Source organism: Alkalibacterium indicireducens, assembly GCF_039522005.1.
Classification (GTDB): Bacteria; Bacillota; Bacilli; order Lactobacillales; family Carnobacteriaceae_A; genus Alkalibacterium; species Alkalibacterium indicireducens.
The window spans coordinates 1-57,671 of record NZ_BAAADA010000205.1; the positions used below are offsets into that span (position 1 = coordinate 1).

The 57,671-nt window shown below is 44.5% G+C and carries 48 protein-coding genes and 1 other annotated feature (1 of these 49 running past the window's edge); of the genes, 10 read left to right on the forward strand and 38 right to left on the reverse strand.

Annotated elements, in window-relative coordinates; all coding sequences use genetic code 11:
• Positions 1–94 precede the first annotated feature (94 nt).
• Complete coding sequence (locus tag ABFX15_RS11475; protein WP_346025539.1) at positions 95–1,288, forward strand: iron-containing alcohol dehydrogenase; 1,194 nt, start codon at positions 95–97, stop codon at positions 1,286–1,288.
• 23 nt (positions 1,289–1,311) lie between these two features.
• Positions 1,312–2,457: a GerMN domain-containing protein gene (locus tag ABFX15_RS11480; RefSeq protein WP_346025540.1), complete on the forward strand. Its 1,146-nt coding sequence runs from the start codon at positions 1,312–1,314 to the stop codon at positions 2,455–2,457.
• A gap of 128 nt (positions 2,458–2,585) precedes the next feature.
• On the opposite strand, the gene pepV is transcribed toward ABFX15_RS11480, so the two are convergent.
• Positions 2,586–3,995 carry a dipeptidase PepV gene (pepV, locus tag ABFX15_RS11485; protein WP_346025541.1) on the reverse strand — a complete coding sequence of 470 codons (1,410 nt, stop codon included), beginning with the start codon at positions 3,993–3,995 and terminating at the stop codon, positions 2,586–2,588.
• A 184-nt stretch (positions 3,996–4,179) separates the two neighbouring features.
• Between pepV and ABFX15_RS11490 the strand changes: the two genes are divergently transcribed.
• Complete coding sequence (locus tag ABFX15_RS11490) at positions 4,180–5,028, forward strand: NAD(P)H-hydrate dehydratase (protein WP_346025542.1); 849 nt, start codon at positions 4,180–4,182, stop codon at positions 5,026–5,028.
• Positions 5,029–5,557: 529 nt separating this feature from the next.
• Complete coding sequence (locus ABFX15_RS11495; RefSeq protein WP_346025543.1) at positions 5,558–5,824, forward strand: hypothetical protein; 267 nt, start codon at positions 5,558–5,560, stop codon at positions 5,822–5,824.
• A gap of 284 nt (positions 5,825–6,108) precedes the next feature.
• Here the strand turns inward: ABFX15_RS11495 and ABFX15_RS11500 are convergent, their stop codons facing one another.
• The 6 genes from ABFX15_RS11500 to ABFX15_RS11525 form a co-directional block, all read right to left on the reverse strand.
• Entirely contained in the window at positions 6,109–6,828 is a 720-nt protein-coding gene (locus ABFX15_RS11500) for a pseudouridine synthase (protein WP_346025544.1), read from the reverse strand.
• A 49-nt stretch (positions 6,829–6,877) separates the two neighbouring features.
• On the reverse strand, positions 6,878–8,539 hold the full coding sequence (locus tag ABFX15_RS11505) for a putative polysaccharide biosynthesis protein (protein WP_346025545.1): 1,662 nt from the start codon (positions 8,537–8,539) through the stop codon (positions 6,878–6,880).
• 200 nt (positions 8,540–8,739) lie between these two features.
• Positions 8,740–10,500, reverse strand: a complete 1,761-nt coding sequence (locus tag ABFX15_RS11510) for an ABC transporter ATP-binding protein (protein WP_346025546.1) — start codon at positions 10,498–10,500, stop codon at positions 8,740–8,742.
• A 68-nt stretch (positions 10,501–10,568) separates the two neighbouring features.
• A complete protein-coding gene (gene leuS, locus ABFX15_RS11515; RefSeq protein ID WP_346025547.1) occupies positions 10,569–12,986 on the reverse strand; it encodes a leucine--tRNA ligase in 2,418 nt (805 codons plus the stop codon).
• Between the two features lie 55 nt (positions 12,987–13,041).
• Positions 13,042–13,252, reverse strand: a binding site (T-box leader).
• 44 nt (positions 13,253–13,296) lie between these two features.
• Positions 13,297–14,796 carry an N-acetylglucosamine-specific PTS transporter subunit IIBC gene (nagE, locus tag ABFX15_RS11520; protein ID WP_346025548.1) on the reverse strand — a complete coding sequence of 500 codons (1,500 nt, stop codon included), beginning with the start codon at positions 14,794–14,796 and terminating at the stop codon, positions 13,297–13,299.
• Positions 14,797–14,992: 196 nt separating this feature from the next.
• Positions 14,993–18,886, reverse strand: coding sequence for a LysM peptidoglycan-binding domain-containing protein (locus ABFX15_RS11525; RefSeq protein WP_346025549.1), 3,894 nt, complete (start codon positions 18,884–18,886; stop codon positions 14,993–14,995).
• A gap of 210 nt (positions 18,887–19,096) precedes the next feature.
• Here ABFX15_RS11525 and mnmM point away from each other — a divergent pair, with 210 nt between their 5' ends.
• Entirely contained in the window at positions 19,097–19,660 is a 564-nt protein-coding gene (gene mnmM / locus ABFX15_RS11530; RefSeq protein ID WP_346025550.1) for a tRNA 5-(aminomethyl)-2-thiouridylate-methyltransferase MnmM, read from the forward strand.
• Between the two features lie 60 nt (positions 19,661–19,720).
• Here mnmM and ABFX15_RS11535 read toward each other — a convergent pair whose 3' ends face one another.
• The 5 genes from ABFX15_RS11535 to ABFX15_RS11555 form a co-directional block, all read right to left on the reverse strand.
• Positions 19,721–20,677 (reverse strand): ABC transporter permease, encoded by a 957-nt coding sequence (locus ABFX15_RS11535; RefSeq protein ID WP_346025551.1) that lies wholly within the window; start codon positions 20,675–20,677, stop codon positions 19,721–19,723.
• Between the two features lie 2 nt (positions 20,678–20,679).
• Complete coding sequence (locus ABFX15_RS11540) at positions 20,680–21,750, reverse strand: ABC transporter permease (RefSeq protein WP_428830634.1); 1,071 nt, start codon at positions 21,748–21,750, stop codon at positions 20,680–20,682.
• On the reverse strand, positions 21,737–23,320 hold the full coding sequence (locus tag ABFX15_RS11545; RefSeq protein WP_346025553.1) for an ABC transporter ATP-binding protein: 1,584 nt from the start codon (positions 23,318–23,320) through the stop codon (positions 21,737–21,739). The genes ABFX15_RS11540 and ABFX15_RS11545 overlap by 14 nt, the downstream gene beginning before the upstream one ends.
• Positions 23,321–23,546: 226 nt before the next feature.
• The gene (locus ABFX15_RS11550) at positions 23,547–24,653 is read right to left on the reverse strand and encodes a BMP family lipoprotein (RefSeq protein ID WP_346025582.1); all 1,107 of its coding nucleotides are present in this window, start codon (positions 24,651–24,653) and stop codon (positions 23,547–23,549) included.
• A 197-nt stretch (positions 24,654–24,850) separates the two neighbouring features.
• Positions 24,851–27,211, reverse strand: coding sequence for an FtsK/SpoIIIE family DNA translocase (locus ABFX15_RS11555; protein ID WP_346025554.1), 2,361 nt, complete (start codon positions 27,209–27,211; stop codon positions 24,851–24,853).
• Positions 27,212–27,482: 271 nt separating this feature from the next.
• On the opposite strand from ABFX15_RS11555, the gene ABFX15_RS11560 reads away from it, so the two are divergent.
• Both ABFX15_RS11560 and yidC read left to right on the forward strand, forming a co-directional pair.
• Positions 27,483–27,854, forward strand: a complete 372-nt coding sequence (locus tag ABFX15_RS11560; protein ID WP_091266108.1) for an acylphosphatase — start codon at positions 27,483–27,485, stop codon at positions 27,852–27,854.
• 87 nt (positions 27,855–27,941) lie between these two features.
• Positions 27,942–28,928 (forward strand): membrane protein insertase YidC, encoded by a 987-nt coding sequence (yidC, locus tag ABFX15_RS11565; RefSeq protein WP_346025555.1) that lies wholly within the window; start codon positions 27,942–27,944, stop codon positions 28,926–28,928.
• A 783-nt stretch (positions 28,929–29,711) separates the two neighbouring features.
• On the opposite strand, the gene ABFX15_RS11570 is transcribed toward yidC, so the two are convergent.
• The 24 genes from ABFX15_RS11570 to ABFX15_RS11685 all read right to left on the reverse strand — a co-directional run bounded on the left by ABFX15_RS11570 (position 29,712) and on the right by ABFX15_RS11685 (position 49,327).
• The gene (locus tag ABFX15_RS11570) at positions 29,712–30,626 is read right to left on the reverse strand and encodes a nuclease-related domain-containing protein (protein ID WP_346025556.1); all 915 of its coding nucleotides are present in this window, start codon (positions 30,624–30,626) and stop codon (positions 29,712–29,714) included.
• Positions 30,627–30,759: 133 nt separating this feature from the next.
• Entirely contained in the window at positions 30,760–32,283 is a 1,524-nt protein-coding gene (locus ABFX15_RS11575; protein WP_346025557.1) for a HAMP domain-containing sensor histidine kinase, read from the reverse strand.
• Complete coding sequence (locus ABFX15_RS11580) at positions 32,280–32,972, reverse strand: response regulator transcription factor (RefSeq protein WP_091482341.1); 693 nt, start codon at positions 32,970–32,972, stop codon at positions 32,280–32,282. Before ABFX15_RS11580 ends, ABFX15_RS11575 begins: the two co-directional genes overlap by 4 nt.
• A gap of 213 nt (positions 32,973–33,185) precedes the next feature.
• The gene (gene gndA / locus ABFX15_RS11585; protein WP_091482339.1) at positions 33,186–34,625 is read right to left on the reverse strand and encodes an NADP-dependent phosphogluconate dehydrogenase; all 1,440 of its coding nucleotides are present in this window, start codon (positions 34,623–34,625) and stop codon (positions 33,186–33,188) included.
• 357 nt (positions 34,626–34,982) lie between these two features.
• Positions 34,983–36,692 (reverse strand): DNA repair protein RecN, encoded by a 1,710-nt coding sequence (gene recN, locus ABFX15_RS11590; RefSeq protein WP_346025558.1) that lies wholly within the window; start codon positions 36,690–36,692, stop codon positions 34,983–34,985.
• A 27-nt stretch (positions 36,693–36,719) separates the two neighbouring features.
• Positions 36,720–37,169, reverse strand: a complete 450-nt coding sequence (argR, locus tag ABFX15_RS11595; protein ID WP_346025559.1) for an arginine repressor — start codon at positions 37,167–37,169, stop codon at positions 36,720–36,722.
• Between the two features lie 144 nt (positions 37,170–37,313).
• Positions 37,314–37,901 (reverse strand): TlyA family RNA methyltransferase, encoded by a 588-nt coding sequence (locus tag ABFX15_RS11600; RefSeq protein WP_346025583.1) that lies wholly within the window; start codon positions 37,899–37,901, stop codon positions 37,314–37,316.
• On the reverse strand, positions 37,877–38,116 hold the full coding sequence (locus ABFX15_RS11605; RefSeq protein ID WP_346025560.1) for a hypothetical protein: 240 nt from the start codon (positions 38,114–38,116) through the stop codon (positions 37,877–37,879). The genes ABFX15_RS11600 and ABFX15_RS11605 overlap by 25 nt, the downstream gene beginning before the upstream one ends.
• Positions 38,117–38,125: 9 nt before the next feature.
• Positions 38,126–39,016 carry a polyprenyl synthetase family protein gene (locus ABFX15_RS11610; RefSeq protein WP_346025561.1) on the reverse strand — a complete coding sequence of 297 codons (891 nt, stop codon included), beginning with the start codon at positions 39,014–39,016 and terminating at the stop codon, positions 38,126–38,128.
• A 105-nt stretch (positions 39,017–39,121) separates the two neighbouring features.
• Positions 39,122–39,337, reverse strand: coding sequence for an exodeoxyribonuclease VII small subunit (locus ABFX15_RS11615; RefSeq protein WP_346025562.1), 216 nt, complete (start codon positions 39,335–39,337; stop codon positions 39,122–39,124).
• 5 nt (positions 39,338–39,342) lie between these two features.
• Entirely contained in the window at positions 39,343–40,710 is a 1,368-nt protein-coding gene (gene xseA / locus ABFX15_RS11620) for an exodeoxyribonuclease VII large subunit (protein ID WP_346025563.1), read from the reverse strand.
• 158 nt (positions 40,711–40,868) lie between these two features.
• Complete coding sequence (gene nusB / locus ABFX15_RS11625; RefSeq protein WP_091266134.1) at positions 40,869–41,336, reverse strand: transcription antitermination factor NusB; 468 nt, start codon at positions 41,334–41,336, stop codon at positions 40,869–40,871.
• A gap of 17 nt (positions 41,337–41,353) precedes the next feature.
• Positions 41,354–41,770 (reverse strand): Asp23/Gls24 family envelope stress response protein, encoded by a 417-nt coding sequence (locus ABFX15_RS11630; RefSeq protein ID WP_346025564.1) that lies wholly within the window; start codon positions 41,768–41,770, stop codon positions 41,354–41,356.
• Positions 41,771–41,804: 34 nt separating this feature from the next.
• On the reverse strand, positions 41,805–42,362 hold the full coding sequence (efp, locus tag ABFX15_RS11635) for an elongation factor P (protein WP_346025565.1): 558 nt from the start codon (positions 42,360–42,362) through the stop codon (positions 41,805–41,807).
• A 121-nt stretch (positions 42,363–42,483) separates the two neighbouring features.
• Entirely contained in the window at positions 42,484–43,545 is a 1,062-nt protein-coding gene (locus tag ABFX15_RS11640; protein WP_346025566.1) for a M24 family metallopeptidase, read from the reverse strand.
• 211 nt (positions 43,546–43,756) lie between these two features.
• Positions 43,757–44,230 (reverse strand): hypothetical protein, encoded by a 474-nt coding sequence (locus ABFX15_RS11645; RefSeq protein ID WP_346025567.1) that lies wholly within the window; start codon positions 44,228–44,230, stop codon positions 43,757–43,759.
• Positions 44,217–44,696 (reverse strand): competence type IV pilus minor pilin ComGF, encoded by a 480-nt coding sequence (gene comGF / locus ABFX15_RS11650; RefSeq protein WP_346025568.1) that lies wholly within the window; start codon positions 44,694–44,696, stop codon positions 44,217–44,219. Before comGF ends, ABFX15_RS11645 begins: the two co-directional genes overlap by 14 nt.
• Positions 44,653–44,979: a hypothetical protein gene (locus ABFX15_RS11655; RefSeq protein WP_346025569.1), complete on the reverse strand. Its 327-nt coding sequence runs from the start codon at positions 44,977–44,979 to the stop codon at positions 44,653–44,655. Before ABFX15_RS11655 ends, comGF begins: the two co-directional genes overlap by 44 nt.
• A complete protein-coding gene (comGD, locus tag ABFX15_RS11660; protein ID WP_346025570.1) occupies positions 44,966–45,412 on the reverse strand; it encodes a competence type IV pilus minor pilin ComGD in 447 nt (148 codons plus the stop codon). Before comGD ends, ABFX15_RS11655 begins: the two co-directional genes overlap by 14 nt.
• A gap of 10 nt (positions 45,413–45,422) precedes the next feature.
• A complete protein-coding gene (gene comGC, locus ABFX15_RS11665) occupies positions 45,423–45,749 on the reverse strand; it encodes a competence type IV pilus major pilin ComGC (protein ID WP_346025571.1) in 327 nt (108 codons plus the stop codon).
• 14 nt (positions 45,750–45,763) lie between these two features.
• Positions 45,764–46,828 (reverse strand): competence type IV pilus assembly protein ComGB, encoded by a 1,065-nt coding sequence (gene comGB / locus ABFX15_RS11670; RefSeq protein WP_346025572.1) that lies wholly within the window; start codon positions 46,826–46,828, stop codon positions 45,764–45,766.
• Positions 46,776–47,846, reverse strand: coding sequence for a competence type IV pilus ATPase ComGA (comGA, locus tag ABFX15_RS11675; RefSeq protein WP_346025584.1), 1,071 nt, complete (start codon positions 47,844–47,846; stop codon positions 46,776–46,778). Before comGA ends, comGB begins: the two co-directional genes overlap by 53 nt.
• 124 nt (positions 47,847–47,970) lie before the next feature.
• A complete protein-coding gene (locus ABFX15_RS11680) occupies positions 47,971–48,696 on the reverse strand; it encodes a YebC/PmpR family DNA-binding transcriptional regulator (RefSeq protein ID WP_346025573.1) in 726 nt (241 codons plus the stop codon).
• Between the two features lie 115 nt (positions 48,697–48,811).
• A complete protein-coding gene (locus ABFX15_RS11685) occupies positions 48,812–49,327 on the reverse strand; it encodes a VanZ family protein (RefSeq protein ID WP_346025574.1) in 516 nt (171 codons plus the stop codon).
• A 105-nt stretch (positions 49,328–49,432) separates the two neighbouring features.
• Between ABFX15_RS11685 and ABFX15_RS11690 the strand changes: the two genes are divergently transcribed.
• Positions 49,433–51,238, forward strand: a complete 1,806-nt coding sequence (locus tag ABFX15_RS11690; protein ID WP_346025575.1) for a M3 family oligoendopeptidase — start codon at positions 49,433–49,435, stop codon at positions 51,236–51,238.
• Between the two features lie 459 nt (positions 51,239–51,697).
• Here ABFX15_RS11690 and ABFX15_RS11695 read toward each other — a convergent pair whose 3' ends face one another.
• Positions 51,698–53,230, reverse strand: a complete 1,533-nt coding sequence (locus ABFX15_RS11695) for a C40 family peptidase (protein WP_346025576.1) — start codon at positions 53,228–53,230, stop codon at positions 51,698–51,700.
• 243 nt (positions 53,231–53,473) lie between these two features.
• Here ABFX15_RS11695 and trhO point away from each other — a divergent pair, with 243 nt between their 5' ends.
• Both trhO and ABFX15_RS11705 read left to right on the forward strand, forming a co-directional pair.
• Positions 53,474–54,439, forward strand: coding sequence for an oxygen-dependent tRNA uridine(34) hydroxylase TrhO (trhO, locus tag ABFX15_RS11700; RefSeq protein ID WP_346025577.1), 966 nt, complete (start codon positions 53,474–53,476; stop codon positions 54,437–54,439).
• A gap of 187 nt (positions 54,440–54,626) precedes the next feature.
• Positions 54,627–57,404: a transglycosylase domain-containing protein gene (locus ABFX15_RS11705; protein WP_346025578.1), complete on the forward strand. Its 2,778-nt coding sequence runs from the start codon at positions 54,627–54,629 to the stop codon at positions 57,402–57,404.
• 144 nt (positions 57,405–57,548) lie between these two features.
• On the opposite strand, the gene ccpA is transcribed toward ABFX15_RS11705, so the two are convergent.
• Positions 57,549–57,671, reverse strand: the 3' portion of a protein-coding gene (gene ccpA, locus ABFX15_RS11710) for a catabolite control protein A (RefSeq protein ID WP_346025579.1). Its footprint extends 879 nt past the window's final position; 123 of the gene's 1,002 nt are visible here — the last part of the coding sequence; the start codon falls outside the window, past its right edge; the stop codon is at positions 57,549–57,551.

Sequence of the window (57,671 nt, forward strand, 5' to 3'; positions counted from 1 at the left end):
GTGTTTTTTTGCTTTTCCTTGATATAACAACCATTGTAAGCAATTATTAAAAGAAAGTATTGACACTAACTTATACTACAAAGGAGGCACTAATATGAAACCAGAGATATCTGATTTTACTTTTTACAATCCTGTTAAAATACTGTTCGGAAGAAATAAAATCGAACAATTAGATAAGCACATCCCTTCTGATAAGAAAGTTCTCATCTTATACGGTGGCGGCAGCGTCAAACGATTCGGAACACTTGACCGTGTAAAACAAGCCTTGTCACACGAGACTGTCGGCGAATTCGGCGGAATCGAAGCTAATCCGACATTTGAAACTTGCATGCAGGCCGTGGAGCTTATCAAGGAAGAAGGATATGATTATCTGCTGGCAGTCGGTGGCGGATCGGTCATTGACGGCGTGAAATTCATTGCCGCAGCAGCAGAATTTGATGGAAATCCTTCTGATATCTTCGGAAAAGGTGTCGGGGCTGGTAAACCTGTCCAGTCTGCCCTGCCTTTTGGAACGATCCTGACTCTCCCCGCCACTGGGACCGAAATGAATGAGACGTCAGTTATTTCATTCAAGGAAAAGAAAGCTAAAGTCAGCTTCAGCAGCTGGGAAGTTTTTCCGAAATTTTCCGTTCTCGAACCTGAACTGACCTATACTCTTCCAAAAAGGCAGCTGGCCAACGGGATCACTGACTCATTCATTCATATTCTGGAACAGTATCTGACTTATCCTGTCGGCGGAAAAGTGCAGGATGAATTTGCTGAAGGCCTGCTTCGCATCCTGATCGAAATTGGACCGGACGTCATTGACGAATCGAAGCATGACTACAATCTGAGAGCTAACTTCATGTGGACCGCTACTCTGGCGCTGAATCGCCTGCTGTCCAGAGGAGTACCTGGAGACTGGTCGACACATGCACTTGGCCATGAGATCACTGTCTTGAACAATACAGACCATGCACGTACGCTTTCTGCAATCATGCCGGCTGTGATGACGGTCCGTAAACTCAAGAAATGGGACAAACTAGTTCAATATGCCGAAAAAGTCTGGGGCATTTCTGATGGGACTGAAGAAGAAAAAATTGATGCAGCTATTCTTAAAACGATCATCTTCTTCAAGTCGATCGACATGCCCGTCAACCTTTCTGAAGTCAACGTTCAAGAAGAGGATATTGATACCTTAGTTTCACAACTCGAAGCACACGGCAATGATTCTATTTCGGAACGTGGCGACCAGACTTTGGATATTTCAAGAGAAATCTACAGAACGGCTCTTCACAAAAATTACTGAGCACCAATTAAGGAGTGATAAGAATGTTGACGAACACTTGGCTGAAGTATACGTATCTGACACTTTCCGCTGGCCTCATTCTCGCTGGCTGCAATAACGAAGATGACAGTGAGGATATCGACGAGCCGGATGAAGAAGTCATCGCACCCGAACAGGATGACGAAGATTTAGATGAAGACGACACGGACGACCTTACTGAAGATGACTATGCCGTATCACAAGATCTTGAAGTCTGGTTCCCCAAGCTGGAAGACACCTGGCTTGAATACGAGGGTGAAGGCATAGAGTATGCCTCATTCACCCGTTATCCTCAGTTCGCCCATGATGACACGCTTCAGATGATTGAGTCGACTGCTGGAACCGATGTGGTTACTGTCTATGAGTATACTGAGGATGAAATACGGGAAATTTTTGTACGTCCGGAAACCTATTTCAGAGATGATATGATGGACACCGGATTGAGCAGTGCGCAGGATGACCACGAAATTATTCTCCAGCTGCCTATTGAAGCCGGTCACTCCTGGGAGAGCCCGACTGGCTCAGTAACTGAAATAACTGATGTGGCAGTTGAAATTGACCTCCCTTTCGGAACCTTTGATGCAATCGAACTGACGCGCGAACGCGAAGGCAATACGACAGTGTATTACTATGCTGATGGCATTGGGCTGGTCGAGCGCATTTCAAATCCCGGTGACGATGAGATGGAGATTCGTTCAACATTGACAGAACTTGCGGAAAATCAGCCAGAAGAACATTCCGTGACAGTTTTTACACTCGATGATCAGGCTACTGAGCTTCAAGCTGTCAATACGTCTATTGAATTGTATACTAACGAGCCCATTCGAGTGGCTTTGACAGAAGTCCTGAGAGGACAGGCCGAGGGTTACGACTCTTTAGCTCTGATTGCTGGGTCAGCTGAAATCAACTATATGTATCTTGGAGATGATGGCATTGCATATGCCGACTTTTCCGTAGAACTGATTGATGATATGAATGCCGGATCGGGAATCGAGTCACTCATTGTTCAGGCACTGGTCAATACCATTGGAGCCTACTACAATGTTGAAGAGGTTTCGCTGACAGTCGATGATGAGCCCTACTCTTCCGGACACCTCCACAGGGAAGAAGGAGAGACTTGGACAGTTGACCATTCACAAGTCAGCTGGTAACTAACGGAATAAGTACTAAAGAAGCCATTTTATTCTCAGGAATGGCTTCTTTTAGTGAGTAATTTTAATTTGAGCATATTAGAAAAAAGGAAGAGCCGCGGCTCTTCCTTTTTTCATTCAGCTTATCTTTATTTGATCAGTTCGTAGATTGCTTCTGCGTAGATTGCCATTGCATTCATAAGATCATCTACAGCCATGAATTCATTGGCCTGGTGCATCGTATCAACACTGTCCGGGAACATTGCGCCGTATGCGACTCCGCGTTCCATCAGACGGCCGTATGTTCCGCCACCAATAACCATTTCGTGAGCTTCAAGCCCAGTCTGACGATGGTAAACGTCCAGCAGTGTTGTCACAAGCGGATCGTTGGCAGGAACATAGTGAGGTTCCTTCCCTTCACTGTTTGAAAGCTCTACATCATACTGAGACAGCTTGTCTTTGAAAGTATCTAAGATCTTATCTTCTGTTGTCCCTTGAGGGTAACGCATATTGACCGTGATTTTTCCGCCTTCTTCTGCTTTATAGGAGAAGACACCCGGATTGGAAGTCAGCTCTCCCATTACGGAGTCCGTATGATCGATACCCAGTTTTTTCCCTTCAGGATCATCGTGCAGATAAAGTGTGATGACTTCCAAGAAAGTTTTTGCATCTTTTCCAAAATTAAAGTCTGATAAATAACGTGCCAGGTAAGTCGCTGCATTGACTCCACTGGCCGGCTTGCTTCCGTGAGCCGCCTTACCGGTGAATTCCAGCGTTACTTTGTTTCCGTCCACAGCCGCTGTCCCTTTGACTGGTAGTCCATTAAGGAAGTCAGTCAGTCCAGATTCGATAGCTTGAGGGTCGTCACTTTTAACGACGGCTACCGCATCTTGAGGAACCATATTCGGACGCAGGCCTGATTCAAACTGAACTAATTCATTTGATGCTCCGGACCCGTCTCCTTTTGTTTCGATGAATACAGTTGTATTCCCTTTTTCACCATTAATGATCGGGAATGTGGCATCCGGTGAGAAACCAAAGTCAGGTTCAGGCTCAGTTTCAAGGTAATGCTTGATGCCTTTCCATTCACTTTCTTCATCTGTTCCGATGATGAAACGGACTTTCTTGGAGACCGGCAGATCAAGGTCTTTGATCATCTTGATCGCATAATAAGCCGCCATACCAGGTCCTTTGTCATCGCTTGATCCACGTGCATAGAGACGGCCATCTTTGATCACGGGTTCAAACGGATCTGTTTCCCATCCCGTTCCTGTAGGGACAACGTCGACGTGAGCCAGTACGCCCATGAGTTCGTCTCCGTCACCGTATTCGATGTGGCCAGCCCAGTTATCTACATTTTTTGTTGTGAAGCCATCACGGTCACCTAAAGCCAGAAATGCCTCAAGTGCTTCTTTGGGACCAGGTCCAACAGGCGCTTCCTCTGTTGCTTTATCATCATTACGTACACTATCGATACGAAGCAGGTCAAACAAGTCTTCCAGAAACGCATCTTTACGTTTCGCCGCTTCAGCTTTCCAGTCAATTGAGTGTTCAGTCATTCTTACATTCCTCCTATACATTTTCGTGTCTCTTTCTCTATTTTATCATTTATTTCATTAAACTCCAATTAAAGATGACACGAACACTTCTTTCCACATTATAACAGTCAACTAAACATGCTGACTGGTTTTACTCGACTGGATAGTATTTGAAGAGTAAACTAAAGGAAAGGAGGCATGCCAGATGAATAAAATAACTAAAAGAAAAGTAGAAGCCTTTATTACTGAACGAAAAAAAGACAGTTATAAAGGTACGTATGGTCGGGTACTGTTAGTTGGAGGTAACGAAAATATGGGTGGCGCGATTATTTTATCTGCTTCAGCCTGTGTTCACAGCGGCGCAGGTCTGGTGACAGTAGCTACAGATCCAAGTAATCACGCTGCCCTTCACTCCAGACTTCCTGAAGCGATGTGTCTGACGTTGTATGATCTCCAGCAGTTGGAATCCATGATCGATGGGATGGATGTGATCGTCATTGGACCGGGTCTGGGTCGTGATCAGAGGGCGGCTGATGTAATGAAAACCGTTTATGAAACAATTGACGAGGAGCAAATCCTAGTTCTGGATGGGGATGCTATTCATCTGCATGTCAATGAAAATCTCCCTCCTCTGAAAGCAGAACTGATCGTGACGCCTCATTTAGGCGAGTGGCGTACACTGACTGGTGTACCGATCGATGATCAAGACGTTGAACTGAACCATCAGAAAGTGAAGGATCTGAATGCGGTAGTGGTTTTGAAAAAAAGTCGGACGGAGGTCTATTACGAGGATGAAGTCTGGGAAAATACTGCCGGGAATCCTGCAATGGCTACCGGTGGCATGGGTGATGCTCTGGCTGGAATGATTGCCGGTTTTGTCGCACAGTTTGAGCATAAGAAACACGCTGTTCTGGCATCCGTATACCTGCACAGCTACATTGGCGATGAACTAGCCAGACACCAGTACGTTACCTTGCCAACACATATTATTGAGCAGATTCCTGAAACAATGAAAACTTTTTCAAAATACGACAGTGGGAAACGGTTCGTTTGAGTGGTCTTTGGATTCATAAAAGATATCGGACAAGGCAATTTCCCTTCCAAGTGGTCTGACAAACTCATTGTTATCTATGAAGAATTTCCTAAATTTCCTCTGTCTGTTTATGGATATATTGTCAACAAGTATAAAAAAAGATACACTTATGCAGATAGAGTTTTTAACGTAATTCCGAAATTCATCTCCCACTTCTAAGCGTATGGGTGCGAAGCACCAGTGAAAGTGGGAGATGAATTTCGGTCAAGCGATAGCTTGAAGTGGTTAATGTCATTCTCATTTGGTATACTTTATATATAGACGATAACCAAGTCTATATAGGCGACAACCAAGCCTACTGAGTATTCCTTGGCGTTAGCCAAGTAAAAGAAAACCTATGAGGCAGGGACTGCCTTTTGAGCCTACCCATATCCGATTCCTCTGTCTGCATGAAACCTGTGCAGACAAGAATGGAGTTCGTAGGAAGCCCCCACTTCAAAATCCGGAGGATTTAAGTGGTGGGTAGTTCACATAGAGGGATGTGTGTACGATGAAAAAAAATAAGTTGCTGATCAATTCTATCTGGGTGTTTCTCCTCGGTTTTCTCCTGATGTTGATGAATCTGGACCTTCTGTACTTTTTCGGTATTGCCGGATTTTTCGTGTTCGCCCTGTGGTCCACACCTCAGGCAAGCGAATATGTCACAGAAGAAGAACACGAACAGGATAAGAGAAAAATGAAATGGACGATGGCTCTGGCGTTCTCCTATGTCGGTGCCGGCTTCCTGGCGCTCGTTCTTCAAACCTTTGTGCTATAAATAAATGACCAGTCGTTGCCTGACAAATGGCTATAGCTGGTCATTTTGCTGTCTTCTACATAACAGATACTGATCGTCTGTTTAAGTAGTTAAAAGCCGATTTGGCGGCTTTTTCCTCACTATAAATGATTGTTTTGTTCTAAATCTGCAAACATTTGTCTTAAGACTATTTAAGTAATCCAACAGATTAACTTCCTTCGATCGGCCAATAATACAAAAAAAGATGCCCTTCAATCCAAGTTTCCAGCATTAGTTGGACGGATTCAAGGGCATCTCTTTTATATTTACGCTTTCTTCAATAACTCGACTTCTTCTGACGTCAGTTCTCTGTAAGCACCAAGTTCAAGTGTGTCATCGAGTTTGATTGGCCCCATTTCAAGGCGTTTCAGGTAGGTCACTTCTTTCCCGACTGCCTGTATCATGCGCTTGACCTGGTGGAACTTCCCTTCTCGAATAACCAGTTCAATGACTGACGTTCCAGCTTCCTCATCTGTTGACAGAATTTCCAGATCGGCAGGAAGTGTCTCATAATCGTCATCCAGAGTTACACCTTCTTTAAACTGGACGATATCCTCCTTAGTGACTATGCCGTCTATTTCTGCATAATACCGCTTGTCTACATGATGCTTCGGTGAAAGCAGTCGATGCGTCAGCTTGCCGTCGTTTGTCAGTATCAGCAGCCCTTCTGTGTCGATGTCCAGACGACCGACCGGATGAGGCTCCTGCAGACTGTCCTGCATCTCCAGAAGATCAAGCACGGTTTCATGCATCAGGTCTTCAGTAGCACTGATAACGCCTTGAGGCTTGTTCATCATGAAGTAGACAAACTCCTGATAATCCAGTTTTTCTCCACCGACCGTTACTTTGTCCGTATCAGGATCGACATGAGTCTTCGGGTCCGTCACGGTTTTTTCATTGACCTCGACTATTTTGGTTTTTAACAGTTTCTTTACTTCTTTTCGTGTGCCTAAGCCACTGTGGGCCAGCAGTTTATCAAGTCTCATATGCTCTCCTTTCGTTATTTCATAAACTCTTGAGTGTGCAAAGAGTATTCTATTTCATTCTAAATTTAGCTCGTGCACGTTCAGCTTTAGCACCGATCAGTCGGTCAGCTAGTCTCGTTTTCAGCACAAGATAACCATAAATAAGGATCCCGACTACTGCTATTATTGCAAGCGCAATCAACGAGTGCATTCTTATTTCATAATTCAGGATGAATCCTAGTCCCCATTTTACAATAAGTGTTCCAACTCCCATAGCTCCAGATAAAATCAGGATCAAAAGGGAACGTCTGAACAGTCTGCTTGCGGAATAGTGTGTGTGTTCATGCATGATACGCATCATCAGCCAGCAGCTTATGCCAAAACCGGCGATAGATGACAGCAGCATGCCGTATGGACCGAGCCATGATACGAATAGAACCTGGGTGACCACTTTTACTACCAGTCCGGTCATCAGAGCTTTGATAGCCGGACGAGTCAGGTTGGCAGCCTGAAGCATATTCCCCAGCACCGCATATAGTGCAACAAATATACTCATCACAGCTGACACTTGTGTGATGCCAGTTCCGAGAGCATTGTTGCCGTAGAAAATGGTATACAACGGTTCAGCGACGACAGCCATACCAATTGCTGCAGGGAACATGGCAAACAGCAGAAGCTGGATTCCTTTTGAAAATTGTCTGCGCACTTCATTCATATTGTTTTTCGCAATCAGATCACTGATAAGAGGAACTGAAGCGATCGACATGGCCGTACCGAAAGAAGTGAGTACCATGATCAGTTTATGTGCATTGGCCTGAGTGATTCCGTAAGTCTGTTCGATCATGCTTTCGCTCATATTTGAAAAGGCAGACATGAGCGGGCCGTATGTGACCTGGTCGACGATTTGAAAGACGATGATTCCAGTCGCAATGATGATGAATGGAATCGACGTTTTAATAATATTTATGATCAGCTCGTTCGGTGAGACTGATACCTCGCCTTTGCTTTCTTCAGGCTCATAGTTGAAGGCTGTCTTCATGCGTTTGAGCACAAATCCTAGATAACCTAGTGAAAAAATTGCTCCCACAAACGCTGCAAAGGTAGAGAATGCAACGGCTGTCACCACTTCACCGGAATTGACCTCTCTGATGACATACACAGTTGACAGGAGGAAAATGATTCGAGCCAGCTGTTCCAGTATTTGAGACACTGCAGACGGCTTCATCGTATTATGTCCTTGGATAAATCCGCGTGTGACACTCTGAGCAGGAATGATGAGTAAAGCCGGAGTCAGTGAGCGCATGACTAGAACGGCTTCAGATGCGCTGGCTGATGGGCTGGCTTCAGCAAGCAGCGGTGCCATTACAAACATGACCAGAGCTGAAACGACTCCAGTGATAGCCATGATTTTGAGACCCTGTTTATATATGGCCTTTGAAACCCCATACTCCCCTAATGCATTATAGTAACTCACCTGTTTGGATATAGCACTCGGTACGCCAGCCGTCGCCAGAGCAAGAAAGAACCCATAAGGCGTATAACCCATCTGGTACAATGCATTCGCTGCATCTCCCGGACCCTGTCCACCCATCCAGGCATACCAGGGAATGATATACAAGGCACCCAATATACGGGAAATCATGCTTCCGGCAGTCATCCAGGCAGTTCCGCTTATCATTCTTTCGTCATGAGACATTTCTTTAGTTAATCCTTTTGTTGCTTCAGAACTCATTCTAGAACCCTCTTTTCACTCGATACCAGCTGGCTGTCACTCCTGTGTGCGCTGGATTCATTTTACCTATCGCTTTTCATAGAAAAAAGGAGCAAAGTGCTCCTTTGTAACAGACTCTATTTTACTGCTTTAAGTGTTTCCGTGCAATCTTTTGAGCGAAAGATAAATATTTTTCATCTCTTTTTCGTTAAACTGTCACATCATTCATCTGCCAGCTGCTGATGAGCAAAGGATCTGTAGAGAGGATGCGTCTTCATCAATTCCTCGTGCCTGCCTATACCAGTCAAACGCCCCTGTTCTATGAACAGAATCTTGTCTGCGTCTACTATCGTACTCAAGCGGTGGGCAATGACGAAAGTGGTCCGCCCGACCATGAGTTTCTTCAATGCACTAGATACTTTTTCCTCAGACTGACTGTCCAGACTGGCTGTCGCCTCATCCATCATCAGGATATTAGGATCCCTTAAAAAGGCACGGGAAATATTGATCCGCTGCCTCTGTCCGCCTGACAATTTCAGACCTCGTTCGCCAACCGGTTCATCAAGCTTGCCCGGAAACTCCTCCACAAATTCTTTAGCATAAGCCATTTCAAGTACTTCCCACAAGCGCTCGTCGGATATGCTGTCGGCATCCGGCAGCCCGTAACAGACATTGGAACGGATGGTTCCAGACATCATCGCATTTTCCTGAGAAACGTACCCGATCTGACTGCGCCATGAACTGAGCGAGATTGTCTCTATAGACACCTCTCCTGCTCGAATCTCTCCACTGTCTGGTGTGTAGAACCGCTCCAGGAGTGCAAAAAGTGTGGATTTCCCTCCACCACTTGGACCAGCAAACGCAACCTTTTCTCCCGGAAGTGCTTCAAAGGAAATGGACTTGAGCACTTCTTTCTCAGATTCATAGGAAAAGCTGACCTGATCAAAAATAATAGGCAGGTCAGCAATGGTTCTGTCTTCTCCCTGTTCTTCAGCTTCCTCTTTTTCTTCTAAAATAGATGAGATGCGGTCCGTTGCACCGGTAGCTTTCTGCATCTGCATGAAGAAGTTCATGAAGGTGATGATCGGAAAAATGATTTGGAACAAATAAAGCAGAAATGCTACCAACTGACCCGTAGTCATCTGTCCTCTGGCTACGCGTACACCTCCGTAACCGATGACGAACACCATGACCCCCATCATAAGCGTATATATAAGCGGACTGATGATGGCCATGTATTTACCTTCTTTTAATCCGATGGTGTAAAGTTTTTCAATGTCCTTCTTACCTTTTGACTGTTCATAGCTTTCAGCTGTTGAGGATTTCATCAGTCTGATTTCAGCGATCGTTTGCTGGATCTTTCCGGAAAACGAGGCCGTCTCATCCTGCATCTCTCTGGATACTTTAGCTATTTTCTTTCCTAGAGGACGCGTCAGCATTAGTGCAAGTGGAACTGCCGTCAGCATGACCAAAGTCATCTGCCAGTCCATGAGTACCAAGATAATAAAAATACCAAACAGGGACAGAATCCCGTTGATAAACTGCGGAAAAAAGGACGAGATCAGATTCTGGACGATCGTCGTATCATTCGTGATCCGACTGACCACTTCTCCTGATGCATACTGATCAAAATAGGAAACAGGGAGCTTGATCACTTTATTCCATAAAAAAGAACGCAGACTCGCCACTACCCGTTGACCGATCTTGTGCAGCACATAATTTGAAAATCCATTGAAAATAACCTGAAAAATGAAGATACCTACAATCAGAGCAGCTAGCCACGGTCCAAACTGGTCGAATTCGATGCCATCTATGAACTGCTGAGTGGCGAGTGGAATCATCAGTTGTGTAAAGGTCGTCAGGAGGCTGCCTGCGAGTCCGATTGCAATGAGCCCTTTTGAGATCTTCGTTGACCAGATCAGTTGAGTAAATTTTTTCAGGTCACTTTTTGTTGGAGTTTTCAGGTCGGATGATTTTTGCATAAGCTTTCCTCACTTTATTTTACAGAGAAAAAGGGAAGGACTCTCCCTTCCCTCTTATCCCCTAACTGTTAATTAGCTACGATGTTGACTAGTTTCCCTGGGACAACTATAACTTTTCGTACGGTCTGTCCTTCCAGCATCTCCTGGATTCTACTGTCTGCAAGCGCCAGTTCTTCAAGTGCGTCTTTCGTTATCGATTTCGACACTTGTGCTTTTGAACGAACCTTTCCGTTGATCTGGAAAACGACCGTTACTTCATCCGTAACCAGTTTAGTTTCATCATATGACGGCCACTCTTCATAGGAAATACTTTCGGAAGCTCCGGTCACTTTCGCCCACAGTTCTTCCGAGACGTGAGGTGCGATCGGTGCCAGCATCTTGATGAATCCTTTGACATAGTCAAGCGGCAGACCTTCTGCTTTATACGCGGCATTGATGAAAACCATCAACTGGGAAATTCCTGTATTGAATTGCAGATTCTCATAATCTTCCGTCACTTTCTTCACAGTCTGATGGAAGACAACCTCTAGAGATTTGTCGTCATAAGTGGTGATGCGGTCTCTGACTTTTCCATCTTCATCGATGAATAGGCGCCAGACACGGTCCAGGAACTTACGTGCGCCTTCCAGTCCGTCTTCACTCCAGGCGATGGCTGCATCCAGAGGTCCCATGAACATTTCATATAGACGCAATGTATCTGCACCGTATTCTTCCACTACGACGTCTGGATTGACAACATTCCCTTTTGACTTGGACATTTTCTCATTGTTTTCTCCCAGGATCATACCTTGGTTGTAAAGTTTCTGGAATGGCTCTTTAGTCGGAACCAGACCTAAATCATAAAGGAATTTGTGCCAGAAGCGAGCATAAAGCAGGTGAAGTACTGCGTGTTCCGCTCCGCCAATATAAAGATCGACAGGCAGCCACTGTTTCAGTTTTTCAGGATCTGCCAGCTGGTCCGGGTTCTTTGGATCGATGAAACGAAGGAAATACCACGAGCTTCCTGCCCACTGCGGCATCGTGTTCGTATCTCTTTTCCCTTTCATACCTGTTTTTTCGTCTACTACATTGACCCAATCTTCAATGACGGCCAACGGTGATTCACCTGTACCGGATGGTCTGATTTCATCCGTTTTAGGCAAGGTTACCGGAAGATCTTCTTCAGGCACTGTGGTTGTCGTGCCATCTTCCCAGTGAATGACAGGAATCGGTTCACCCCAGTAACGCTGGCGGGCGAACAGCCAGTCTCTCAGACGATAAGTTGTCTTAGATTCACCGATATTGTTATCTTCCAAGTAAGTGATGATGGTCTCTGTTGCCTCTTCCTGATTCAGGCCGTTCAGAATACCAGAGTTGATATGCTCACCGTCACCCGTATAGGCTTCCTTGTCTGTATCTCCGCCTTTAATGACTGGACGAATCGTCAGATCGTATTTCTGAGCAAATTCATAATCACGTTCATCATGAGCAGGAACAGCCATGATTGCCCCAGTACCGTATGAAGCCAGGACGTAGTCAGCGATCCAGATCGGCATCTCCTCGTTGGTTACTGGGTTTACTGCATAAGCTCCTGTAAAGACACCCGTTTTATTTTTATTCAGATCCGTACGCTCAAGGTCAGATTTCTTGTTTGCCTCAGTGCGGTAAGCATCGACTGCTTCTTTCTGTTCAGCTGAGGTGATCTTGTCGACCAGATCTGATTCCGGTGCAAGAACAGCATAGGTCGCTCCGTAAATCGTATCCGGACGAGTTGTGAAGACAGTGAACGATTCAGCAGAATCCTTGATGCCGAATGTAATTTCAGCTCCTTCAGACTTGCCGATCCAGTTACGCTGCATGTCCTTGATGTGTTCCGGCCAGTCCACTTCCTCCAAATCGTCCAGCAGACGATCTGCGTATGCCGTAATCTTAAGCATCCACTGCTTCATCGGTTTACGGTAGACTGGATGTCCTCCACGTTCGGATTTTCCGTCAATGACTTCCTCATTTGCCAGAACGGTACCAAGTGCCGGGCACCAGTTGACAGGGACTTCCGCTTCATAAGCCAAGTCTTTTTCAACCAGCTTCGTAAAGATCCATTGCGTCCATTTATAGTAGTTAGGATCTGTCGTATTGATTTCACGGTCCCAGTCATAACTGAAACCAAGCGACTTGATCTGACGCTTGAAAGTCTGAATGTTCTTTTCAGTAAACTCAGCTGGGTCGTTTCCGGTATCCAGTGCATACTGTTCAGCCGGAAGACCGAAGGCATCCCATCCCATCGGATGAAGCACATTGAAGCCTTGCGCACGCTTCATTCGTGAAATAATATCTGTTGCCGTGTACCCTTCTGGATGCCCGACATGCAGCCCCTGACCTGATGGATACGGGAACATATCAAGCGCATAAAAGTTATCCTTGTTCTTATCTTCAGTGGTTCTGAACGTCTGGTTCTTTTCCCAGACAGCCTGCCACTTCTGTTCGATCGTCTTATGGTTGAATGACATACAATTCTCTCCTTTAAATTAAAAAATGCCCTATGAATAACAGACGAGCTGTTACTCATAGGGCGTTAATGATCGCGGTACCACCTATGTTTACTGTTTTACATGAAGTAAAACAGCCTCCAGTCCTTAACGCGGAAAACGGCAGCGGGTACTTGATTCCCCGAGGCAACTTGTCAGGCGAGTTCAGCTGTCTTTCTGTGTATTTTCACCACCCATACACTCTCTGGAAGAAAGAGACACTTACTACTCCTGTGCACTGTTTTTCTTATCTTTCCACTTATTCTACCAAAGGCTCAGGTAATGCGCAATCTTATTTTAATTTTTCCATTTCGTTCGCTACGAATTCCACATCCGTTCCGACAACGACCTGCATTGTGTTCCGTCCTGTTTTTCTCAGTCCTGGTACGTTTGCCTGCCTGATTCTATTTTCGTTTACCTTGTTCATGTCATTTATCTCCAGCCTCAGTCGTGTGGCACAGTAGTCCAGAGAGCCGATATTTTCCTGGCCACCCAGGCCGTCGAGGATGATTTCTGCTTTTCTACGGTATTCGTTGTTATCTGCAGCCAGGACAGGATCTCTGTCTATCCCCTGGTTGGCTGTCGGCGAGGCAGTAGCTGTCGGTCCTCCTGATACTTCTCCTTCATCGAGCGCCAGTTCTTCTCCTCTACCTGGCGTTTTCAAATTGAATGTTTTAATTGCCCAGAGGAAAGCAAAATAATAGATGACCGCAAATACGAGTCCCTGAACGATCAGCATGTACGGCTGATTGGCCATCGGCAGCCTGAAACTGAGCACGCCATCGACAAACCCGGCACTGAAACCGAACCCGGCAGTCCAGTTAAATGTCGCTGCAATAAACATAGAAAGACCTGTCAGCAGGGCATGTATTACAAATAACAAAGGTGCGACGAACATGAAGGCAAACTCCAACGGTTCTGTCACGCCTGTAAAGAACGTTGCAAATCCTGCGGCCAGCATCAATGAGCCGACCCGTTTCTTCTGGTCTGAATCAGCCATCTGATACATAGCCAGACCACCGGCAGGCAGTCCGAACATCATGACAGGGAAATAACCGGCCTGGTACATGCCTGTCACCCCCACTACTCCTGTTCCTTCCCAGAAATTCTGAATGTCATTAATTCCAATCAGATCGAACCAGAATACTGCATTTAAAGCATGGTGAAGACCCGTCGGAATCAGCAGCCTGTTAAAGAACCCATATAACCCGGCTCCAAAGGCTCCCAGACCACTGATGAATGTTCCAAAGTCAACGAGCAGACCGAAGACTGGTGGCCAGACAAACATCAGTATACCTGACAAGACTAGTGAGGCTACTGCAGTGATAATCGGCGGAAGACGTCTTCCACTGAAAAATGCCAGAGCTTGAGGAAGCTTGACTCCACTGAATTTATTATAAATGACCGCTGCAATAATACCGACAAGGATACCGATAAACTGCGTTTCGATACTGTCAAAAGCCAAGTTCACTTCTTCCACGTCAATCTGCTGCAGCTGGGCAACCGTATCCGGACTCAGCATGGTCGTTGTCACAAGCCAGCCGACCAGACCGCTCAGAGCAGCCGACCCGTTCTTGTCCCTGGACATGCCTAAGGCTACCCCTATCGCAAACAGTATACCCATGTTATTGATAAGGGATGCTCCTGCGCTGATCAGGAAAGCCGCAATCTGGCTTTCTCCACCCCAACCGCTCGGATCGATCCAATACCCGATACCCATCAGAATAGCTGCTGCAGGCAAGACCGCCACAGGCAGCATCAAGGATCGGCCTATACGTTGTAGATACTTCATTTGTCCCACTCCTTTTTACAGTGATCACCTTCTTTAAAAGGATGATAAATGCTTCGGAAATGATTAAAGAAGATGTCGCTTTCATTATATAGTAAGCTCTATCATTTAGCAACAAAATATATAACATAATATTTAAAACAATATTTAAAAACCCCTTTTCACAGGGGCTTTTTCGGCCCGTGAAAAGGGGTACATGTTACTTGGCTGTCTTCAATTGCTGATTGACAAAGATAAGGTCTGTACTTAGATTGTTCATTTCTTTCAGTTCCCTTACAGTCAGTTTGTACTCTCTTGCAATATGAGACAATGTTTCTCCAGCAGAAACAGTATGGACTGACTGAGTGGGCTGAGGAGCCGTCTCGCTTGTCTGCTCACCGCGCACAACTAATGTCTGACCAACGAAAATAATGTCACTCGTCAGGTTGTTCCACTCTCTCAGCTGTCTGATCGTCACGTTCTGATCTCTCGCTATAGCTGAAAGGGTGTCACCTGCCTTAATCACATAGGAGCGGTCATTAGGTCTGGACTGATTATTTGCTGGCGCTGGTGTCGGAACAGTTGGCGTGCTGACAGAAGTTGATCCTCCAGTACGCAAGGTCTGGCCGACAAAGATGCGGTCCGCATTAATCAGATTGTTCAGCTCACGTAACTGAGTCACTGTGGTCTGGAACTCTCGAGCAATGTGTGAGAGTGTATCTCCAGCTTTTACCGTGTACGTGCCTCCCTGATTCTGATTTCCAGCAGGCGAGGTTGGCGCAGGTGCACTTGGTACAGTAGAGTCAGTTGAGCCTTTAATCGTCAGTTTCTGACCGACAGATAGGCGGTCTGCGTTTTCAATCGCATTCCATTCTCTTAACTGAGCAACGGTCGTCTTGAACTGACGGGCAATGCCACTTAAGGTATCTCCCGATTTTACCGTATAAATTGTGCTGACTGTCTTATCATTATCCTGAACAGGTGCAGCAGGTGTCTGAGTCACAGGTTGTGACTGCTGTGTGCCACTTACCTTGAGGACCTGACCAACTGACAGACGGTTAGTATCAGTCAGACTGTTAAGCTGGCTCAGTGCACTCACCGTAGTGCCGTGTGTGCGGGCAATCTGACTTAACGTATCTCCTGCCTTGACGACATAGTCACTTACAGCAGGTGACGGACTGGTCTGGTTCTCTGGACGAGTGTTCTGATCCTGAGCTGTCCCGTTGACAGTCAGACGCTGTCCGACAAAAATACGGTCACTGGTCAGCTTGTTGTCAGACATCAGGCGTGAGACAGTCGTCTGGTGATCTCTTGCGATTCTACTCAATGTATCACCGCTTACGACTGTATAAGTAGTCGCCGCAGTCGGTTTCTCAGGCTGCTGAGGTGCTGGCACAGTCGGTGTATCATCAGATGGAACCAGCAGCTGCTGACCTATTCTGATTAGATCACTGTTCAGCTTATTCAACGTTCTAAGCTGAGCGACAGTTGTCTTGTACGTTCTGGCTATTCCTGATAGTGTATCTCCAGATTTAACCGTATATGATGTAGTACCTTTTTCGGGAACCGCAGCATCCGGACTCGGTGCAGGTACAGTGCTTTCTCCCTGTCCAGATGTTCCTGGTACAAGCAGAACCTGACCGACATAAATGGTATCTGACAGGAGCTTGTTCGCAGATTTCAAAGTAGCGACAGTTGTATTATGTGTACGGGCCAGTTGAGACAGCGTGTCTCCTCTTTGGACCGTAACAGACTTGCTCTGAGTATCAGGCTGACTGACTGGCGGAGTCACTGGTACAGTTTCTGCTGCTTTACCCGGTATCGTCAAACGCTGATTGATGAAAATCAGATCTCCACTTAAATTGTTTGTTTCTCTGATCGCCTGAACTGTCGTACTGAATTCTCGGGCAATCTTGGTTAAGGTATCTCCCCTTACAACCGTATAGATTTCACTTCCAGTTTCCGGTCTGCTCGCATCAGGAGCTGGTGTTTCACCCTGGTTACCGGACTCTTCAAGCTTGGAGGTATCTGGTTTCGCTTCTTCTTTTGGCTGTTCTGGCGCAGGTTGCGCTGTTTCAAGTTTAGGCACGGTCAGTTTCTGATTCACGAAAATCAAGTCACTGCTCAGATTATTCGCTGTCTTCAAAGCCTGAACCGTCGTTTTAAAGTCACGTGCGATTTTGCTTAACGTATCTCCTCTAACGACAGTATAAGTCGTCGTTTCCTTAAATGGATTTGAAGGATTGGACGGAGCCGGATTGGATGGTACAGGCGTAGGTCTGTTGCCTCCAGAGACTGGTACATCAAATCGTGTCAGATCATAAAGCTGGATCAGATTGTTCAACTTATTCGCATAAGTCGGATCCGTTGCATACCTTCCCTGCAGCCATGCCGTTGCATCACGATAGCTGTTTGTTCTTTCGACCCATGTCCCGGAATAGAACTGTGGATTCCAGCTCGTCCCGTTTCTTAGCAGACGTGCATAGTCCTGCAGTGATTCTACATAACTCGGATACTTTTTGAAGTAATCGGTTATCGTGATCCATCCAGTATGTGAATAATATTCTCTCGTCTGCATGGCTACTGACTGACCATTGTAGCTTCCTTTAATTCCAAATAGATTGTGGTTCGGCGGTGCAGACAGGCTGCTTCGTCCAAAGCCTGATTCAAGACTGGCCTGGGCTATCATGACAGACGCATACAAGCCATTTTTAGATGCAATCTCCTGAGCAAATCCAGCAATCTGATTGATAAATGCTGCAGGCGTGTTTGTCTGATGCAGGTTCCCAGGATTAGATGAATTTGACGGCTGACTGCTCTTCGCCTGGGCAACCCCTGCTTCATTGATGGCTAGAACTTGTCCCACAGACAGACGGTTGATGTTAGTCAGATTATTCAGACTGGCGAGCTTAGCAGTTGTCGTATTATATGTCTGAGCAATACGGTTCAGCGTGTCGCCGGACTTGACGACATATACAATCGCTGTTTCTGGTGCAGGCGTGTTTGTCTGATGCAGGTTCCCAGGATTAGATGAATTTGACGGCTGACTGTTCTTCGCCTGGGCAACCCCTGCTTCATTGATGGCTAGAACTTGTCCCACAGACAGAAGGTTGATGTTAGTCAGATTATTCAGACTGGCGAGCTTAGCAGTTGTCGTATTATATGTCTGAGCAATACGGTTCAGCGTGTCGCCGGACTTGACGACATATACGATCGCTTCTTCAGGTGCAGGAGTGGCCTGCTTCGTTTCGGTTTTAGGTGCTGCTGCTTTTGGTTCCTCGACTTTAGGTGCAGGAGCTGTTTCTTTTAAATTAGTCTTCGGTGCTTCAGTTTTTGGTGTTTCGGTTTTAGAAGTCTCTGGTTCTAGTTTGTCAGTTACTGGAGTCTCTAATACCGGATTTTCTACTTCCGCCTCTTCTGCTACAGTTTCAGCCGGAGACTCGGAATCCTGGTCCTGAACGGTACTTTCAGATAAATCCTCAGCAGCAAGTTTTCCACCTGCTTCTTCAGTAGTTTCAGATAATTCATCCTGTTCAGTTGAATCATCTGCAGCTGCAGCAGTCAACAGAGCTGGCTCTTCTGCTGTGTCAGCCACCGAGTCATCGCTTTCTGTTAAGGATTCCGCAGCTAATGAAACTGCTTCACTTATGTCATTCTCATGTACTGTCTCTTCACTATCCTGAATGTCATTCAGCTGCTTTTCGATCAGTGCATTGAAGATCGAGTCCAGCTGCTCAGTAGTCAAATGTTCTGAGTCCAATTGTTCAAGAACACTTTCTCCTCCAGCCAGTTCAATCATTCTTGTCAGCTGGGCCTTTATGTAATCTGTTTCTTCGTCTGATACGGGTGTTGCTTCTGAAGAGTCATTATCTGACTCATCGTCCTGTTCTAAAGAAGCTTGGGAAGAATCTTCATTTGAAAGTTCTAAAGCTGTATACTGTTCATATAGATTTTGAAGAAAAGCCTGATCCTTATCGATTTCCTGTGCTTCAACTGATTGTGTTAAGGAACCTAGGGCTACAACGCCTGCTAATAGACTTGATGAAAATGCAACTGATTTTCTGATCCCCTTTATATTTTCAGGGGCAAGAGGCATTGAGATGTGTTTTGTCATTAAATTTCCTCCTCTTTTTTGGAAAAAGTTATCGTCCCTATATTATACATTTAGTCGGACAGAAGAGAAATAATATCTATGACGATTTTTACTTTGTTATACTATTGTAATATACTGTATAAGTTGCTTGTATCAACAATCAGAAAAGCATTTTTGTATAGAGTGATCCTTGATCATTCATTAGAATTTATACTTATGGAGGTTTGTTTCATGTTACAATCAGCATTAAAATTCACTCACACCTTACTCTACCAGTCTGTTGAAGAAGGAGACACTGTCATTGATGCCACAGTTGGTAACGGCAACGATACGCTTCTGCTGGCAAAAATTGTCGGCCCTGAAGGCACGGTAATCGGGTTTGATATACAGAGGGATGCCATTTCCGCTACCAAAAATAGATTGATTGAGGCTGACCTAAATCAGCGTGTTCAATTGATAGAAGCCGGCCATGAACTAGTCGATTCATTTTCAATAAAGGAGTCTTCGATTGCAGCAGCTGTCTACAATCTCGGTTATCTACCAAAAGGAGACAAATCGATCGTCACTTCACCTGATACAACGATCGAATCACTGAGTAAAGTGCTGCCGCTTTTAAAACCGGGTGGTCTTATCCTGATCATGATCTACTACGGCCATGAGGGCGGTGCTGAAGAGAAAGAAGCGGTCCTGTCCTTTGCTCAATCCCTTCCGCAGAAGTCCTATGACGTGCTGCAGTATGCTTTCATTAATCAGAAAAACTCGCCGCCCTTCCTACTGGCAATTGAAAAGAAATAATAAAAGCCCGGAATCCTCAGTATGTAACCTGAAGATTCCGGGCTTCTGTCGTTTAACCGGTTATTTAGATTTAATATATGTTTTACCGATTGCTGCTGGTGCTTCTGCGCGTCCGACAACACCAACAAGAACTAGGATTGTCAGAAGGAACGGAAGAACTTGCAGCCAGATATTAGGAATATCCTGAATAATTGGAATATGGTTTCCGATACGAGCCAGGCTTTGAGCAAAACCGAAGAATATAGCTGCTCCCATAGCTCCAAGTGGATTCCACTTACCGAAAATCATAGCTGCCATCGCGATAAATCCTTGACCGGCAACAGTTAAGATACCAAATTCATTATGAATCGCCTGTGCCTGAATTGCTCCACCCATTCCGCCTAAGAAACCAGAAATCAGTACGCCGGCATATTTCATAGTGTACACTTTGATCCCCAGTGTTTCAGCTGCGTGCGGGTGTTCACCTACAGAACGTAGACGAAGTCCGAAACGAGTCTTGAATAAGATGAACCATGCAATCACTGCAATGATGATTCCAAGATAGGCCGGTCCGGAAGTATTACGGAAAAAAATCGGCCCGATAACTGGAATACGGTGCAGCAGGAAGATGTTTGATCGACCGAATGCTCTTGGAAGCGGACCGGTCTGAGCTGCACCGAAAATGGCACGAGTCAGGAAGACCGCAAGTGCTGGAGCAGCCAGATTGATTACTGTACCTGAAACGATATGATCTGCTCTCAAGTTGATCGTCGCTACAGCATGAAGAATTGAGAATAGAAGACCAATGACCCCGCCGGCTAGAAGTCCGACCCAGGGAGTCATATTACCGAAAGTACCGAAAAATTGAATGTTAAAAATAGCTGACATGAAAGCACCCATAACCATGATGCCCTCAAGTCCGATGTTTACTACTCCACCACGCTCAGAGAAGGTCCCTCCAAGTGCTGTTAAAATCAAGGGAGCGGCAAACATTAAAGAACTGGATACAATAAGTTGCAGTAGCTGTATAATGTCCATGCCTATTCTCCTCCTTCTGTCGCTTGTTTATTTGACTGCAGTTTACCCATGATCAGACGGATCAGGTAGTTAGCCCCTACAAAGAATATAATCGCGGCAATAACGATACTTGCCATTTCATCCGGAACACCCGCACGGTTTGGCAGGAAACCAGCTCCGACATCCAGTACTCCGAAGAGAATGGATGAGAAGAAAATACCGACTGGATTACCCAGTCCCAGAAGTGCTACTGCTATTCCGTTGAAGCCGACGTGAGGAAGTCCACTTTGTGTAAAGATGTTTCCGAAAGTTCCCAGACCGTGAATAGCTCCACCTAGTCCAGCAAGTGCCCCACTGAGGACCATGGATAAAATAATGTTCTTAGCTGCGCTCATTCCGGCATAGCTTGATGCATGTGGATTCAGACCAACAGCTCTCACTTCAAATCCGGCAGTTGTCTGCGTCATGAATACCCAGTAAAGGGCAACGACTATGATAGCGATAAAGAATCCGACATTCAGACGAGATCCGGCTGTCAAGTTTGTCAGCCAGTCTATGCGCAGGCTTGCGTTTTCACCTACACGTTCAGTTGTATTTCCTGTAGAAAGAACATTTCTGATCAGATAGTTCGTTACGTGGAGGGCTGTGTAGTTAAGCATGATTGTCACGACAACTTCACTTGTTCCAAAATATGCACGTAAGGCTCCGGCGATACCTGCCCAGATAGCTCCGGCAACGATTCCTACTAAAAGACTTAAGGTCACCAGGACAATTCTAGGAAGATCCGGTAAGGTCAATGCCACCCAGATTGCACTTACCCAACCGACAAGCAGCTGTCCTGCAATCCCTATGTTGAAGAATCCGGCTTGAAACGCAATCGCAAACCCAAGCCCAGTAAAAGTCAGAATGGTAGCCTGTCTCAACGCCTCTCCGAAGAAATATGGACTTGTAAACACGCCCTCAAGCATAGCCTGATAAGCAGTTAGTGGATTATATCCGAATAAAAGCATCAATAATGCCCCAAAAATAATTCCCAGAATGATGGACAGGATCGGAACCATTAAGTTATTCAAGCGATTATTATTTTGTGTCAGCAACGGTCTCCTTCTCCTTTCCATTTGACTCAGCCACTTGTTCATGTGCCTTCTCTAGTGAGACACCTGCCATCAAGAGACCCAGTTCTTTTTCATTAGTTTCATCTGCATTGACAACGGCGATGACATTTCCATCATACATAACAGCGATACGGTCAGAAACATTCATGACCTCGTCCAGTTCATAGCTCATGAGCAGAACCCCTTTACCGTTATCACGCTGTTCGATCAGACGTTTGTGAATATACTCGATCGCTCCTACGTCAAGTCCACGAGTCGGCTGTGCTGCAATTAGCAGCTCAGGATCACGGTAAATTTCACGTGCGATGATAGCTTTCTGCTGGTTACCTCCTGAAAGAGAAGCAGCTGAATGCTCTTCACTTGGCGTACGCACGTCAAATTCTTCGATCAGACGCTTGGCATGTTCTTTGATTTCTTTATGATTAAGGAATCCATGCTTGCTGAATGGTTTCTGATAATAGGTCTGAAGGGCCATATTCTCTTCCAGCTTCATTGGAAGAACCAGTCCATAACGTTGTCTGTCTTCCGGAATGTGTCCCAGTCCAGTCTCAGTGATCTTGCGTGGTTTCTTGTTTGTGATATCCTTGCCGTCCAGTTTGATTGTTCCGGAGTCGACCTTAGTCAGTCCAGTAATCGCCTGCATAAGCTCGGACTGTCCATTTCCGTCAACTCCTGCTATCCCAAGCACTTCACCTGCCCTAACTTCAAGATCGATGGCTTTAACTGCATCATACCCACGAGCTTCCTTGACTGTCAGATTATTGATTTCCAGAACTGGCCCTTTAGGTGCTGCCGGTTTCTTGTCTACTTTGAACGATACTGAACGTCCGACCATCATATCAGCCAGTTCCTGCTGTGAGGTCGAGGCTACGTCTACAGTATCGATACTCTTTCCGCGTCTGATGACGGTACAGCGATCGGCTACCTGCTTGATCTCCTCTAGTTTGTGAGTAATCAGAATGATCGACTTGCCTTCTTTTACAAGAGAATCCATGATTTCCATGAGTTCCTCGATCTCCTGAGGTGTCAGTACTCCAGTCGGTTCATCGAAAATAAGGATATCAGCACCACGATACAAAGTTTTCAGAATCTCAGCACGCTGCTGCATACCTACTGAAATGTCAGATATGCGTGCTCTAGGATCCACACGAAGTCCGTAGCGATCAGAAAGTTCCTGTACTTCCTTTTCTGCAGAATCCTGATCCATAAATCCAAACCTGTGTTTTTCTTTACCCAGCATAATATTTTCAGTAACCGTAAACTTATCTACAAGCATAAAGTGCTGATGCACCATTCCAATACCCAGCTGATTCGCTATATCCGGTGAGGAGATGTTAACTTTATTACCCTTCACCCAAATTTCACCTTCTGTCGGTTCCAGTAACCCAGACAATATATTCATCAATGTAGATTTTCCGGCACCATTTTCTCCGAGCAGAGCGTGGATTTCCCCCTTATTCAGGTCCAGATGAATATTGTCATTCGCTCTGAAATTTCCAAACTCTTTTGTAATGCCTTTCATTTCAATGACCTTATTAGTCTGTGACATAACCGATCCCTCCTTCGCTTCCATTTAATTAATATTAACAGTTATTTATTATACCTTACTTTTACACCCTCGTAAATTGAACACAGATAAACAATTAGTAATAATTTTCTTAACTAAATAACGAACTGTCGGACTCGGTAATGAAGATAAAAAGCGCCAGCCTGTTGACTAGCGCTTTACCTATTCACTTGTGCCTATTCAAGTTCGTTTAAAAATCGTTTATCTGTTATTCAGAATCAGAGAATTCAGTTACTTCGATTTCTCCATCAAGGATAGCCTGACGTGCCTCTTCAACAGCAGCCCATGCATCATCTGACATGTTTCCGCGTGTCACGTCAACTCCTCCTTCTTCTATACCGTAAGCAATATTTTCTCCACCTGGGAATCCTTCTTCAATTGTCTGGTTGGCAGACATTTCAATTGCAGAACCTACACCTTTAAGTGTTGATGTCAGAGTGAAGTTTCCACCATCCCAGTTTCCTTCTTCTTCCTGGTCACGGTCTACACCGATTACCCAGATTTCAGAATCAGGATCTGATTCAAGACGGTTACGTGCTTCTGTGAATACACCGTTACCAACTGCTCCTGCAGCGTGGTAGATAACATCTGCTCCATTTGCATACATACCAGCAGCGATCTGTTGTCCTACACCAGCGTCTGAGAATGATTCAGCGTACTGCACATCTACTTCGATGCTATCATCTACGTAAGCAACACCTTCAGTAAATCCTGTTTCGAAACGGTCGATAACTGGAGACGCAATTCCCCCGATGAATCCGACGCGTCCTGTTTCAGTTGTCTGAGCAGCTGCAACTCCTGCAAGGAATGCCGCTTCATGGTCACGGAAAGTTAGAGACACAACGTTGTCACGATCAGAAATGTCATCGACAATTCCGAAGTACTGGTCAGGGTTCTGATCAGCTACATCGTTGACAGCGTCAAGAAGCATAAATCCGATTCCGTAAATAATGTCGTAACCATCAGCATTAGCCTGATTCAAGTTAGGAACAAAATCAGAGGAGTCATTTGACTGGTAGTAAGCAATGTGATCATCGCTTAATCCAAGATTGTCAGCCCATTGTTTCATACCTTCCCAAGCGGACTGGTTGAATGAACGGTCGTCAACTCCACCTTCATCAGTAATCATAGCGATTCGGAAGTCGATATCTTCTGTATCTTCTCCGTTATCCGCAGTTTCTTCACTAGTATCTTCAGTAGTATCCTCAGTATCATCCTGAATCGTGTCAGTTGTGTCTCCAGCATCCTGACCCTGGCAGGCAGCCAGTACGAAAGCAGATGTACCTAAAGCCAGCAATGTTCTCAATTTAAGCATTGTCACAATTGTTTCCCCCTAAAATTTTTTTACACCTTAGAAAAGAGCACCTGCTTCTCATTTGAATTTAATAGGCACGTCAAATGATTCCGCTAACACTCTCTCCTTTCAAGGTTATAGTAACACTCCCGTAGCAAAAAGGAAAGTTAGAATTTGATGTCTAATATAATTAAAAAACTTTCATATTGAGGTTTCATTTAACTTATCTGGTCAACAGGTTCTGAAGGTGTTTCGGCAGGTTCACCTGATACCAGTACTTCTCTGGGTTTCGATCCTTCGGAAGGCCCGACGATTCCATTCATTTCCATTTCATCCACCATACGTGCAGCTCTGTTATATCCAATTCTAAACCTTCGCTGAAGCAGTGATATGCTTGCAGTTTGCATTTCTATTACAAGCGACACAGCTTCGTCATATAAATCGTCTTCAGAGTCAGCCGTATTTTTTTGAGGCTCATCCTTTGGAATCATCTCTTCTACATAATTCGCTTCCTGCTGGTCCTTGACGAAGCTTACAACAGCTTCGACTTCCTCATCGGATATGAAGGCTCCCTGTACCCTGTTCGCCTTATTGGCGCCCATCGGCTGGAAGAGCATGTCTCCACGTCCCAGAAGTTTCTCAGCCCCGTTGCTGTCAAGAATCGTCCGGGAATCCGTGCCACTTGATACGGCGAACGCGATCCGTGACGGCACATTGGCTTTGATTATTCCGGTTATAACGTCCACACTCGGACGCTGAGTCGCCAGGATCATATGGATCCCTGCAGCTCGTGCCATCTGGGCCAATCTGATAATTGAATCCTCAACTTCATTGGAAGCCACCATCATCAAGTCTGCCAGCTCATCTACGATCACAACGATAAAAGGCAGCGGCAGCAGTCCTTCGTTATTCTCTTCGTTCTTACGTTTGACAAAAGCATTGTAGCCTTCCATGTTTCTTGACCCACTTGCGGCAAATAATTCGTATCGTCTTTCCATTTCCTGAACGACTTTCTGAAGGGCAACTGCAGCCTTCTTAGGATTCGTCACGACCGGTGTCAGAAGATGCGGAATGCCATTATAGACATTCAATTCAACCATTTTCGGGTCGATCATCATCAGTTTAAGTTCATTTGGTTTAGCTTTAAGCAGGAGACTCGTAATTACTCCGTTGATTGCAACCGACTTACCTGATCCCGTTGCTCCAGCTACCAGAAGGTGTGGCATTTTAGCCAGATCGGCCATAGCAACGTTTCCTGCTATATCCCTACCTAATGGGACTTCAAGGAGTTTATCCTTATTCTTGACCTGTCCTTCTATAATGTCTCTGAACGATACGGTACTGACTTCAGAGTTCGGAACTTCAATACCAATCACCGCTTTTCCTGGAATCGGCGCTTCCATTCGTATGTCCTTAGCAGCAAGTGCCAGCGCAAGATCGTCTGACAACCCGACAATTTTGCTTACTTTCACACCCGTTGCAGGTTGTATCTCATATTTCGTTACTGCCGGACCAAGGTTGGCTTTAGTAACTTTAGCTTTCACCCCGAAACTTTCAAAGGTCTCTTCCAGCTTCTTGACGTTTTTCTGAATGATCGTGTATTCGTCAGACTGATCGATTGCTTCGATCTGATTCAGTAAGGTAACCGGAGGAAGTTTGTAGGCTTCATTTTCCTCTTCTCCAATTTCAAACTCCACCGGGCCATCGTCCTGTCCATCTTCCGGTTCTGAAGGAGGATGAGAATCTGTGTTTTTTCTTTGGAGTTTCTCCTGTATCTCCTGATAGCCTTCAATTTCAAGGGTAGTCTGTTCATGTTCTGATGCAGCTGACTCGTTGATTGGAGTAGTTTCCTCAACATTATCTGTCAAATCAGGCTGATCCTTAATTTCTTCTTTCTTCTGTCTGGATTTCCTAGGTTTTCTGGCAGTTTTCGGTTTCTTCCTGCGTTTTTTTCGGCTATCACTTACATGAGAAACGGCTGATCCTACACTGTTATTCAACCCGTTGAACAATACTCTCAAGCCTTTTCTGATTCGTTCAAAAAGATTTCTGTATGAGAACTGGAAGAAAGTCATGATCCCCACAAATACAAGAGCAACGATCATGATATAAGTACCCGCCATTGCAAATAAGAAATGGCTGGCTCCAAAGAAGACTGCGCCGATCATTCCGCCTCCGACTGACCTACCTATACTGTTGCTGGTGACCTGAGGCCAGATCGCCTGCCAGGTAGCTGTTACACTGTTCGTGGAATCAGTGATGACAGGCAGAACCCATCTCGAGTGATTAAAAACAAGCCAGGCTACGTAGAGCAGTGCCGCTCCTCTTGTCCGTGGACCTTTGAAACTTGGCCATTCGCCTTTCAGCAGCAGATACAGTCCGGTCGCCAGTAATATTATGGCCATAAAAGCATAGGTTTCTCCTACAAATAATCTGAATACATTAGTGATAAATCGTCCGACAAATCCAAAAGATCCAAGCGCCAGCAGGCTGGTGAAAAATAGAATAAATCCAGTAAGTTCAGGTGCCACCTTGTGGGTCTTTTTCTTTGGTCTGCCTCGTTTTTTCGTTCGTGCCATTCCCGTTCTCCTTTCTTTCATATCTGTGTCATTATAGCATGAATCATCCAGCTAAGGTAGGAGTCTCAGGGGATAACTCTTTATGATCATTATACTTGACACGTTTAGGATTCATGACTGCATTGCTGACGGCTAATCATTGGTTTTTTTCTGTCTTAACAAGTAAACTATAGTTAGGATAACTAATCCAACTTGAATCGCACATTTTCTGTTAGCTGAGTCATTACATTAACTGATCTGTAATTCATGACTATTATAAGGAGGAAGCACTATGGGGTCACTATTTAAAGAATTTTTCAATAAAGGAAAAGGGAATAAGTCCGGCGGAGAAATAATCTATACAAACGATCCTCTGGAAGGAACAGACACACAGAAATTGAGAGCAGAGATTTCCGGTCGTGTACAAGGAGTCGGCTTCCGTTTCACCACCAAGCAGGCTGCAGATGAACTTGGCATTACTGGTATCGTTCGTAATGAATCTGACGGGACCGTTTATGTAGAGGCGCAGGGCAGCGCAGAACAGCTGTCCCGATTTGTTGAAGCTCTGCGGAAAGGACCAAGTCCTTCGGCAAATGTGGATAAAGTTGTAGTCACCTATGACGAAAATGTTGAAGAAAAAACTAATTTTTCCCAAGCTAATTGAATTCTTGCTTCCTTTATTGTATAGTGTTCAATAGCGTGTCAGACATCAAGACCACGTGACTAACTTACTTTAAAGGATTGAACTGATTTGAAAAACAGAACAAAAAGATGGCTGTTATCCGGTGGGATGCTGTCGATCGTCTTATTCCTTTCGGGATGTATGAGAGTCGATCAGGCTGGAAACCCGACTGGTGGCTTTTCTCAATTTTTATATGATTATCTGGTGCTGCCGACTCAGTCGTTCATCGAAATTCTTGCAGATTTATTCGGTGGAAACTACGGCTTGTCAATTATTGCAATAACCATTATCGTTCGTATCATTATACTTCCACTCTCAATTAAGCAGCAACGTACGTCTATGGAACAGCAGACAAAAATGGCCGTTGTCAAACCTGTAACAGATGAGATTCAAGCTGAAATGAAAGAAACAGATGATGCTCAGAAAAAACAGGAACTGCAACAGGAACTGATGGAAGTTTATCGTGAGAACAATGTCAATATGCTCGGCGGCTTGTCCGGGTGTCTTCCACTTCTGATTCAGATGCCTGTATTTACAGCAATGTTCCAGGCTATCCGCATGTCAGAATCGATCCAGAACGCGACTTGGTTAGGTATGCAGCTAGGCGAGCGAAGTATCATTCTTGCGTTACTGACCGGAGCTGTCTACTATGTCCAAACTCGAGTCATGCAGGCTGGTATGCCTGAAGAGCAGCGCAAACAATCCAACTCAATGATGCTGATGAACCCGATCATGATCCTGATGTTTTCTATTACCGGACCAGCTGGTTTAACACTATACTGGTTTGCTGGTGGATTTGTGGCGATCGGACAGTCCTTGTTGACCAATCTTTACTACAAGCCAAAACTGGAAAAGGAAATGAAAGAAAAGCACGGCGACAAACAGGTCGTTGAACGTAAAAAGCCTTCCCGCAGAAAAATTCAGGCTGAAGAAGTCACGACAAAACAAGGGAAGCAAGTTTCACCTGCACCGTCTGCTAAGGACAAACGACGTAATCAGAGTCCTTTTGAATCGAAAGGCCGTCGTAACTCAGGCAAGCAGCAGAGAAACAATTAATGTTTTTAAAATGATGTAGAAGAGAGCCTCGGCTCTCTTCTTTTCTTTTGTCATAGAGATGAAAAGCCCGGCGTGTGCCGGGCTTCCTTTTATTATTCAAGGAATTCTATTCCATTAGAGCAGTATCGAGGTCTTTCGTCCAACTCGATGCCGCCATCGCAACTCAGTTGGCTACTCCCGACATTTTTCGTCCAACTCGTGGCCGCCATCGCAACTCAGTTGGATGCTCCCAACTTCTTTCGTCCAACTCGAGGCCGCCATCACAACTCAGTTGGCTGCTCCCAACTTCTTTCGTCCAACTCGAGAACAGGATCACACTCCAGTTGGATGCTCCCGACATCTTTCGTCCAACTCAATGCCGCCATCGCATCTCAGTTGGCTACTCCCAACTTCTTTCGTCCAACTCGAGGATGCCATCGCAACTCAGTTGGCTGCTCCCAACTTCTTTCGTCCAACTCGAGGACACGGTCGCATCTCAGTTGGCTGCTCCCGACATCTTTCGACCAAGTCGAGGACACGGTCGCATCTCAGTTGGCTGCTCCCGACACCTTTCCTCCAACTCGAGGACGCCATCGCAACTCAGTTGGCTGCTCCCGACACCTTTCCTCCAACTCGAGGACGCCATCGCAACTCAGTTGGCTGCTCCCGACATCTTTCGTCCAACTCGGTGACACGATCGCAACTCAGTTGGCTGCTCCCGACTTCTTTCGTCCAACTCGAGGACGCCATCATTCTTTATCCAATCATTAATGCTTCTCCGGTTATTCGAGATATCCAATTAGTTCAAAGATAATATACACCCTGACTTTTTCCCTGTTGCTTATAATGGGTGTTTAGAGCCCGTCTGATGGACTTGGCAGGCAATGCCCCATTCAGCCATTCACTGACACATTTGGTAGTAATCTTCATCTCCGGGAACAGAAGCTTCATTTCTTCAACGTTGCCAATAATATTATCCAATCTGTCTGTTTTTATTCCACATGCTTTGCAGACACAGCTGCGTTGTGAATATGCAAGTGTAAAACTTTTACAATGTGTACAGGTTGGGCCTTTAAGAAGGTCTTCCCAGGCGTATGTGGGAAGATTCAGCTCAAACGGTACATTCTGTTTGTGATTTTCCAGTAATCTGTTTGCGAGCTGACGTAGTTTGGGGTTTCGGCTGACCTCCTGATCATCAAGTTTTCTCAGCAGTTCATTTATTTGAGTTGGCAAGCAGACGCTGTCATCAGATCCGACACGGTAAAGTGTAAATTCAGGATTGATAAAAACCAGATACTTCACTACGTTGACAGAGTAATTCCACGATTTCATCAGCTGGGCAAATAGAGTAGCGGTTCTCTCGAGCTGGTTATTTGGACTTACAATAGTGTATCCACGTTTACTGATATACTTCCCTGCTTCATACCGATACTCTCCTTTGTAGTTCTTTATTTCAAATATATAGACACTGTTATTCATCAGAATGAGTGAATCAATCTGTATCGATGAGCCATTTACCGATAGCAGGAGATCGTTCAGAATAAGTATGTCTTTGTTTAACCTAGTCTGAATCAAGTTATCAAATGTTATTTCACCTTCCAGTCCTGCTTTTAAATGATTGTATTTGCTGAGTTCGTCTTTACTTAATGATAATCGGCTGTTCAGTGACTCATAGCCCCTCAACTGTGATGACTTTTCCCTGGATTTCAAAATTAACATGTGCTCCCTCCTCGTATATACTATTATCTTTTCAGGGAAAAACTCACGAAAATAAACACCAATTTACAGCTAGTCTCACTTGCTTGAACAGAAAAAAGGCCTGGCTGATTGCCGGGCCTTTCCCAATTTTTAATTATTTATCTGAATCCCTGTCCGATTGCTTATCTTCCAGCTTAGGCAGTTCTATTCTGAAGATAGATCCATGTTCGAGAACACTTTCAGCCCAGATCTTGCCATGATAGCCTTCAATCAGCTGTTTGGCGATAGACAGTCCCAGTCCGTTTCCGCCTTTATGACGGCTGCGAGCCTTGTCTACCCGGTAGAATCGGTTGAAGATTTTAACGGTATCTTCCTGAGTCATTCCTTCACCATAATCCTGAATGGCGATCTGAACATTTCTGCCGTGTTCCGAGACACTTAAATGCACCTCATGACGGTCAGTCGAATACTTGACTGCATTGTCCAGAAGAATGATAAGAATCTGTTCCAGATGATTACGGTAGATGTTGACATATACTTCTTTTTCAAGATCATCATCAAGAATGAAATAGAAGTCAGGATGAACCAGCTTGAAGTTATTAAATGTCTGATTAATGATTTCTCTGACCGGTGTCCGTTCATTTTTATAATGAATTTCCACCTGTTCTGCGCGGGACAAGTCCAGCATTTCCTGCACCAGACTCTTCATCCGGCCGATTTCCTGCAGGGAGGCATCCAGTGATTCTTCAAGAACAACTGGGTCATCTTTCCCCCAGCGGTTGAGCAGTTTCATATGCCCTTCCACCACAGCGACGGGTGTTCTAAGTTCATGAGAGACATCTTCTACAAACTGCTTCTGGTGTTCAATGTTCCGCTGCATTCTATCCAGCATGGCGTTGTATGCGTTGGCGAGTTCAGTCAGTTCGTCATTTCCGTCTCCAACATCGATGCGTTCTTCGGATTCCGGATCCTTTTCAATGATGTGCATCGCTTCGGTCAGTCGACGGATCGGCTGAAGAAATGAGATGGCTATGAGGTAACCGATGACCCCACTGAACAGTAGGGCAATGATTCCTGTCAAAAGGATCGCTCCCAAAACACTTCTGAACAGCTGATGATAGGATGATAGTGTATTGATCACCTGAACATAACCGATCCGGTCATTATTCAAAAAAGAATAGACCGGGGTCACAGCTGACAGCGCTTCTCCATGAGGTCCTTCAGGTATTGTCTGTATCTGTAAGGTCTCAAGTGGTTCAAATCCGATATCTACCGAATTCGTTTCATACAAAAGTTCTTCATCCGGGCTGAACACACGAATGACGATGCTGCCCTGACTTGCTCTCAGCGGAGTACTTCTCTGATTCTGAGTTTCTTCCATTATCGGCATCTCGGGAGTAAGATACAGCTCCTGCTGATCCAGTGTTTCTTCTACATCTTCTTCAGTCAACTCATAAAAATGCTGCCCGAAACGTTCGGTAAGGTTAAATACCACATTTCTGACAGCCTGCTGTTCATTTTCGATCATGATCTGCTGGAACGTAATGAACAGAATCGTTGAAAAAATCGTATAGGTAAGAAATAGTGCAATTGCAGCCCCAATCGTCCACTTCCATCTCAGAGAAATACGCTTCTGCTGGTTTACTGCTGTCGTATCGATGGCTGCCTGCTGTTTCACGTGCGCATCACGTATCCAGTTCCTCTAACGGTCTGAATGTAACTTTCCTTGCCTGCTACATCGATTTTGTTACGAAGATATCTGATGTAGACGTCGACAACATTCGTTTCGACTTCTGTTTCGTAACCCCATACTTTGTTCAAGAGGACTTCACGAGACAGAACGACGTTGACATTCTCCATAAGTTCCACAAGCAGTTCGTACTCTCTTTTAGTCAGCTCGATGACTTCATCGCCACGCTTGACGACGCGGTTTTCCTTTTCGACAGTAATGTCTTTATAAGTGATGGTTGTCTGACGGCTGACGTTTTCTTCAGTTTCAATTTCGATTCGACGAAGCAGTGCACGCATGCGGGCAAGCAGTTCTTCGATCGCAAACGGTTTGACGACATAGTCATCAGCACCGTGATCGAAACCTGATACACGGTCAATAACTGAATCGCGGGCAGTCATCATGATGATCGGCACATTGCTGACTTGTCTTATGCGACGAGCTACATCTATGCCGTTCAGTTCAGGAAGCATCAGGTCAAGGAGAATGATATCCCAGCTTTCCTCTTCATCCAGTGCCGCTTCCAGTCCTGAACGTCCATCGAAACGTACTTCTGTCCTAAACCCTTCATGGTTCAGTTCAAGTTCGACGAATCTGGCCAGATTCTTCTCGTCCTCAATGATCAAAATATTTGCCAATGTTTTCACTCCTAGCTTAATTTACCTGTTTCATTTTGTTTACGGGTGATCCCCTTCAGTTCCTGTCACAAGGCTTCTTTAGTGTAACACAGTTTCTCATTCAAGGGAACGAAAGAAATCGTCTATTAAAGCTATTATAACAGTAAAATAGCAGGTTTTCTAATTGAAAACCCACTATCTTCATACTATTTTTTAATCAATGACACAATTGGCTTAATCCCAGCTTTCTTCGCCTTCATTTCCATACCAGTCGAAGTGGAACGTGCCTTCTTTATCGACGCGTTCATAGGTATGCGCTCCAAAGTAATCACGTTGTGCCTGAATGATGTTTGCAGGCAGACGTTCTGAACGGTAAGAATCGTAATAAGCGATCGCTGATGAGAATGCCGGCACAGGAACACCTGCCTGAACAGAAAGTCCGACCAGATCTCTTACTGACTGCTGATAACGTTCAGTGATGTCCATGAAATAGTCATCCAGTACTAGGTTTTTAAGCTGTGGTTCACGCTCATAGGCTTCAGTGATTTTCTGAAGGAAACGCGCTCTGATGATACAGCCAGCTCTGAAGATTTTTGCAATGTCACCGTATTTCAGGTTCCAGTTGTACTCTTTTGAAGCAGTTCCCATTTGTGCAAATCCTTGAGCGTAACTCATGATTTTACTGAAGTACAGGGCTTCTCTGATTTTTTCGATGACTTCTTTCTTGTCGCCTTCGAAGGCTTTCATTTCCGGCTTAGGCAGAACTTTGCTCGCTGCTACACGTTCGTCTTTCAGTGCAGAGATGTAGCGGGCAAAAACTGATTCTGTGATCAGTGGGAGAGGCAGTCCCAGGTCAAGCGCACTCTGCGACGTCCATTTTCCTGTTCCTTTGTTTCCGGCACGGTCAAGAATGATATCGATCATGTGCTTGCCTGTTTCCGGATCTTTTTTAGTTAACGCATCTGCTGTGATTTCGATCAGGAAGCTGTCCAGTTCACCAGTATTCCATTCCTTGAATACATCAGCAATTTCTTCATTTGACAAGCCGACAACGTCTTTCAAAATGTGATAAGACTCAGCAATTAGCTGCATATCGCCGTATTCGATGCCGTTATGGACCATTTTCACATAGTGTCCCGCTCCATCTGGACCAATGTATGTGACACATGGCTCTCCATCAGCAGGTGCTTTGGCAGCAATCTGTTCCAGGATCGGCGCTACAAGATCATAAGCTTCCTTCTGACCACCTGGCATGATCGCTGGTCCTTTCAGAGCACCTTCTTCTCCACCGGACACGCCAGTTCCGATAAAGTTGATGCCTGAATCAGCAAGTTCCTTGCTGCGGCGGATCGTATCCTGATAGAAGGTGTTCCCTCCATCGATCAAAATATCTCCTTTATCCAAGTGAGGTAGCAGCTGTTTGATGACAGCATCTGTCCCTTTCCCTGCCTGTACCATCAAAACGATTTTTCTAGGTACTTCCAGAGAGTCGACAAATTCTTCCAATTCATACGTTGCAGTCAGATTCTTGCCGGGGTTCTCTTCGATGACCCCATCTGTTTTTGATCCTGTACGGTTATAAATCGACACGGAGTAGCCTCTGCTTTCAATATTCAAAGCCAGATTCTTACCCATGACAGCCATACCGATAACGCCGACTTGCTGTTTACTCATAGTAAATCTCCTCTCATTTTTGATGCAGCTGACCGCTCAAAAAAGTCAGACCTGCATATCTTACTCGTAATTATATTATCAAAATTTGAACACTTTTGAAACTCTCTAATAAAGACTTGCATTATGACAGCACTTTAAGTACACTAATAGCTGAAAGTTCTCAGGAAAGTTGGTGTACACTTATGCCTAAGAAACGAAGAGAAAAAGGATCAACAAGCACTGCTTCTAAAATCATTATTTGGGTGCTGCTCCTGTCGATGGCTATTCCTGCATTTGCTTCGATTTTAAGTGTGATTCTATAATATAATTGACAAAAACCCTCTTGGCCCCTTATTCAGTGGTGCAAAGAGGGTTTTTTTATACCTGCTTTTTCTTTTTATCAGCCAGTTTCAGTAATTCCTGAGCAGTTTCAATAGTCAGTTGCGTTAGTTCCTCACCTGAAAGCATACGGGCAATTTCTTCTGTCCGTTCTTTCTCGGCCAGTTGTTCAACATAGGTGGTCGTCCGGTCGTTAGCCACTTCTTTTCGTATATACAAGTGCTGATCTGCCCGCGCTGCAACTTGAGGCAGATGAGTGATGCATAAGACTTGAGAATGGTAGGCCACTGAATAAATCTTGTCTGCTATGGCCTGAGCCACTCTTCCGCTGACACCAGTATCCACTTCATCAAAAATGATGCTTGTAATGCCTTGCGACCTGGAGAAGATAGTTTTCATTGCCAACATCATACGAGAGAGTTCTCCTCCGGATGCGACACGCGCAAGTGGTTTCAAGGGTTCCCCTGGGTTAGTTGCTACAAAAAATTCGATTTTGTCCTGGCCTTGGGCGGATAAGATGGAATCAGCAGTTCCCTGATCTGATCCTTCTTTGAAATTCACTGAAAACTGGACTTTTTCCATGTACAGTTCTTTCAGCTGTTCAAGAATGGCCACTTCCAGCCTTTCAGCAGTCTCTTTTCTGATTTTCGTCAAGTCTCCAGCCAGACTTACAGCCCGTTCCCTCAACTGAGTTGTCTTCTTGCTGAGCATATCCACTTGTTCTTCCCGGTTTTCAAGCTTTTCCAGTTCACTGACAGCTTCTTCGTAATGGATCAGAATCGATTCAACAGTATTCCCATATTTCCGTTTCAGCTGCTGAATGATGTTGAGACGTTCTTCGATCTCGTTAAGGCGTTCTTCGTCATATTCAAGATGATCCATTTCAGAATACAAGTCACTGGATACTTCCTGAAGCTGGAAGAATGCAGCAGAAAGTGTTTCAGATATCTGTCTGAATTTATCATCCATATCCGAAATACTTTCCATTTTCTCCATTGCCTGTCCGATTAGATCCAGTCCGCTTATCTCTTCTCCTTGAAGAATGGTATAACTTGAGGACAGGGCTTCGACAATCGACTGATGGTTCGCAAGCTTCTGTTCCTCTTCTTTAAGCTCTTCTTCTTCATTGAGGTGAAGATCGGCAGCTTTGATTTCTTCTACCTGATATTTCAGAATATCGATACGCTGCACAAGCTCCTGTTCATTGATTTCCCATTCTCTGCGTTCTTTTTCAAGCTGCCTGTATTCACTGAATACTGACTGGTATTCTTTTTTCAGCCGATCCAGTTCACTCGGTCCGTAATAATCCAGCAGATGAATATGGTTATCAGACACCATCAGCTCCTGGTGCTCGTTCTGACCATGGATGTCGATCAGCTGAGAACCCACTTCTTTCAGGACAGCAATGGTGACGATACTGCCGTTAATTCGGCAGACATTGCGTCCAGTGGCAAATATTTCTCTTTGGATCAGCAATGTGGCTTCTTCTTCATCAATCGCGTTTTCTTCCAGAAGCGCAGTCAACGTCTCCGTCTTCTGATAGGAGAACTGGCCTTCCAGAACACATTTCTTTGAACCATACCGGACAAATTCGCTGGATCCTCTACCACCTGCCAGGAGACCGACCGCATCGATAATGATTGATTTTCCTGCGCCAGTTTCACCTGTCAGGACAGTCATGCCAGTTCTGAAGTCCAGTGACAGATCCTGAATAATTGCAAAATCTCTAATTTTTAACGATTCTAGCAAAGATAAACCTCCTGTTCATCAGATCATTTAAATGAAGGAAATAATTCTTCTCTGGAAACGTTCAGCACTGTCCTCATCCCGACAAATTATCAGGACAGTATCATCACCAGATATACATCCGAACACTTCCTGGTATTTCGCTGTCTCGATCAATGTACCCAAAGCAAATGCATTACCCGGTAACGTCTTGATCAGAACAAATTCTTTTTGAGTGTCGATTGAAACGAAGGCATCTTTCATCAGTCTTGCCAGTTTCTTGGAAATGTTATAATTCATTTCTGGAGGCAGGTTGTACTGATAGCCACCTTCTTGAGCAGGTACTTTGATGAGTTGAAGTTCCTTAATGTCTCTCGAAATCGTCGCCTGAGTAATATCGATTCCGCGTTTTTGCAGGATATCGACGAAGTCTCCCTGTTTCTGAATAACCTCCTGTTGCACCAGTTCCCGTAATAGTTGATGTCTCTCTTTTTTCTTCACTTCATTCACTCCTATGCCCTTGCGAACTAAATAACACAGTATATTTATACAGTATATTCAGTTTAAGTATACATCATTTCTAACTGAGTGCCAAGAAAAGAACTTATCATCTTATATTAAATTATATGCATACTTTTTAAGTGTTCAGGAAAACAACGAGTCAGTAATAAGTTTCTGCAGCCAGTAATCTAGCGATTTATCCTTCGCAGACCGATTCTTTATATACGCTAAATATTCTTTGTTCCCTTTGCCACCCTTAATAGGTGAAGGGATGATCCCTTCTGTAGTCATACCTAATTCATACAGAAATGAAATGATAGCATGAATGACATATCTGTGGACTTCGGGGTCAGTAATGATGCCACGTTCACCCACATCTTCTCTTCTAGCTTCAAACTGTGGTTTGATCAGAGCTATGACTGTACCATCTTCAGCAAGAATATCTTTTAATACAGGAAAAATTTTCTCTAAGGAGATGAACGAGACATCGATCGTTGCGGCAGTGGGTTGTCCCTGGGTAAAGTCTTCAGGTCGGCAGGTTCTGAAATTGGTCTGTTCCATAACACTGACACGCTCATCGATCCTCAGTTTCCAGGCAAGCTGATTTGTTCCTACATCCAGAGCGTAGACCAGTCGGGCACCGTTTTGCAAGGAGACATCAGTAAATCCGCCAGTTGATGCGCCGATATCCAGTACAATCTGATCAGTCAGGTCAATTTTAAAGTAGTCCAGAGCGCGCTCAAGTTTCTTGCCCCCCGGCTGACATACAGCTGTTCAGCGCCTTTGACATAGACAAGCGTATCTCCAAGCCACTTTTCGCCAGAAGTAAAAATCTGTTCTTCTTTGCTTGTATAAACTTTACCGGACATAATAAGTCGTTTGGCTTTTTCACGATCTTCTGCCCAACCCTGACGGATCAGCAGGTCATCTGCACGTTCTTTTTTCATGTCCTCACCTCAAGACAATGCTTCGATTTCTAATGAGCGAATGAAGGATGCCAGCAGTTCGTCGTCATAAACAGCCTCACGCTCTTTAATTTGGCAGTTCAATGTCAGTGCTTTTTCAAGCTTCTCCCTGAACAGATCATTTGCCTCTTCAAGCCCTAGTAATGCCGGGTAGGTACTCTTTCCTAATCTGGCATCCGCTCCAGTCCGCTTACCTAAATCTTTTTCATCCCCTTGAACATCCAGGATATCATCTCTCACCTGATAAGCCAGTCCTAAAGCATAGGCCATTTCTTCAAGATCAGTAACTGTTTCATTTTTCACATCTGCAAGAAGTCCTCCGGCGTAGAAAGCAAAACGGATAAGCTTACCTGTTTTTCTTGCATGGATCGACTCCAGTTCTTCAAGAGTCAAGGTAGTATGTTCCCCGTTCATATCCGCCTGCTGGCCGCCAACCATGCCTTCGTGACCTGCATCTTGAGATAAAGATCTGATCAGTTTAAGCTTGATCGCATCGTCCGCTGTTCCCTGCGTCATCAGTTCAAAGGCCTTGGTCAGCAGTGCATCTCCTGCAAGGATAGCAGTCGCTTCGGAGTATTCTATGTGGTTTGTCGGTTTCCCTCTTCTAAGGTCATCATCATCCATTGCTGGAAGATCATCATGGATCAGTGAGTAGGTGTGGATCATCTCAAGTGCTGCCCCATATGGGAAAGCCTGCTCGACCGGTTTGTTGAATGCTTTGAGAACAGCGAAAAGAATCAGTGGCCTCAGGCGTTTACCTCCAGCTTCAAGGGAGTAGCGCATGGATGCTTCCAGCTGAGTTCTGCTACTGTCCGGGATAGCCTCTCTCATATACCGTTCGAATGGGTATTTAAAATCTTTAACGAATGTCTGAAAATTCATTTGATACTCCTTTAATTTTTTAGTAATCGACTACTCACGATTCATTGCGTCATTGTATCTTCAATAGCCCCTAGTCTCATGTCATCTGATTTATCAGTTTTTTTATCAGCTATCAGCAATATCTTCACTGCTGTCTTCATTGACCATACGTGTAACTGTTTTTTCTGCATCCTCTATAATGCGTTTGCAGTATCGGCTCAGATTGATTCCTTCCTGAAACTGATCGAGTGCTTCTTCAAGTGGGACATCCCCCTGCTCCAGCTTCTGAACAATTCCTTCAAGATCCTTCATTGCTTCATCAAACGTTTTTTCTTTATCCACTGCTTCTACTCCTCGCTGCTTTTATTTATAAGAGTGTCTTTACTGATTCCAGTTATATTCGCTTTGACTGTTCCGTCTGAAATGGTGACATCCAGTGATTCATTTATGTTAATCTGTTCAGTTGACTTGATAATAGTCTGATTTTGTCTGGCAACAGCGAATCCTCTTCCTAGTATATTTAGTGGGGAAAGGAGATCCAGTGACTGAATGAGATGATCCACTTGTCTTGACTTGTTTTCGACAACCTGCCTTGATAATGTATACAGCTGTTTTTTCAGTCTCTCATTATCAATCCTGGCCTGCCTGATTCGGGACATAGGATTGTAGGAACGCACTTGCTGATTCAGCATATCCCTCTTCTGACGTGCCGACTGAAGCCTCTGATCCGTGCTTCTGATCAGCTGATCCGTGAGCTGGTCAAGATTCTGGCTGTATCCATCATACAACCGCTCGGGCTGCCTGAATATATACGACTGCTCCATTCGTTTTACCCGCTCTTTTTCCTGACGAATAAGTGTCTGCATCGCCTGGACCAGTCTCTGTCTTGTCAGATCGATCTTACCTATTTCTTCCGTCAATACAGGTACCGCCAGTTCAGCTGCTGCAGTTGGTGTCGCAGCTCTGACGTCTGCGGCAAGATCTGCAAGTGTCGTATCCGTTTCATGTCCAACTGATGATATGACTGGTGTCTTCGCATGAGCAATTGCCAGCGCCACTTTTTCTTCATTAAATGGAAACAGGTCTTCAAACGATCCGCCTCCCCGGGCGACAATGATCGTATCGAAATCGCCCGTCCTGTCCGCCTTCTTAATGCTTTTTACGATCGAATCGGCGGCTTTGTCTCCTTGAACTAAAGTAGGGTAAAGAGTGAGTTCAACTATAGGAAATCGTCTTTCTATAGTTGTCTGAATATCTCTGATTACTGCTCCGCTCGGACTGGTTACCACAGCAATTCTTTTAGGAAACCGAATCAGAAGCTGTTTGCGTGATGCATCGAACCAGCCTTCTTCCGTCAGTTTCTTTTTAGTCTTTTCGTAAGCTGCATAGAGCTGTCCAAGTCCTTCTGGTTCAATGTGTTCAATATAAAGCTGGTAAGTCCCGTTCTTTTCATAGACAGACAAGCGACCTACAGCCATAACGCTCATGCCCTCTTCCAATTCGACGTTCAGTTTTCTGGCTTCCCGCTGAAACAGGACCACTGACAGTTTGGCATCTTTATCTTTAATGCTGAAATACTGATGAGAATTCCTGCGGTGAGGATTGTAATTCGAAATCTCTCCCTTAACAAAAACACGTTCAAGATAAGGATCGTAATCAAATTTTCTTTTTACATATGTCGTCAGCTGGGAGACAGTAAGGTAGTCTTCACTCATAGCAAACTCCTTTCTAAAGTTCTGATGCTGGATGAAAATAAAAAGAGCAAAAAAATAGAATGTGGTCTACACTCTATTTCCCCGCCCTCTCTTGCTGTCTGCGTCACATTTCATTTCTTCATATCCGGAACTGGCGGATATCTGACAGAAAAAAGTGCTCAAACTTTATTCTCATCTGCAATGCTCTGCAGGACACCATTTATGAATTTACTTGCCTTTTCATCATTGAATGTCTTAGCCAGCTCGATCGCTTCATTCATGACGATACGCTTATCCGTCTCTGCTTCAAAAAGCAGTTCATATGCAGCCAGCTCAAGCAGCAGCCTGTTGGTACGTTCAAGACGATTCAAAGACCAGTTTTTTAGATGTCTGGTGATTGTCTCATCAATCACTTCTTTGTTATCTCTTGTACCGACAACCAGTCTTCTGAGATAATGCAGCGCATCCGTCACGATCTGCTGAGTATTCTTTTCCTCAGGCAACGCATCTTTCATAGCCTCTTCGATCGTACGCCCCTCATCAAAAGACAAGGTACTTTCCAATGCCAGTCGAATGGCCTGGTCAGCGGTCAGTTCATCATGTGTGGATAACTGGAAAAGAGACTGAAAGGCTTTTTCCCTTATCACACGCCTTACAGTAGTCACTATTTTTCATCTTCTTCCGTATCCAGATCGAACAATTCCTGGATTGTAGTTTTTTCAGGTACAATATCTGCAATATGAATGTTCACTTCAGCAAGTGAAATATCGGTCATATGCAGCACTTGTTCGCGTACTCGCTGCTGAATGGTCTGAGCTACGACAGGCACGTTCACGCCAAATTTGAAGTAGCAGTATATATCTACTTTCAGCCCGTCTTCATCTGTATTCAAATGAACACCTTTTTTATGATTAGCTTTGCCGAAAACATTTTTCATTGTTTTAGAGAAGCGTCCTTGCATGGCATAGACGCCATCCACTTCGTTGGCAGCAATACCGGCAATGACTTCCAGTACTTCAGGAGCCACTTCGATTTCACCTATTAGATTTGTTCTATTTGTATCGACTATTTTTTCACTCATCACTCTTCCTCCTTTTACTGAATCGATGTAATGATTAAGCTCGGGAAACGTAGCTTCCTTCATCTGTGTTGATGACCAGCATGTCATCAACGTTGACGAATAAAGGTACAGTTACAACTGCCCCAGTCTCAAGTGTTGCAGACTTGGATCCTCCGCCTGTTGTGTCGCCTCTGATTCCAGGCTCTGTTTCTACTACTTTCAGCTCGACTTTTTTAGGAAGATCAACACCAAGGACTTCATGTCCGTACATCATGATTTCGACTTCCATATTTTCTTTCATGAATTTCAGTTCATCTTCAATACGTTCGCCAGGAATTTCAAGTTGTTCATATGTCTGAGTATCCATGAAGACGTGGTTTCCACCATTCTCATAAAGATACTGCATCTCTTTCGTTTCGATATGAGCGGTTTCCATCTTTTCGCCAGCACGGAATGTTTCATCCTGAATTGCACCGGTTCTCAGATTTTTAAGTTTAGAACGGACAAATGCCGCACCTTTTCCTGGTTTTACGTGCTGGAAGTCCATGATTCTCCAGATGCTTCCATCGTATTCAATCGTCAGACCTGTTTTAAATTCACTTGTTGAAATCATTACCTGTTTTCCTCCTAATTTAAAATACGGCATAAATAAAACGTATTTTAATTCTCTCTTTATTGTAACATGATTTAAAGCGAAAACCTATTTGAAATCACTACTCTTCACAAGGCTTTCCTTAAAGCTGAATCAGTTCTTTTGATACGCTCATAAGGTTTCTGCTGCCACTATCAGTGACGACCAGATCATCTTCGATTCTAACGCCACCAAGTCCAGGAATATAGATCCCAGGTTCGTTTGTGATGACATTTCCGCTGACCAGTACATTTTCATTCTTGAAATTGATTCCAGGGCCTTCATGCACTTCAAGTCCGATCCCGTGTCCAGTTGAGTGCCCGAACGCTTTACCATACCCTTTTTCTGTAATATAATCCCTGGCTACAGCGTCCAGATCCTTCCCAGTAATTCCAGCCCTGATCTGCTCTGTTACTTTCAGATTTGCGTCGAGAACGATCTGATGAATCTTCTTCAGCTCTTCTCCAGGGTCACCTAATGCAAATGTACGAGTCATGTCTGATACATATCCGTTATAGTAGCACCCGAAATCGATCGTGATCATGTCTCCCTGTTCGATAACCTTATCGCTCGCTACTCCGTGAGGCATCGCAGAACGCTTTCCGCTGGCCACGATCGTATCGAATGATACTCCACTGGCACCTTCTTCTCTCATCAGAAAATCCAGTTTATTGGCTACTTCTACCTCTGTCACGCCAGGTTTGATGAAATGAAGGATTTCTTCGAAGGCGTATTCAGTGATCTTAATTGCTTTCTGTATTGTTTCAATTTCGCTTTCTTCCTTGATTTCTCTTAAGTACTCGATAAGCCCGCTTACAGGAGTCAGCCTGCATTCCACAAGTGAATTCAGCAGTTCGTAATTTGAAAAAGTCATGAAATTTGTCTCGAATCCAAGGTTTGCAATCGATTCTTTTTCAACTAGTGCTTTGACTTCATCAAAAATCGGTCCAGTGTTCTGGATGATTTCGTACCCTTCTGCCTGCTCAGCAGCCTGTTCAGTATAGCGGAAGTCGGTGACAAAGTAGGCTTTGTCGTGAGTGATGACACCCAGTCCAGTTGTTCCCGTAAAGTTGGAGACATAGCGGAGATTAAACGGACTCGTAACCAGCAGTGCATCAAGCTCCTGTTTCTTCAGTTCTGTTTGAACGGCTTTTACTCGTAACATTTGAACACCCTATTCTATAGTTTATCGTACAGCTCTTCGTTCATCTGTTTTATTATAGCAAAGCTGAATTAAAAAAGAAACGAATGGGCAGCCATTGTACATCCGGTTCCCAACACCTATATTCAGGACAGCTGAACAGCGAAAAGCATCAGCAGGCTCTCTTCAGTCTGGCCCACTGATGCTCAAATCAATTTATGCTTAGTATCTTGTTTCATTCATCCTGATGGTCTTTTACAGCCTGGACTTCTGGTGTGGCCTCTGGCTCATCTCCCACTGCTTCGTCATCAATGCTTTCGTCTGTTTTTAGGGGTGTACTCGGTTCTACAGGCTTCACTGCCAGCTCAACTGTTTTCTGACTAGTATGCTGATTGTTCAGTTCTGCCTTGATAAGAAATCGTGTATCGGTGAGCCTGCTCACTGTTGTGCTCCCTGATGAAAATCTCACTTCACTGGGATAAGACTGATAATCATCAAAATCATCTTTTAAAAGAACTTCTGTCATTTCAATCATCGTTCTGGCTTCATAGCTGAGAGCCGTCTGCCTGTACTGGATCATCTGATGCTTGAGGACTGTGACCGATGACAACAATAGGAACGAAGTAAACATGAGCATAATGAGTGCAGACAATAGCGTGCTCCCCTCATCGCTTCGTATAGAATCTGCGAAGCCCTTACTCCAGAACATGATCCACCACCTTCACTATGCCTCTGTATGATTCCAGGTTATCAAAAGTGACCTTTAATATCAGCTGGTCATCTTTCTTTTCGGCTGAGAAGGTACTGATTCTCATTAGAACAGGGTGATGCCCCAGTCCACGCACACTTCTCCTATATAGATTTTTATAGCGGTTGTAGGTCATGGGCTCCTCCTGCACTACACCATCCACCACCTTTTTGAAAGTAATCGTCTCACCCTTCACATCCGTGACCACCTTGTCTTTCAGATCCTGTTCGAGATAGTTCAAGAAGAGGTGCCACTCGATCTGTCTGTCATCATTCACCTGTCTTTCAAGTGCTGTAAACTGGCTGAGAGCGAAAGAAAAAAGCAGGACCATAGCACTTATGACCTGGATAGTAACTAGGCATTCGATCAAAGTCAGTCCCTGATCATTTTTTCCATTTGACTGACAGGATTTCCACCATCTGATCACTGATTTTCTCTCCTTTGACTGTGATTCGATTGTTATTTTCAATAACTACGATCAGCTTGCCGTCCACCATCATCGCATTCGACTGATATGTTCTATCCCAGAACTGAGCTGTTTCGTAAAGAACTCTGCTGGTTTCCACGTTTAGTTTTGCTTCTTCTCTGATTACAAAAGTATCCACAAGGAACGGAAGCATGCTGCATACTGCTAGTGTGATCAGACTCAAGCTGATCAGGGCTTCCATAAGGATGAACCCTCCGCTTTTTCTCCATTTACCTGATTTCATATCGGCCACTTCCCAGCTGGAAGGCAAACTCTACAATTCCTTCCGGTGTGCGGAATCTGATGACCTCATGTCCGCTTATATGTCCCGTCCCTCTTGAAAACCTGAATTCAGTCAGATCATTCAATAATGAGATGTGATCCGGCAGAGACAGTTTGTGTTCGATCGGATGCCCCCGTTCACCCGCTACTCTGAATGATATATCTTTAAGTGGACGCCTGAATTCGATGACTGTCCATTTATCATTAAGTATCGCATAGTTCTGCATGAGGGTGACACTCGACTGAAAGGTTTCAAAGAACAGGGCTGTTTCAGATCTTTCTTTGAGTCGACTGAACTGAACAGCAGGTATTGAGATAATAATGGACAGAGCAGTGAGCACCAGTAGTGTTTCGATCAGCGTCATGCCCTCTTCTTTATTCATTGACCACGTCATGATTCACCTGTCACTTAGCTTTTTTCGTCACAATGCCGCCATTCAACTGAAATTCTTTATTGGCCCGATCGGCTTGATTAGGTGTCAGATACTGTTCATTTTCCATTACATCGAAACTTTCAGGGTTTTTCTTTTCTTCTATTTTATACAAATCCACCTGGCTCTGCAGGACTGTTTCGATCGCATCAGTTCCAGTATCGTTTGCTGATTCTTGTCTTTTGGACAGGTTAGGGACGAACAATAACAGGAGCACAGATATGATCAGCAGGACCAGAGACATTTCAATCAGTGTGAAGCCATTTTCCTTCTTTAATCTATTGCGTAATCTATTTATCATTTATTTTTCCTCCTTTAAAATGTATCCATAACAGTAAATGTGGGCAGCAGCAGAGCGGCATAAATCGCAACAATGACTAATGCAACACCTACAAAAACAATGGGCTGGATTAGAGCCATCAGCTGTTCTGTCTTCCGGTCAAAATCCTCTTCACAGCTGTGGGCAAACATTGTCAGTTCATGGCCAAGTTTTCCGGAAAGCTCACCCTGACGAATCACTTCCTTCAATTCTTCGTTTAAAAAATGATAGGGGGTTAGAGATTCAGAAAAAGACAGACCCTTAAGCATTTCACTCTCGATTCGCTTCCCTATATCCTTGACCAGCTTCGAGCTCTGCTCTCCTTTCATAATTGTGATGACTTCAAGGAGACTGCAGCTTCCCTTGATCAGCTGGCCCCACTCGTAAGCAAAATACTGGCTCCAGTAAAGCGTGAATAATGTGGAGCGGCTCCATCTGGTGAGTGTATTCAGTTTCTCGACTTCACTTTTCCTGCTGTTCGCTTTTTTAAATATGAGAATTGCTGTTGTGATCAGACCAGCAGACAGTGCCAGGCCCTCGGGTGTCCGGTAGACCAGCATAACAATCAGGCGCGTGCTCAACGGCATGACCTCTGACTGGAATGAAGTAATCTGTTCAATATGAGGGATGAGAATGTACCGCATCATAAACAACATGACTACAATAAAGCCTGTCAGCATCAGCGGGTACTGAATAATGCTAAGTAGCTTTCGTTTGCGCTCTGCTCGTTTCATCAGCTGCTGCCCCGCATGCGATATGGCTTCATGCAGGTGTCCATGATACAAAGCAAAGTGAATCTGTGTGCTCACCGATTCGGGAAAGCCGCATCGTCTGACTCCAGCTGACAGTTCTCCTCCTTCAAGTATTTCCTGTCTGATCGTGTCTGCCCATCCTGCCGCTTCCTTTTTTTCGAGTGTTCTCAGGAAGTCCAGTGCCTCTTTCATGGAAAACCCTTCTCCCAGAAGTCTTCCAAGTCGCGACAGAAAGCGACCCTGGAGGTAAAGGAACCTAGTGCTCAGGAATGAGGTAGCGGTCGCAGGTCTGTTTCGAAATATAGCCATAGGCAGTCACCTTTTCCAGTAAATGATTAAATGAACGTTGCGCATCTTCACGGGATTTCTTTTCTCCCGACTCCACCAAACTCCTTTTGAGTGCTTCCCCAGTTCTGACTTCGAATAAAGCGGCACGTTTCTGATCTCTGGGATAATGGGTACAGAAGGTTCGACAGTTTGTTTCACACAAGGGACAGTAAAGTGGAAGCAGCGTCTGGAAAGATATCCCTATCAGTGTCTGCTGGAGCAATGGCCGACTGATTCCCAGTTCCATCAGCCTGGATATGACCCCTGTGCAGTTTTTGGCATGGATCGATGCCACAATCAGGTGACCAGTCAGGGCGCCTCGAATGACCATTCGTGCCGTTTCTTCATCCCTTATTTCTCCAACGATGATCACATCCGGGTGATGTCTGAGAGAACTTTTCAGCAAGTGTTCATATGATACGCCCGCCGTCTCATTGACCTGTGTCTGCAAGAAGGAGACTTCTTCAATCTCAACGGGATCTTCTACTGTAATCACCTGCTGTTTTTCACCTCTTATCCTGTTTTTAACCAGATGATACATCGTGGTCGTCTTGCCTGAATCCACAGGACCTGAAAAGAGAAGGAGACCCGATTTGGCATCGGCCAGTTTTTTCAGCTGCTGCCATTCATACTGAAAGAATGTCCCGATCTCTGACACGTCTGTTTCTTTCTGCTTTAAAAGCCTGATTACCAGAGACTCCTGACTCTGGTAGTTACTGATCGTGGAGAATCTCAGGTCAATGGCTTTCTTTTCGAGCTGAAATGTCATCGATCCGCTTTGAGGTCGCCTTTTCTCGCCGACATCCATATTCGACAAGTATTTAAATAACGATATGAGCCGTCCCCCTTCTTCTCTATCCAGATAGAATTGTTTGTCCATCTGTCCATTCAACCGGAAATAGATATCATAGTGTTTCTGTTCCGGCAGAACATGTATATCACTCGTTCGGTAAGAATCAGCTACTGTCAGAAGATGCTGTGCGAATAATTCGGTATCCAGTTTTTACCACCCCTCCATAAAATTTTTCTGTCTACTATATATATTGTTCTTTTATCCTAAAAGTGACGAAAAAAAATAGACATTGGACAATTTTTCTGTCCAGTGCCTATTAAGTGAAATTATTTTAAATGTCTGCATTATGGTAAACTTCGCTTACGTCATCATCATCTTCAAGAGCATCGATCAGTTTTTCAAACACACTGACTTTTTCCTCAGGAACAGGTACAGTAGTCTGTGGAATCATCGTTAGTTCCGACTGGTCCAGCTCGAATCCTGCTTCTTTCAGTGCATCCCGTACTTGAGCGAATTCCGTTGCTTCGGTATAGATTTCAAAGACATCGTCGGACGTTTCCAGATCTTCTCCGCCAGCTTCCAGTACGTGCATCAGCATGTCGTCTTCATCGATATCGAGATTTTCTCTGCTGATTGCAATATAGCCTTTGCGGTCGAACATATAGTTGACCGTTCCTTTTTCTCCCATTGATCCGCCATTACGGTCGAATGCCACTCGAATATTTGTGCTTGAGCGGTTAAGGTTATCAGTTAGGGCGTAAACCAGAACAGCAATTCCGCTTGGTCCGTATCCTTCATACAGCACTTCTTTATAGTCAGCTCCCTGACCTGAATCAGTGGCACGCTTGATTGCGCGGTCGACATTGTCGTTAGGCATATTGTTTGCCTTCGCTTTGTCTACAGCCAGTCTCAATGCAGCATTCGTATCGGGATCAGTACCGCCGTCTTTTGCTGCCTGATAGATTTCTTTTGACAATTTCTGGAAAATCTTTCCTTTTTTTGCATCTTGTGCACCTTTACGATGCTGAATATTTTTCCACTTGGAATGTCCTGCCATTCTATTTCCTCTTTCCTGATCTTAGTGTTTGTCCTTTGTTATTATACCAAAAATCCTTTGTCATTCAAGGTGGTCAGGTTGCGCTTTCATTGCCGTCTTTAGTCAGTCCGTTGAATCAGGCTTTGACACGCGATCGCCTTCTGCGTGGTTTAGTGGACAGCAGGCCGGAAATGACCCCAGTCACAGCTCCTGCAGTATCCAGAATGACATCTTCCATCAACGCTGTCCGGTTTGGATGAAAGGACTGCCTTAATTCATCAAACGATGCATAACCTATCGACAGCATCACAGCCAGCAGTACAGTTAAGTACGGATTGTCCACTCTGTTTCTTAATCCTAAGTACCAGAACAGGCCTAAAAAGAAATAAGAAATGAAATGGGCCCCTTTTCTAAGGAAAAACTCTAAGAATCCAACATAACCAGTTGCCTCGATACTGACTTCACTGCCTGCATACATGAATGCCATACGCTCCAGCAGCCCTCTGAACGGTTCATTTTCAAGCCATTGATTAAGAATTGGCTGGACCGTCTGCTCCTGATAGCTCATAGAGGAACTGTAGTACAAAATAGCCATCACAACAAAGGCAGAAAGAAGATAGATGTTATCTGCAGTACTTGTTTTTTTTCTCATATTTTTACACACTCCATTAGTCAATACTATTATTCTAACTGATGTCCCTTTATATGAAAAGGAAAAAACGATACAATGAAAGCAATCAACTAAGGGGGAGACTGTATGCAAACACAATTGAACTGGGATATGGAACGGATTTTTAAAGGGGGAAGTGATTCTGAGGAACTGAGTCAGTTTATTGACGGCATCAGAGAGACGATTTCAGAAGCTAAAAAACTGATTATAAACTGGTCGGCTGAGCAGGCCAATTCTCATACTACTGAGCTGCTCGATTTTCTGGACAAGCGCCAGACTGCTTATGACAACTTATCAGAAGCATCAACATTTTCAAGAGGCATCCTTTCTGCCAACGTGGATGATTCCAAGGCGGCCAAACGCGTTAATGAACTCAGCCGTCTGGGCAGCGAGATGAGCGATGTAGAGACTTTATTTATGAAAAAGCTGAAAGCTGTTCCTGAAGATCAATGGACTGAACTGATTGCTCATGAAGGACTTAAACAGAGTTCCTTCAATCTGAATGAAAAAAGAGAAAAAGGTAAAAAGCTTTTATCTGAAAAAGAAGAACGCATCATACAGCAGCTCTCACTGGATGGTCTGGAAGGCTTTGGGAACGTCTATCAGTCTCTAGTGAACAGTATACGTGTGCCGTTTAAAAAAGATGGAGAGTTATCCACTCTGTCAGCCGGTCAGGCAGCCAATAAGTTATCAGGGGATCCGGACCCTGCTGTCCGAGAATCTCTGCTTGATAACTGGGAGCTGACCTGGCACGCCAAGGCGCCACTGTTTGCTGATACTTTAAATCATCTGGCAGGGTTCCGACTACAGACCTATGAGCTCAGAGGAGAAGACCATTTCCTTGATCCTGCTCTGGAATACAACCGTCTGAAAAAGGATACCTTGGATATGATGTGGGATACGATTACCGAAAACAAACCTAAAGTGGTAGACTTCCTTAATCGCAAGGCCAAGCTGATGGGCAAAGACAAGCTCAACTGGGCAGACGTGACCGCCCCTATTTCTTTAGGGGACTTCGAGCCTAAATCTTATTCATTTGAAGAAGCTCAGTCTCTCGTCGTCGATCACTTTGCTTCTTTCAGTCAGGAGATGAAAGAACTGGCTGAAACTGCATTTGAACAGAACTGGGTGGAAGCCGAAGATCGAGATGGTAAGCGCCCTGGTGCCTACTGTTCCAACTTGCCTATGAGTGGCGAATCCCGAGTGTTCATGACTTTTTCCGGTTCCGCTAACAATGTATCCACTCTTGCTCATGAACTGGGCCACGCCTACCATAGTCATGTTATGAGGGATCTGCCTCATCTGAACCGTCGCTATGCAATGAATGTAGCGGAAACTGCATCAACATTCTGTGAAATGGTTATCTCGAGTGCGACAGTCGAGGCAGCTGAGTCTATTGAAGAAAAAATCGCTCTTCTGGACAGCAGAATCTCACGTGCTGCTGTCATGTTCATGAATATTCATAGCCGTTACCTGTTTGAAACACGTTTTTACGAACAGAGACAGAAGGGGCTGCTTGACGAGAAGGAACTGAGCCAGCTGATGGAAGATGCTCAAAAAGAAGCATTCCAGAACGCGCTAGACACCTATCACCCAATGTTCTGGGCAAGTAAACTGCATTTCCACATAACTGGAGTGCCGTTCTATAACTTCCCGTATACATTCGGTTTCCTGTTCAGCCTGGGGATCTATTCTCATGCGAAGAATCAGGAATCGGCCTTTGAAGATGACTACCGTGAACTGCTTAGAGACACGGCCAGCATGACGACTGAAGATCTGGCTGAAAAACACTTGAACGTCGACTTGACACAACCTGATTTCTGGCAGGCCGCAATTGATGAAGTTTTGGCAGATATCGATGAGTACATGACTCTGACCGACTCCTATATTTAAGTTAGTTGTCAATTTTTATTGATGTCAGATTTGTTTTAGTCTAGCGCATAAATCAGGACAAAGTTCGGGTAATATAAGATCTGAATACAAAAGAGCAATGAGTCACCGTTATTATCAGGACGGGCGCTCATTGCTTTTTCATTATGTATAAGTGATGGAATGACAATGTGGAGGCTTGTAAGTTGAAGGTAATTCGACTCTCAGATCAAAGTCATAGTGCAAGGTCCGCTTCAGTATGTCGCAAGATTCGTCTTGGAACCCACTCAGGTTATAATGCAGCCTCAAGTCTGTCCTAGCCAAATATATAAAGGGTGCAGGTCTACAAAAATATGCTGAGATTACTGAGAGCTGAATCTTGGATCAATATCAGTTGCTTGTTCACTACTTGAGGGGGAAAATCTGGCTATAAACTCAAAAAGGGACATGCCCGTTCAGGCATGTCCCTTTTTGAGTTTGCTATTAATATCTTCCGTATCCTACAAATCGAGCACCCCAGTAGCCAGTGTGAGCGTTGGTATACGCGACACCCGTACTAGTCTGAGAACCGATAAAGCGTCCGCCGCCAACATATATCCCTACGTGAGAAATTGTAGATCCATTTTCAGAGAAGAAAATCAAATCGCCAGGTTGCGCGTCACTTCTGGATATCTTTCTTGAAGAGGCATACTGTCCAGCTGCTGTACGTGGCAGTGAAATGCCTACTTGTCTAAAAACAAGAGATGTAAATCCGGAACAGTCAAGGGCACTTGCCGTACTTCCTCCCAGCTGGTATCTTGTTCCCAGCAATCTAGTTGCATGTGGCTGAAGTGTTGCCCAGCTTGTTCCTCCGCTTGGAGCAGGAGCCGGTGACGGTTGTGGTGCTGGTGCAGGCTTGTTGGATGATTCATTTGAACTTCCACCTGTTCCATTTCCACCACCATTGTTAACTGAATTACTTCCTGAGTTATTACCAGAGTTGTTTCCAGAATTATTGTTGTTAGATGATTCAGTATTTGATGCGGAACCTCCGTTATTTCCGGAAGATGATTGGTTTCTATCTGAATTAGATGGTGCAGGAGTTTCTGAGCTGGATGATTCAGGCTCAGAAGTTTGAGAAGCTTGAGAAGATGATAATGAGACTTGAGCCTCTTCTTCAGCTGCCTGCTCTTCAGCACGTGCTACAGCTTCTCTTTCTTCCTGTTCACTCTGTTCTGCTTCTGCTCGTCTTTGTTCATCAGCTTCACGAGCCGCCTGTGCAGCTTCCTCACGTGCTACAATCAGTTGAGAAACAGCTTGTTCTGCTTCAGCTCTCTGCGAAAGATAACGATCTCTGTCAGACTGTGCGGTGGCTCTTTCTGCTGCAATCTGTGCAACGAGCACTTCTTTTTCAAGTCTCTGCTGTTCGAGGTCCTGAGAAATGACTTCAAGTTCAGCACCCAGTGCATTCTGTTGAACGATCGTCTGTTCAGTCCGTTCCTGCTTCTCGGCAACTGCTTCCATGTCTCTTACCTGTGCTCGAACCAGTTTACGGTTAGATGACACGAGACTGGACACAATATCAATTCGGCCGATGATATCCGTTAGTGATTCAGCCTCTATGATAAATTCGATATAGCTGGTCGTCTGTCCATCGACCTGGATTTTTCTGGCCTGACTTTCCAGCTGTTCAGTTCGCTTGGAAATAATGTCTTCGAGTTCAGCAATCTCCTCCTGAAGCTCTTTCATTTCAGCATGAGCTGCTTCCAGTCGCTCAACTACTTCATTGATTTTATCTTCATTGGCAGTGATATCACGATCGAGAGTCTTTAACTCGTCTTCTGCATTGCGTACCTGTTCCTGAAGAGAACTGATTGTTTCTTCAAGGTTATGTACCTGATTGTCGGTCTCTTCAATGATTGATCTTTGTTCATCAATTGCATCGTTAAAATCGTCTGCTGATACACTCGGTACAGCAGAAAATGTACTAAGTAATAGTGCACTTGATAAAGTTGACAGTATAAGTTTCTTGATCAACAAAAGCCCCTCCATTAATCGTCAATTCATAGTTTTTAGATGTCAGCGTTTTAATTTATTGGATAAAGTATAACATTATGTCGAGATGTTTAAATTTCAAGTATATTACACTTAGATGTCAATTTTACATTCGAAATGGCTATACTCCCTGAGACTACTTGCATTTTGTAAGCGAAACGACTATACTTTTTAGTGATTCCATAAGAATGGACTAGATCATACCCAGCAACAGGAGGAAATTAAATGAGTGATTATCGTGTATTGCTTTACTACAAATATGTAAAAATAGACAACCCTGAACAATTCAGAACCGAGCACCTGGCTTTATGTAATGATATCGGGCTAAAAGGGCGCATTCTCGTTTCGGAAGAAGGAATTAACGGAACTGTCTCCGGTACAGTCGAGCAGACTGATGCTTATATGGAAGCTGTAAAATCTGACGAGCGCTTCAATGACCTGTTCTTCAAAATGGATCCTGCGGAGGGGCATGCATTCAAGAAAATGCATGTCCGTTATCGTCCCGAAATCGTCTCTCTAAGTTTGGGTGAAGACGACCTCGATCCGAATGAAATTACTGGGCAATATCTAGAACCTACTGAATTCAGACAAGCGCTGGAAGATGAGAATACAATCGTTCTTGATGCGAGAAACGATTATGAGTACGATCTGGGTCATTTCCGAGGTGCTGTACGTCCTGAAATCCGATCCTTCAGAGAACTTCCGGAATGGATCAGGAAAAACAAAGAAAAATTTATGGACAAACGCATCGTTACCTACTGTACGGGAGGGGTACGTTGCGAGAAATTGAGTGGTTGGCTTCTTAAAGAAGGGTTCGAAGATGTTGCTCAACTTCATGGTGGGATTCATAACTACGGTACGCACCCTGAGACTCAGGGTGAACTGTGGGACGGAAAAATGTATGTTTTCGATGGCCGCATCAGTGTGGACATCAACCGCAAGGAACATACTGTTATCGCTAAAGACTGGTTTGACGGTACACCGTGTGAACGTTACGTTAATTGCGGCAACCCATTCTGTAACCGTCAGTTCATTACTTCCGAAGAAAATGAGCACAAGTATTTAAGAGGCTGTTCTCATGACTGCCGTGTTTCACCGGAAAACCGTTACGTCAAAGAGCATCACCTAAGCAGAGAAGAAGTGGTCGAACGATTAGAAAAAATCGGAGAAACTCTACCTGAAACAGTCTAACCATTAATCCTTTACGTAAAATGATTCCTATTTTCGTAAAGGATTTTTTCTTGCAGGTACTTAACAATTCTGTCACAGTCCACTCATTTATATGTGCTTTATCTCCTCAATTATTTTATTTCTACCCTTATTTTGCTATAATATAGCAAGCTACACGACTATTAAATCAAACTTAAAGGAGTTCATAATGAAGCGTTCTGAAGAAAAGAAGCAAAGACAGACAGAAGAAACGAATGAACCCTCACGTTTCGAGAATGTTGTCTATTATTTTGATATTTTTTATCGGGTCGTCAAGTCCCTTATTATTATGCTGGTTGTCATACTTCTTGTAGGAGGTTCACTAGTAGCTGGAGCGGCAGTCGGATATTTCGTTTCACTGGTCAGTGGAACTGACATTCCTGACCATGAAGTGATGGTCCAGCAGATTTACGATTTTAACGAAACATCAACAATGTATTATGCAGGTGGAGAAGTGATCAGTGATCTGAGAGCGGATCTCATGAGGACACCAGTTGAACTGGAACAGATGTCTCCACTTCTAGTTGACGCGATTATAGCAACGGAAGATGAGTACTTCTTCGATCATGAAGGAATCGTTCCTAAAGCTATCGCCCGTGCCCTCGTTCAGGATCTGACAGAGTCTGGTGCCTCTACTGGTGGATCGACTATAACACAACAGCTGATCAAACAACAGATCATTGGCGGGGAAGTTTCGCATGAGCGTAAAGCTAATGAGATTCTTCTTGCCATGCGCATCGAGAATTATATGGATAAAGAAGAAATTCTGGAAGCCTACCTGAATGTATCCCCGTTCGGCAGAAACAATAAAGGCCAGAATATTGCGGGTGTTGAAGAAGCCGCTCAAGGGATCTTTGGAGTTCCTGCATCAGAAGTGACCCTTCCTCAAGCCGCATTTTTAGCTGGACTGCCTCAGCGTCCAAACGTCTTCAGTCCTTATACAAACACTGGTGCCATCAAGGAAGATCAGGAACTTGGCTTGCGCAGACAGCGAGAAGTACTGTTCAGAATGTACCGTGTAGGGCTCATCACTTACGATGAGTATCAGGAAGCTTTAGAATACGATCTGACACAGGACTTTTTAAATCGTGAAGAAATCGATTATGAAGATTTGTCTTATGTTTATGACCGTGCAGAATTTGAAGCCCGTCGTATTCTAGTTGTTCAGGCACTCGAACGTGACGGTATTACGAATGAAGAACTGGAAGAAAATCCTGATCTATTAAGTGAGTATGAAGAACAGATTCGTTCTGAGATTAGAAATGGCGGTTACCAAATTCATACAACGATTGACCGTGATGTTCACCATGCAATGGAAGAAACCGTAAGAGAGTATCAGGATCAGCTAGGAGCTGAACAGACTTACACATGGGAAGATGCAGACGGGAATACTCAGTCCACTACTCTTCCTGTTCAATATGGCGGATCATTGATTGATAATGATACCGGACGAATCATCGGATTTATCGGTGGAAGAGATTATGAACTAAGTCAATTTAACAATGCATTTCAGATGAACAGAAGTCCAGGGTCAGTCATAAAACCGCTCGCAGTATACGGACCGGCTATTGACGCTAACCTTCTTAATCCCGCTACTATCATACCTGATACAGAGGTTGAAATAAGAGATGAGTGGAATCCAGCTACTGGAGAATGGAATTATTACACTCCGACAAACGTTGGAGCCACAACTAATGAGTGGCTGACTGCCAGAGAATCTCTTGAGGATTCAAAAAACTTGGCTGCCTTTAAAATTCATGCTGAATTAATGAAGGAAGACGTCGATCTGGAAAGTTACATTAGAAATATGGGAATTACTGCTGACGATGTTGCGCCTGAAACAATCAGTTTCCCTTCGTTTTCTATCGGTGGACCTGATGGCCCCTCTCCTGTCGGCCTGATCAGCGCATTTTCAACTATTGGAAATAACGGTCAGCATGCAGACGCCTACATGATTGAACGCATCGAAAACAGTGCAGGTGAAATTATTTATGAACATGAAGTGGAACAGACTGAAGTATGGAGCCCGGCTTCCAATTATCTGCTAATCGATATGCTACGAGGAGTTCATACTGATGGGACTGCACAAGGAACCATTGATCAGCTGAATTTTTCTTCAGACTGGGTATCAAAAACAGGAACTACTCAGGATCGTCACGACGTCTGGTATATCGGCAGTACCCCAAGCGTATCATTTGGAACATGGATGGGGTATGGAACAAACGAGCTCTCATTAAGAGATGACTTTGGTCTCCATCCAAGCAGACGTAACCGAGACATGTGGGCACGCATTATGAATGCTGTCCATGCGGTTAATCCGGATATTCTTGGTGTGGGCGAAACCCATGCTCGTCCTGATGGTGTAACTGAAGATTCTGTCATAGTAGATACTGGTATGAAAGCCGGTGAAGTTGAAGCCCCTGACGGATCGACATTCAACTACTCTGGTAATACACATACTGAACTGTTCAAGTCAGATAACGTTCCTGGAACCACAGTTTATGACTTTGCAATCGGAGCAACAGATGAGGAATTGGAAGAATTCTGGGGTCGTGCATTATCTTCCGACGACGATGATGATGATGATGACGATGAAGACGATGAAGACGATGAAGAAACAGAAGACGATGCTGCTTCAGATGACGAGTCCAATGGCGACGAGTCATCTGAAGCACCTGAACCTGAACCAGAATCTGAGCCGGAACCTGAAGACGATGAAGACGATGAAGAAGAATCTTCTAACGGAAACGGTAATGGCAACGGGAATGATAATGCCTCATCCAATGGAAATAACGGATCGAGCAGCGGAAATGAGTCGTCTGATGATAATGACGACTCAAATGACAATGGATCATCTAACGGTAACGGCAACGTCAACTCTGAAGCCACACCACCGTCTGACAAAAATGATGATGACGATGATAATACAGATGACGAAGAAGAATAAATTCTAATTGAAACAGCTGCTCACCTTAACTGGTCAGCAGCTGTTTTTTAATTTACCTTTTCCATATGATTATGATGGCCTTAATTAAAAATGCATTGTTAGCGCAAAAAAAGGACAGCCAGTACAGCTGTCCTTTATCACCTTTTATTTAGTTGTTCCTTTAGCATCTATCGTATATGGAAGTTTGACAGTCTTTTCGTCAATCTCTTCTTTATTCATCAATTTAGTCAATAGACGCATCGCTACAGCACCAATATCATACAATGG

Coding starts and splice junctions, on each gene's coding strand:
- efp (WP_346025565.1), bottom strand. CDS start 42,362: ATGATTTCAACAAGTGAATTTAAAACAGGTCTGACGATTGAATACGAT.
- comGD (WP_346025570.1), bottom strand. CDS start 45,412: ATGACGTGGTCAATGAATAAAGAAGAGGGCATGACGCTGATCGAAACA.
- ABFX15_RS11605 (WP_346025560.1), bottom strand. CDS start 38,116: ATGAAAAAAGAACGTGCAGATGACCTGCTGATCCGTCAGGGTTGGGCA.
- ABFX15_RS11510 (WP_346025546.1), bottom strand. CDS start 10,500: ATGCAAAAATCATCCGACCTGAAAACTCCAACAAAAAGTGACCTGAAA.
- leuS (WP_346025547.1), bottom strand. CDS start 12,986: ATGTCATTCAACCATAAGACGATCGAACAGAAGTGGCAGGCTGTCTGG.
- ABFX15_RS11535 (WP_346025551.1), bottom strand. CDS start 20,677: ATGGACATTATACAGCTACTGCAACTTATTGTATCCAGTTCTTTAATG.
- ABFX15_RS11505 (WP_346025545.1), bottom strand. CDS start 8,539: ATGAGTTCTGAAGCAACAAAAGGATTAACTAAAGAAATGTCTCATGAC.
- ABFX15_RS11630 (WP_346025564.1), bottom strand. CDS start 41,770: ATGAGTGAAAAAATAGTCGATACAAATAGAACAAATCTAATAGGTGAA.
- ABFX15_RS11480 (WP_346025540.1), top strand. CDS start 1,312: ATGTTGACGAACACTTGGCTGAAGTATACGTATCTGACACTTTCCGCT.
- ABFX15_RS11610 (WP_346025561.1), bottom strand. CDS start 39,016: ATGAATTTTCAGACATTCGTTAAAGATTTTAAATACCCATTCGAACGG.
- pepV (WP_346025541.1), bottom strand. CDS start 3,995: ATGACTGAACACTCAATTGACTGGAAAGCTGAAGCGGCGAAACGTAAA.
- nagE (WP_346025548.1), bottom strand. CDS start 14,796: ATGAAGTATCTACAACGTATAGGCCGATCCTTGATGCTGCCTGTGGCG.
- ABFX15_RS11555 (WP_346025554.1), bottom strand. CDS start 27,211: ATGGCACGAACGAAAAAACGAGGCAGACCAAAGAAAAAGACCCACAAG.
- comGC (WP_346025571.1), bottom strand. CDS start 45,749: ATGATAAATAGATTACGCAATAGATTAAAGAAGGAAAATGGCTTCACA.
- ABFX15_RS11640 (WP_346025566.1), bottom strand. CDS start 43,545: ATGTTACGAGTAAAAGCCGTTCAAACAGAACTGAAGAAACAGGAGCTT.
- ABFX15_RS11545 (WP_346025553.1), bottom strand. CDS start 23,320: ATGTCACAGACTAATAAGGTCATTGAAATGAAAGGCATTACAAAAGAG.
- gndA (WP_091482339.1), bottom strand. CDS start 34,625: ATGAGTAAACAGCAAGTCGGCGTTATCGGTATGGCTGTCATGGGTAAG.
- comGB (WP_346025572.1), bottom strand. CDS start 46,828: ATGGCTATATTTCGAAACAGACCTGCGACCGCTACCTCATTCCTGAGC.
- ABFX15_RS11500 (WP_346025544.1), bottom strand. CDS start 6,828: ATGAGACTTGATAAACTGCTGGCCCACAGTGGCTTAGGCACACGAAAA.
- xseA (WP_346025563.1), bottom strand. CDS start 40,710: ATGAGTGAAGACTACCTTACTGTCTCCCAGCTGACGACATATGTAAAA.
- mnmM (WP_346025550.1), top strand. CDS start 19,097: ATGTTACAATCAGCATTAAAATTCACTCACACCTTACTCTACCAGTCT.
- ABFX15_RS11560 (WP_091266108.1), top strand. CDS start 27,483: ATGGGGTCACTATTTAAAGAATTTTTCAATAAAGGAAAAGGGAATAAG.
- ABFX15_RS11490 (WP_346025542.1), top strand. CDS start 4,180: ATGAATAAAATAACTAAAAGAAAAGTAGAAGCCTTTATTACTGAACGA.
- ABFX15_RS11495 (WP_346025543.1), top strand. CDS start 5,558: ATGAAAAAAAATAAGTTGCTGATCAATTCTATCTGGGTGTTTCTCCTC.
- trhO (WP_346025577.1), top strand. CDS start 53,474: ATGAGTGATTATCGTGTATTGCTTTACTACAAATATGTAAAAATAGAC.
- ABFX15_RS11705 (WP_346025578.1), top strand. CDS start 54,627: ATGAAGCGTTCTGAAGAAAAGAAGCAAAGACAGACAGAAGAAACGAAT.
- ABFX15_RS11525 (WP_346025549.1), bottom strand. CDS start 18,886: ATGACAAAACACATCTCAATGCCTCTTGCCCCTGAAAATATAAAGGGG.
- ABFX15_RS11685 (WP_346025574.1), bottom strand. CDS start 49,327: ATGAGAAAAAAAACAAGTACTGCAGATAACATCTATCTTCTTTCTGCC.
- ABFX15_RS11550 (WP_346025582.1), bottom strand. CDS start 24,653: ATGCTTAAATTGAGAACATTGCTGGCTTTAGGTACATCTGCTTTCGTA.
- ABFX15_RS11475 (WP_346025539.1), top strand. CDS start 95: ATGAAACCAGAGATATCTGATTTTACTTTTTACAATCCTGTTAAAATA.
- ABFX15_RS11570 (WP_346025556.1), bottom strand. CDS start 30,626: ATGTTAATTTTGAAATCCAGGGAAAAGTCATCACAGTTGAGGGGCTAT.
- ABFX15_RS11680 (WP_346025573.1), bottom strand. CDS start 48,696: ATGGCAGGACATTCCAAGTGGAAAAATATTCAGCATCGTAAAGGTGCA.
- ABFX15_RS11690 (WP_346025575.1), top strand. CDS start 49,433: ATGCAAACACAATTGAACTGGGATATGGAACGGATTTTTAAAGGGGGA.
- ABFX15_RS11645 (WP_346025567.1), bottom strand. CDS start 44,230: ATGTTCTGGAGTAAGGGCTTCGCAGATTCTATACGAAGCGATGAGGGG.
- ABFX15_RS11655 (WP_346025569.1), bottom strand. CDS start 44,979: ATGAAATCAGGTAAATGGAGAAAAAGCGGAGGGTTCATCCTTATGGAA.